This is a genomic window from Streptomyces plumbidurans (genome assembly GCF_019857225.1).
GTDB classification, from domain to species: Bacteria; Actinomycetota; Actinomycetes; order Streptomycetales; family Streptomycetaceae; genus Streptomyces; species Streptomyces plumbidurans.
The window spans coordinates 1-57,523 of sequence record NZ_JAFJSY010000048.1 but is presented as its reverse complement, the minus strand read 5'-3'; the positions used below and the strand labels follow the sequence as shown (position 1 = coordinate 57,523).

Genomic DNA, 57,523 nt, shown 5'->3' with positions numbered 1-57,523 from the left:
GAGGCGGGTGTCCAGCGTGGGCTGATCGGCCCGCGTGAGGTTCCCCGTCTGTGGGAGCGGCACATGCTGAACTGCGCGGTGCTGTCCGAGGTCGTACCCGAAGGGGTGACCGTGTGCGACGTCGGTTCGGGCGCCGGGCTGCCGGGCATCCCTCTGGCGCTCGTCCGGGAGGACCTGAAGATCACGCTGCTGGAGCCATTGCTGCGGCGGACGAACTTCCTCACCGAGGTCGTGGAACTGCTGGGCCTGGACCATGTGACGGTCGTGCGCGGCCGGGCCGAGGAGGTCATGGGCAAGGTCCCGCCCGTCCATGTGGTGACGGCACGGGCCGTGGCGCCCCTGGACCGATTGGCCGCATGGGGCATTCCTCTCCTGCGGCCCTACGGAGAGATGCTCGCCCTCAAGGGGGACACGGCTGAGGAAGAGCTCAAGAGCGCGGCCACGGCGCTGAGCAAGCTCGGTGCGGTGGAGACATCCATCCTGCATGTGGGTGAGGGAGTAGTGGATCCTCTGTCCACGGTGGTGCGGGTCGAGGTCGGGGAGAGCCCCGGCGGTGTGCGCTTCGCTGCGAAGAAGGCCAAGGCCGCTCGTACGGGGCGGACTCGCCGTCGCCGTTGACGCCGTCTGACGACGAGACGTACTCCACACAAGCTGCCAAACCTACACACGCCGGAGTGTCGCGACAGTTCGGCCTCCGCTGCTGTGCATCGTGTTTCACGTGAAACGTCGCTCACTGTTGCACGGCATCATCAGTCGCGGCCGCGCCGCGGCCGAACCCCGCGACCGCAAGCCTCTCGGCTCCCTCGAAGAGGCACCCACCCACACCGCTCGACCCCCCGCGAGGGGTACGAAGATTTCCACAGAGGTGGATTTCTCCACAGAACAACAGGCCTCACTGGTTCACGACCCCGAAGACATGGGAGGCTCTGTTCATTGCGAGCCTGAAGTCGAGGAGAGTGAATCCTTGCGGTCCGACGCCAACATCGCGGGACCGATGACCGATCCGGTCCCCGGTCCCCGTACCGAGTCGATCGGGGAGGATGTTTCACGTGAAACACCGCCCCCGATGGACGACACTCCGATCGGTCGTGCTGCCCAACTGGCGGTGGAGGCTCTGGGACGAGCCGGCGAGGGCCTGCCACGGCCCGAGCACACACGCGTCATGGTGGTCGCCAACCAGAAGGGCGGCGTCGGCAAGACGACGACGACCGTCAACCTTGCTGCCTCCCTTGCCCTGCACGGCGGCCGAGTCCTGGTGATCGACCTCGACCCACAGGGCAACGCATCCACCGCGCTGGGGATCGACCATCACGCCGAAGTCCCGTCCATCTACGACGTTCTGGTCGAGAGCAAACCGCTCGCGGAAGTCGTCCAGCCGGTGCCGGATGTCGAGGGTCTCTTCTGCGCCCCCGCCACGATCGATCTCGCCGGTGCGGAGATCGAGCTGGTGTCCCTGGTGGCGCGCGAGAGCAGGCTGCAGCGGGCCATCCAGGCCTACGAGCAACCCCTGGACTACATCCTGATCGACTGCCCTCCCTCGCTCGGCCTGCTGACGGTCAACGCGTTGGTGGCAGGCGCGGAGGTCCTCATCCCGATCCAGTGCGAGTACTACGCACTGGAGGGCCTGGGGCAGCTGCTGCGGAACGTCGATCTGGTGCGGGGGCACCTCAACCCCACGCTGCACGTATCGACGATCCTGCTCACCATGTACGACGGCCGGACGCGTCTCGCCTCCCAGGTCGCGGACGAGGTGCGCAGCCACTTCGGTGAAGAGGTGCTGCGGACGAGCATCCCGCGCTCGGTCCGTATCTCCGAGGCGCCGAGCTATGGCCAGACGGTGCTGACCTACGATCCGGGTTCGAGCGGTGCGCTGTCCTATCTTGAGGCGGCACGAGAAATCGCGTTGAAGGGTGTCGGCGTGAGCTACGAGGCGCCGCATGCCCACATCGGCGCCCAGAGCGACCCGAGCATGGTGGAGGGAATGCAGTGAGCGAGCGACGGAGGGGGTTGGGCCGTGGTCTCGGCGCACTGATCCCTGCTGCACCGACAGAGAAGACGCCGCCCCCGGCTGCGATGGGAGGCGCTTCGTCTGCGTCCCCGTCGGCGGTCCCGGTGCTGACGAACGAACGCGGGGTGGCCGCGGCGAAGGTGGCCACGCTGCCGCCTGTTTCACGTGAAACCGAGGATTCGTACTTCGGCGACCCCGCGGACGCGCCCGCAGCTCCCATGGGCGCCCACTTCGCGGAGATCCCCCTCGACTCCATCACGCCGAACCCGCGCCAGCCCCGTGAGGTCTTCGACGAGGACGCGCTGCAGGAACTGGTCACCTCCATCCAGGAGGTCGGTCTTCTCCAGCCGGTCGTGGTGCGGCAGTTGGGTCCCGCCCGCTATGAGCTCATCATGGGCGAGCGGCGCTGGCGGGCCTGCCGCGAGGCCGGACTGGAGGCGATCCCGGCGATCGTCCGGGCCACCGATGACGAGAAGCTTCTCCTGGATGCCCTTCTGGAGAACCTGCACCGGGCGCAGCTGAACCCGCTGGAAGAGGCCGCGGCCTACGACCAGCTGCTGAAGGACTTCAACTGCACACACGACCAGCTGGCCGACCGCATCGGCCGCTCGCGTCCGCAGGTCTCCAACACCCTGCGTCTGCTGAAGCTCTCGCCCTCGGTCCAACGGCGGGTGGCCGCAGGGGTCCTCTCCGCCGGCCATGCGAGGGCGCTGCTCTCCGTCGACGACTCGGAGGAGCAGGACAGGCTGGCCCACCGAATTGTCGCCGAGGGGCTGTCGGTGCGGGCCGTCGAGGAGATCGTGACCCTGATGGGTTCGCGACCGCAGACGACTCAGCGCTCCAAGGGTCCGCGGGCCGGTGCCCGGGTCTCCCCGGCGCTGTCCGACCTCGCGACCCGTCTCTCGGACCGTTTCGAGACGCGGGTGAAGGTCGATCTGGGGCAGAAGAAGGGCAAGATCACCGTCGAGTTCGCTTCCATGGAGGACCTTGAGCGGATCCTCGGCAGCCTCGCTCCCGGCGAGGGACCGGTGCTGCAGAAGAGCCTTCTGGACGGCGAGTCCGAGGAGACCGAGGACTAGAGGCTGTGGCCGGCGGGGCTGTTCTGCCCAGTCGGCCGGTGGAGCGGGCCGTGTCCGGTGTGTACCGGAACACGGCCCGCTCTTTGCTTTCAGGCGGTATCGATGGAATCGCTGGATGGATACGATGCGATCGGGTATGGCGCATCCACCTGGCAGTACCTCTGAGAGGGAGGCAGGGGCCATGCGAACGATGAGCCGCACCGGACTGGTGAGCGCGGGCCTGGGGTTGGGCGCAGTCGGCGGCTTTGTCGGCAGTCTTCTCAGGGAACGAAACGCTCTGACAGCCGCCCGCGGTGTCGCGGGCGAGGGAAGCGAGGAACAGGCTTCATGGGGCGTCGGCTCGTACCGCTCACGCTGGACAACCTTCAGGACCTCCCCAACCGTTGCCGGTCGTGTGTCTTCTGGGAGCTGGACCCAGTCAGCGGTGAGGCCGCGATAGAGGCGGGCACGCCGGCTCTGGAGAAGGAAGCGTGGATCTCGGCGGTCCTGCTGGACTGGGGATCCTGCGGCCGCGTCGTCTATGTCGATGACGTACCGGTGGGCTTCGTGCTCTACGCCCCTCCGGCCTATGTGCCCCGCTCGACGGCGTTCCCCACGAGCCCGGTGTCACCGGACGCGGTGCAGTTGATGACCGCGTTCATCATGCCCGGCTATCAGGGCCAGGGGCTGGGGCGGGTCATGGTCCAGACGGTCGCCAAGGATCTGCTGCGTCGGGGCTTCAAGGCCATCGAGGCCTTCGGGGACGCGCGGTGGAAAGAGCCCGCCTGTGTCCTGCCCGCGGATCATCTGCTCGCCGTGGGCTTCAAGACGGTTCGCCCGCATCCGGCTTATCCCCGGCTGAGGCTGGAGCTGAGAACGACCCTCTCCTGGAAGGAAGACGTGGAGATGGCGCTCGACCGTCTGCTGGGGGCGGTGCAGAAGGAGCCGGTGCTGAGGCCGCTCTGAGAAACACCCGGACAAGCGAACGGGCCAACCCTTCGGGGTTGGCCCATTCGTGTTTCACGTGAAACATGCGCCGCCGGTTCGACGGCTGCGTCCGACTACTCGGCGATGAAGTCCTCGAGATCGCGGACGATCGCGGCCTTCGGCTTGGCACCGACGATGGTCTTGGCGACCTCGCCACCCTGGTAGACGTTCAGCGTCGGGATGGACATGACGCCGTACTTGGCGGCCGTACCCGGGTTCTCGTCGATGTTGAGCTTGACGACCTCGATCTTGTCGCCGTACTCGGAGGCGATCGCCTCGAGGGACGGTGCGATCTGGCGGCAGGGACCGCACCAGGCGGCCCAGAAGTCCACCAGCACGGGCTTGTCGTTCTTGAGGACGTCCTGCTCGAAGGAGTCGTCGGTCACGTTCTTCAGGGTGCCGGCCACGGCGGGCTCCTTAACTGGTTGGTGCGTGGGGCGGATAGGGAGGTCAGACAGAGGTCTTCTCGGGCTCGGCCTGCTCCTCGTCCGCGAGGGCGGCGAGGAAGCGCTCGGCGTCGAGAGCGGAGGAGCAGCCGGTGCCGGCCGCGGTGATCGCCTGACGGTAGGTGTGGTCGACCACATCACCGGCGGCGAAGACGCCCGTCACGTTGGTGCGGGTGGAGGGGGCGTCGACCTTGAGGTAGCCCTCCTCGTCGAGGTCCAGCTGGCCCTTGAAGAGTTCGGTGCGCGGGTCGTGGCCGATGGCGATGAAGAGGCCGGTGACCGCCAGGTCCGAGAGTTCGCCGGTCTTGATGTTGCGCAGCTTCAGTCCGGAGAGCTTCGGGTCGCCCTGGATCTCGGCGACCTCGCTGTCCCACACGAACTTGATCTTCGGGTCGGCGAAGGCGCGGTCCTGCATCGCCTTGGAGGCGCGCAGGGTGTCCCGGCGGTGGACGATCGTCACGGACTTGGCGAAGCGGGAGAGGAAGGTCGCCTCCTCCATGGCCGTGTCACCGCCGCCGATCACGGCGATGTCCTGGTCCTTGAAGAAGAAGCCGTCACAGGTGGCACACCAGGAGACCCCGCGGCCGGAGAGCGCGTCCTCGTTCGGCAGACCGAGCTTGCGGTGCTGGGAGCCGGTGGTGACGATGACCGCCTTCGCCCTGTGCACGGTGCCGGCGGTGTCGGTGACGGTCTTGATCTCACCGGTCAGATCGACGGAGACGATGTCGTCCGGGACGAGCTCGGCGCCGAAGCGCTCGGCCTGGGCACGCATGTTGTCCATGAGCTCGGGGCCCATGATGCCGTCCCGGAAGCCCGGGAAGTTCTCCACGTCGGTGGTGTTCATCAGCGCGCCACCGGCGGTGACGGCGCCCTCGAACACCAGCGGCTTCAGCGACGCGCGCGCGGTGTAGAGCGCCGCCGTGTAGCCGGCGGGCCCGGAGCCGATGATGATCACGTTACGGACGTCGCTCACGGCTTGATTCCTCGTCTCTGGATTCCATCGTCGGACCGGTGGGAGACCCTTTCGGAACTCTCACCCCACCCAACGGATCCTAAGGGGCGCGCATTCCCACTGTGTCCGGGCACACGGAGGCGCCACACGGTACGGGATACCACGCAGAACGAAGGCCAAGCGTGCGCGCTCAGGGCTGGTTGTACGAGTGCGTCAGAAGCACCTTCGCCTTGCCGGACGACGGGTGCGTCACACACGTCGCGTCGACGATGTAGGCGATCACCCGGCTGCCGGCGTTGGCGTCGGGCATGACCACCAGCAGAGCATTGGTCCCCTTGTAGGTCCCTTGCTGTGTGGCGAGCGGTGCGTCCGTACGCCCGATGCCCTCACTCACACAGTCCGGGACCGTGGGCTGCCGGAAGACCTTGGGCTGGTTGCTTCCGCCGTCCACGCCGAGACTGTGCGGTGCATGGGAGCCGCTCTGCGTGTCCTGCTTCTTGAGGAGGCCGTCGACCTGACTCTGCAGCTTGGACTCCGAGAAGGTGTCCGGCGCTGTCGACCTCTGGGCCTCTGCGGCGGGCGGCTTGTCGTCGTTCAGCGTCGCCACCAGGACCGAGCCGAGGCCCAGGGCGGCGACCGTGAAGACGGTGCCCAGGACGGCGATCCTGCGACGCCCGGTCTTCTTGCGCTCCTTGCGGCCCGGCCCGGTGGTGGAGGAGCGGGCACGGCCTGCGGGACGATCCGTCGTCGGCGATGTTTCACGTGAAACATGCGCACCTTCGTCGGTGTCGGCCACGGGACGGGCGGAACCGACGAGAGCCGGGGCGTCCCTGTCGTCGGGCGCCGTCGCGTTCAGCAGCGCCTCGGCCGCGAGGGCGGCGTCGATGCGTTCGGCGACATCGGCCGGCATGCGTGTCGGACCGGGCACAGAGCCGAGCAGTCCGCGGATCTCCTCCAGCGATGCGTGGACGTCCGCGCAGAGCTCGCACTCGTCCAGGTGCCGTTGTATGTCGGCGGTCCGTGACGGTTCGAGCAGTCCTTCGGTGAGGTCGGAGATTTCGGCGACGTCCGGGTGCCCGGCCATGTCCGTCGTGGATGTCACGCTCGCCCACCTCCGCCCTTCACTGCAGCTGAATCACTCGGCCCGGTATCGCGTGGACCGTCGGTCGGCGGACCCGCTGCCGGTGGGACGGATGTCCCCTGCGTACGGTTCCGCGCTTCGCCCTGTTCCTTTCTCTGGTCGCCCTTCTCGGGCCGTAGATGAGCGAGCAGCGGCAGCAGTCTGGCTCTGCCCCGGGCGCAGCGGCTCTTGACCGTGCCGGTCGGCACATCGAGCAGATGCGCGGCCTCGGCGACGGGATACCCCTGCATGTCGACGAGGACGAGAGCGGCCCGCTGGTCCGGAGGGAGGGTGCCGAGTGCTTCCAGGAGCTGGCGGTGCAGATCGTTGCGCTCGGCCGGCGCCGATGCCTCCTCGTGCGGCTCCAGCAGCTGCTCCAGCCGCTCGGTGTCGTCCACCGGGGAGGTCTTCCGGGATGCGGCCTTGCGGGCACGGTCGAGACACGCGTTCACGGTGATGCGGTGCAGCCATGTCGTGACGGCCGACTGGCCCCGGAAGGTGTGGGCGGCCCGGTAGGCCGACACCAGTGCGTCCTGGACGGCGTCAGCGGCCTCCTCGCGGTCTCCCAGCGTCCGTAGGGCCACCGCCCAGAGCCGGTCGCGATGACGCCGCACGAGCTCACCGAAGGCGTCCGGGTCGCCGTCCACATGGCGGGCCAGGAGGTCCTGATCGCTGGTGTCGCCGTATGCGGTGTCATCTGCCATCGGACCCCCTCCCCCGGGATGCGGTTTCTGGTCAGCCGGTGAACTTCACGTCCGTGACGGCCTGCTTGTAGCCCGCTCCGCTGTATGCGTCGCCGGGTGTCGGTGGCACGTCCGTGATCCACAGCAGAACGTACTGGGTCTTGAGCTTGCTCGAGGCCTTCACTGTGAGAGAGGTGCCGCTCGTGGTGGCGGTTCCGATCTCCTTCATTCCGTCCACCGAAGTCGACGGAGTCAGGGAGTCGGTGGCGTACAGATGGACCGTCGTGTGGTTGCCGGCGTATCGGAGCCCTATGGTCGCCGTCGAGATCGTCTGGTTCGAGCCGAGCTGGTAGACGATGCCTACGCCCGGCTTGTACGGCGCGAGCTTGGGGCCGGCCTGGTAGGTCTTGGTCCGCCAGTAGGTGGAGGTGCTGCCGTCATAGGTCTTGCCGACGTCACCGGGTGCCTGCAGCGAACCCTCGGCGGCGTACTCCTGCGCGTCGGTGATCCTGAGGGGCCTGACCGGCGACGACTGGCTGCCGTTCTTGTCGTGCCCGTCATTGGTCTGGGTGTTGCTGGTGTCGCCGGACTTGCCGCCCTTGTCCATCAGCGCGTCCGCGAGCTGCCAGCTGCCCAGGCCCAGGGCCGCGATGAGGAGGGCCGACACGGCCCACTTCAGGGCCTTGCCGGTACGGCTCTGCAGCGGCGCCGGGGGCGTCGGCACCGGCTGGGTGGCGCCGGGACGTGGCGCCGGGCGGCCGTATGTGCCCTGCTGGTAGGTCGTGCGCTGGTATTCCGGCGGTGCGGTGAACGAGGGCTCCGGCGGGCGGATGCGGGGCATCTCACCGATCGCCTTCACCAGTTCCTCCGGCGTCGTGCACGGGGGCTCGTGACGCGAGGCGGTCGCCCCGTCGTTGACGAGCGCGCGCATGGCCAGCTCGGACAGCCCGCGGTGGACGTGGGCCCGCACCTGGTCGGGTGCGATCAGGCCGACGTCCTTGGGCAGCCCGGCCAGGCCGTAGGCGTCGTCCTCGTACGGCCAGCGCTGGGTCAGTCCGGCATACAGCAGCGCGCCGATGGCTTCCGTGTCGGTGCGCTGTGGGGTTTCCGAACTGATGCCGCGCAGCGCGGCGTTGACGGCGAGACCACGGATGCGCCACTGGCCGCTGGAGGTGCGCAGCACGGCGTTGGGGTTCAGCCGAAGGTGCGCCAGGCCCTCGCGGTGCGCGGCGGCCATCGCGGAGGAGACCTGACTGACCATCTGGTACGCGTCGTGCGGCTCCATCGGGCCGGCGGCGAGAAGGGCGGTCAGCTCCACGGCGTCGGGCAGCCACTCGTGGACGACGTAGACGAGGTCGTTCTCCTCCACGGCGTCGAGCACTTGGACGAAGCGGGGGTCGCCGAGCAGTGCCGCGGATCGGGCCGCCGCCAGGACCGAACGGGCCCGTGTGTGGTCCGCGGGCAGCAGATGGACACCGACGGCACGGCGCAGCTTCTCGTCGACGGCACGCCAGCTGCTGAATCCGTCCAGACGGGTGACGCACTCCTCGAGCCGATAGCGTCTGGCGAGCTTGTGACCGCTGTGCAGCTCGGGTGGTGAGGCCTTCTCAGGACTCTCGGTCCCGCCGCTCCCCTGTGCCTCGTCGCTCTCCGTGTCCCGCTCCCGGTTCTGGGCCACCCCGTCGGCCGTGGACTGGTCCGCCTCCGCGGTCAGCGGCTCGTCACCGCTGTTGTCTGCCACGTCGACGGCAGCCGTGCTCCGTTCCGCCACCGTCGTCCCTGCCTCCCCAATCCTCGCGCGCCGACCGACTTCCGTGCGCGCCGTCCGACGCCGAAACCAATTGTGCCCACAGTCCGCCGCTATGCACGACACACGATGGCGGACGATGGTTGTGCGCCTACCCGCCCGTCAGCGCCCCAGACGTCCGCGGACCATGCCGACCAGCGAGTTCAGCTCCTCGATGCGCATCTTGCGAGCGGCAACGAAGAAGATTCCGAGCAGAACAGCCCCGCCGACCAGCAGCGCGGCGAACGATCCGACGACGCCCTGGCCGAGCGTGTGGCCGATCTCGTAGCAGGCCGCACCGGCCAGCAGCGCCGCCGGGACGGAGGCGATGCCGAGCCGTGCGTACGTCCGCAGCACACGGGCGCCGTCCAGGTCGCCGCCGAGGCGCTTGCGCAGCCGGTTCCAGGCGACACCGACGCCGATCGCGTAGGCGAGGCCGTACGAGGCGGCCATGCCGGCCACGGCCCAGCGGGCCGGGAGCACGTAGTAACACACCACCGAGGCGCCCGCGTTGACCGCGGCCACGATGACCGTGTTGTAGAAGGGCGTCCGGGTGTCCTCGTAGGCGTAGAACGCGCGCAGGACGACGTACTGCACGGAGTAGGGGATCAGGCCGAGGGCGAAAGCCATCAGCATGTACCCCATGTTCGTGGCCTCGCTGGTGCCCGAAGTGCCGAAGATCAGCGTGCACATCGGGATGCCGAGGGCGAGGAAGCCGAAGGCGATCGGGACGATGGCGACGGCCGTGGTCCGCAGCCCCTGGGAGATGTCTTCGCGTACGGCGCCGCTGTCGCCATCGGCCGCCGAGCGCGAGATGCGCGGCAGCAGGGCGGCCATCAGGGAGACGGTGATGATGGCCTGCGGGAGGCCCCAGATCAGCTGCGCGTTGGCGTAGGCGGCGAAGCCGGTGCCGTCGACAGGCGAGAGCTTGCCCGCCGAGGTGGACAGCTGCGAGACGACGATGGCGCCCGCCTGGTTGGCGAGGACGAACAGAACAGTCCACTTGGCGAGAGTCGCCGCCTTGCCGAGGCCGTGGCCCTTCCAGTCGAACCGCAGCCGCAGCCGGAACCCGGTCTCGCGCAGGTAGGGGATCATCGCCAGCGCCTGGACGACCAGGCCGAGCAGCACGCCGATGCCGAGGAGCCGCTGGCCCTCCGGTGGGATGGTGGTGACCTTCATACCGGAGTCGGCCGCGGTTCCGTACACCCAGATGAACATGCCGAGCGTCACGATGATGACGATGTTGTTCAGGACCGGCGTCCACATCATCGCGCCGAACTTCCCACGGGCGTTGAGGACCTGACCCATCACCACATGGACGCCCATGAAGAAGATCGAGGGCAGGAAGTAGCGGACGAAGGTGACGCCGACCTCGTTGGCCGCCGGATCGCCGGCGACGGAGTCGGACAGCAGGCGGATCAGCAATGGGGCCCCGAGGATCGCCAGCACCGTGAGAGCGCCCAGTGCCACCATGACCAGGGTCAGCAGCCGGTTGGCGTAGGCCTCGCCGCCGTCCTCGTCCTCCTTCATCGCACGCACCAGCTGCGGGACGAAGACGGAGTTGAGGCCGCCGCCGACGGTGAGGATGTAGATCATCGTCGGCAGCTGGTAGGCGACCTGGAAGGTGTCACCGAGCAGGCCGACACCGAGGGCGGAGACGATCAGCGCGGAGCGGATGAACCCGGTGAGGCGGGACACCAGCGTGCCCGCCGCCATCACGGCGCTCGACTTGAGCAGGCCGCCGGACTTGCCGCCCTTCGTCGCGGGGGCGGGCGCCGGGGCCGCGGCGGGTACGGCACCGAGGTTCATGGTCTGGTCGGCCGCCTGGGTGGGGGCGGCGGGAGCCTGGTACTGCGGCGCGGGCGGCTGTCCGCCCGGGGCCGCGGCGGGGCCGGGCACCGACGGGGCGCCCGACGGCAGATATCCGCCGCCCTGCTGCTGGTCCCGGAAGAGATGCGCGAAGGCATCCGGTTCGTGGCGCTCCTCGCCGGCCTGCGTGACCAGGTCGTCGACGCCCACGAACTGGGTTCGGCGGGGATCGTCGCCGTAGGGCAGGTACTGGCTCGGTCCGTCCGGCTCGGGCGCGGGGGTCTGGGCCCACACGCGCGGGTCGGGAGCGTGCGGGGACTGCTGGGGCTGGGCGTACAGCGGCTGCTGCGGCTGGTAGGTGCCCGGGGGCGGCGGAGGGTGCGCGGCGCGGTCGTAGAGGGCCTCGGCGACCGGGTCCTGCGCGGAGAGGTCCTGCGCCCGGTAGGGGTCCTGGTCGTAGGCGTCCTGGAGGTACATGTCGGCGGGGGGCTGCTGCTGCGCCTGGCCGTGCTCGGGCGGCGCGCCCTCGGGGGAACCCGAGCTGCCCGCGGGCCGGCCGCGGTCACCGTCGTACGGCGCGTTCATGGTTACCCCACCTCATAGTCCCTGGCCCACCGGCCACGCATCCTCAACGGTCCACTCTCTCACCCGTGCCGGACGGGTCGGCGCTTTCGGATGCGGTGTCCGATGTCGGGTCACTCGGCTGCTCGGAGTCGTCTGTCCGGGCGTCGGTGCCGGACTCCTCGTCCAGACGGTCCCTGGGGCCCTCGGGGTTCCCGGGCTCGTCAGAAGGCTCCTCGGGCTCCCCAGCGGACTCGCCGGACTCGTCGGGGCCGTCCTCCTCGTCCTCACGGGCAGCCGCCCGCTTGCGCTGTGTGTACATGCGGAAGCCGGCGAGAACGAGCAGGAGGAAGCCGCCGCCGATGACCAGCATCACCGTGGCCGTGAACTCGGTGACCTTGACGTCGAAGGTGACGGGCTTGCCGTATTCCTGGCCGTCCTCGGTGTAGAGCTGGGCGACCACCGACGCCTGGCCGTTGGCCTTGGCCGACGTCGTGAACTTCACGGTCTGGCTGTGTCCGCCGGAGACCGCGATGCGCTGCTCGTCGTAGGCGTGGCCGCCGATCTGCAGACGGGTGGGGCTCGTCGAGGTGAGACGCAGCACCAGGTGGTCGACGCCCTGCACCAGGTTGTTCTGCACGGTCACGGGGATCGTGGCGCTGCGCCCGGACAGCTTGGTGTCGGACTTGTCGATCAGCTTGACCTGGCTCGCGAGGACGTTGAGGTGGTCGTCCACGTTGGTGCGGAAGCTCTTCGCCTCGGTCGGGCGGCCGCGCCACGACGTGGACATCCCGCGGTTCATCGCCCGTCCGAACGGGGTCACCACCCGGGACTCGTCGGAGAGGACCACCGCGAAGTTGTCCAGCTTGTCCTGGGTGGTCGCGATCTTTTCGAAGGCCTGGCGACCCAGCTCCTGCCTGCGCAGCGAGGAGGGGTACGCGGTGGTCGACGGGACCTTCGTCGTGGCGCCCGGGTCCGGCTTGGTCTTCGCCGCGGCGGTGAGGTTCTGCGCCTCGGACCAGTCGCTGTTCTCGAGGGAGGTCAGCGCGGTGGCCATCGCCTGGGCCTGGCGTGTGGTCGGCATGCGCTGCGGGGCGATCACGACGCTGCGCTGCTTGTCCGACTGCAGGTCGAGAGCGAGGCTCTGGGCGAGGAACCGCTGCACGGCGAGTGTGCCGGTGGACGCGCGTGCGAGGTCGCCCTGGAACGAGGTCGACAGCCGGGCGTCGGCGACCACGGCCGTGGTCCCGCCGCCGATCGGACGGGCCGCTGAGGGCGTGTAGGGCAGGCCGCCGGTCTCCTGGAGGCTGTCGCTGCGCGCGATGACCTGATCGGCGCCGGCGGAGGTGGCGACCTTGACGATGGAGGGGTCGACGGCGCCGTTCACCGGCCAGGCGAAGTCGGTCACCGGCTTCTTGTGGAGGATCGGCTCCACGGTGTTGGCGACGACGTCGGTGGCTTCCTTGAGATGGCTGAGCGAGCCGGTGACGGTGGTGCCGTCGTGCGCGAGGGAGGCCAGGTCCGGGTCGGCGAAGGGCAGGGCGACGACCTCCTTGTCCGCCACCGCCGTCTGCAGTTCGGCGAGCCACTGCTTGGCGACCGCCTGGTGCGTGCCCGCCGTGGTGGCGGTGCCTTGGGTCCGGACGCGATAGCTGCTCGTCATCGCGTCCACCGACGCCAACAGGTCAGGGTCGATCACCCAGGTGACGTCGAGATCCTTGCCCAGGGACAGCATCTCGTCGAGGCGGCCGCCGGGGGAGATCTCCTTGGCCAGGTCGTCGTTGAGGAAGACCGGCGTCTGCTGCTCGTTGGATCCCGTCTCCGCAGTCATGTGGACCGTGGAGATGAGCGGCCACAGGAACGTCGTCTTCGTCTTGGTGTCGGCCTCGTCGGGCTGCCAGGGCAAGAAGGTCCGCTGGATGCCGAGGAGCTGGTCCCAGGGCTCCGCGGCCGTACGGCCGGACAGAGACACGGCGAACTGGTAGATCCCGTCGCTTCCCAGATCCAGCTTGTCGACCGGTACGGAGATGCTGAAGGGCTCGGCGACCCCCGGAGTGAGCTTGGAGAACTTCTCGACGTACTTGCCGCCGACCTCCGTGCCCGTCGTGCCCCGCAGGCTGTCGCTGCTCCTGGCGGTGTCGTCGACGGCCGAGCGCGTGGTGAGCATGGGGCCCAGGCGCAGTCCCACGTGGGCGCCGGTGACCGTCTGCTTGCCGTTGTTGGTCACGGTGCCCGACACGGTCACCGTGTCGCCGTCCGTGGGAGCGCTGGGGCTGAGTGTGTCGAGGGCCACGGCCACCGAGCCCGCGCCGGAGGCGTTTTTCAACGAGGTCTGACCGGCCGCTTCCGCGGAGGCGGCGGTGGGCAGCTGGAGGAGGCCGGCCAGCAGAGGCGCACCGGCCAGCAGTGCTCCGGTGCGCCGCAGCCAGCGGCGGGCAGGTGAGGGAGTCGTCCCCTGGAAGTCTGCCGCCTCGGCCACGCGCTCGCCCGTCCCTCGTCGTCGTCAGTGGTCGTCGGAATGTGCGTCCACGCATGGTAACGATGTGCGCCGAGGGGAAGTGCCGCGGACCGCTCCACAAGATCGGGGGACCGGCCCCGGTCGTCCCTTATGTGTGCGTATAAAGCGAAGCGCCACGGTACGCGTCAGGGGCAGGCCTTGTACGCGTATCCAGGCAGATGTTCAGCCACTTTTAATGGGGGCGCTGGCGCTCGCCCGGGCCACGTACCCTCTTCTGTTGTGCCGAACGCCAACGAAGCCCACCTCAGCGTCCCGAGCCAGGAGCAGCACAGCGTGCTCAGCGAGTCACTGCGCGTCGCTCCTGTCGCCGACGAACTTGCCCGTCTGTTCCAGGAGGCGGGGTTCTCACTCGCCCTCGTCGGCGGCTCGGTGAGGGACGCGCTGCTCGGCCGGCTCGGCAACGATCTCGACTTCACGACCGACGCCCGCCCCGAGGACGTCCTGAAGATCGTCCGGCCGTGGGCGGACGCCGTGTGGGAGGTCGGAATCGCCTTCGGCACGGTCGGGGCCCAGAAGGTGGGCCGCGACGGAGACACTGAGCGAAGCTTCCAGATCGAGGTGACGACCTACCGGTCGGAGGCCTACGACCGGACCTCGCGCAAGCCCGAGGTGTCCTACGGCGACTCGATCGAGGAAGACCTCGTCCGGCGCGACTTCACCATGAACGCGATGGCACTGGCGCTGCCGGAGAAGAAGTTCATCGACCCGCACGACGGACGGGCCGACATCGCGGCACGCGTGCTGCGTACCCCCGGTACGCCTGAGGCGTCCTTCTCCGACGACCCGCTGCGGATGATGCGCGCGGCCCGGTTCGCCGCGCAGCTCGATTTCGAGGTGGCTCCCGAGGTCGTCGCGGCGATGAAGGAGATGGCCGGGCGGATCGAGATCGTCTCGGCGGAGCGCGTGCGTGAGGAGCTCAACAAGCTGATTCTTTCCGCGCACCCGCGCAAGGGTCTGAGGCTGCTCGTCGACACCGGTCTTGCCGACTACGTGCTGCCCGAGCTGCCGGCGCTGCGTCTGGAGAGCGACGAGCATCACCGGCACAAGGACGTCTACGAACACACGCTGATCGTTCTGGAACAGGCGATCGCGCTGGAAGAGGACGGCCCCGACCTCACCCTCCGTCTGGCCGCACTGCTGCACGACATCGGCAAGCCGCGCACCCGGCGGTTCGAGAAGGACGGGCGGGTCTCGTTCCACCACCACGAGGTGGTCGGCGCGAAGATGACGAAGAAGCGCATGACGGCGCTCAAGTACTCCAACGATCTGGTGAAGGACGTCTCGCGTCTGGTCGAACTCCACCTGAGGTTCCACGGCTACGGCACCGGAGAGTGGACGGATTCGGCGGTCCGCCGCTACGTCCGCGACGCCGGCCCCCTCCTCGACCGTCTCCACAAGCTGACCCGCTCGGACTGCACAACCCGCAACAAGCGCAAGGCGACCGCCCTTTCACGGGCGTACGACGGCCTGGAGGAGCGCATCGCTCAACTCCAGGAGCAGGAGGAGCTGGACTCGATCCGCCCCGACCTCGACGGCAACCAGATCATGGAGATCCTCGGAGTCGGCCCCGGCCCGGTCGTCGGCCGCGCCTACAAGCAAATGCTGGAACTACGCCTCGAAAACGGCCCGATGGAGCACGACGCGGCGGTGGCGGCGCTCAAGGAGTGGTGGGCCGAGCAGGGCTGAGGCTGTGAAACGGGGTCATGTTTCACGTGAAACATTGCCGTAGACGTTGGCCCTCATCCACTGCTTCAGAGGCAGGTCGTGCAAGAGGGGCGGTGTTTCACGTGAAACACCGCCCCTCGGACAGCTCGTGCCTACTTGTTGCTTCCGAGGCAGAGGACAAAGGAGTCGCTGCCTTCGGTCCACTCGATGGCAGCGGTCGTCCCCGTGACCGATTGGCACGCGAGCTGGGACACGCTCGTGCTGCCGTCCTTCTTGAGGACCTTGTAATCCGCCTTCGCGTTGCTGCAGTCCAGCTGCTCGATCTCCGGCTTGCTGTCGGTTCCCTTGTTCGTGAGGCAGTCGCCGACAGCCAGCTTCTTGGTGTCGTCCGGGCGGTTGAAGTACCAGCCGCCCGCGATGACGATGAGGCCGACAACGATGCTGGCTATGCGCAGGTACTTCTTGATGTTCCGCTTCGGCTGCTGCGGCGGAACCGGCGCATAGGGTGACGCTCCCTGCGGGGGGAACCCAGGCTGCCCCGGCTGCTGGGGGTAGCCGCCCTGGGGCGGGTAGGGGGCCTGCGCCTGGGGCTGGCCGTAGGGCTGCTGGCCCTGCGCGAATGGGTTCTGGCCCTGGGGAGGCGGAGTCGTCACTTGGGGGTCCCCCTAGATGAGTTGGTGAGCGGCGCACATAAGTGGCGCGTAAGACGCACGTAAATTACAGGGGTCCACTGACACTCCCGCACTTGAGGGGGACTCTGTGGCTTTGATGTGACACTCACCGTCGTTCAAAGCGGGCCATAGCGGCAGCAACTGCCCCGTAGATGAAGGCGACTGTGACCACCAGCGTTACGGAACGGCCATCCGGCGGCAGCATCAGCGCGGCCACCACGGCGGCGCCGACGAAGGCGACGTTGAACAGGACGTCGTAGACGGAGAAGATCCGACCACGGAAGCCGTCGTTGACGGAGGACTGCACGAGGGTGTCCGTCGCGATCTTCGCGCCCTGCGTCGTGAGCCCCAGGACGAAGGTGGCGACAAGCATGGGCCCGATGGCGAACGAAAGGCCGAGCGCGAGCTCCAGGACCGCGGCCGACGCGGCGCACATGACTATCCAACGGCCAGGGCCGAGTCGCCCTGCCGCCCAGGGCGTCATCGCGGCCGCCGCGAAGAAGCCGGCGGCCGACGTCCCCAACGCGAGCCCCAGCAGCCGCAGTCCGTCCTCCGCGTTCGAGGCGAAGGCGTACCGGCAGAGCATCAGCAGCATGACCAGCAGGGCGCCGTAGCAGAAGCGCATCAGGGTCATCGTCACCAGCGCCCACGCGGCCTCCCGACGCCGTGGGGCCGCGAGATGCCGTAGAGCCGCCGCCAGGTCGTGTGCGGTGCCGCGGAGTGCCGCTGAGAGGCGGGGCTGCACCAACTCGGGCTCCGGACCCAGCTGTCCGGGCGCGAAGCGCAGGGACGCCAGCGCCGCGCACAGGTACAGGACCGCCCCGAGCAGCACCACGGCCGCGTCGGAGTCCGCCCCCACCAGCCGTACGACGAACGCGAGGCCACCGCCGGCGCTCGCGGCGAGCGTTCCGGCGGTCGGGGAGAGGGAGTTGGCCATCACGAGGCGTTCGTGGTCCACGACCCGCGGCAGCGCTGCGGACAGCCCCGCGAGGACGAAGCGGTTGACGGCGGTGACGCAGAGCGCGGAGAGGTAGAAGAGCCAGTCCGGGACATGACCGAGGATCAGGACGGCCGCTGCCGATGCCATCAGGGCGCGCAGCAGATTGCCGTAGAGGAAGACCTGGCGGCGGCGCCAGCGGTCCAGGAGGACGCCGGCGAAGGGGCCCACAAGGGAGTACGGGAGCAGCAGGACCGCCATGGCGGAGGCGATCGCGGCGGCCGAGGTCTGTTTCTCCGGTGAGAAGACGACATAGGCGGCGAGCGCGACCTGGTACACGCCGTCGGCACCCTGGGAGAGCAGGCGTACGGCGAGCAGGCGCCGGAAGTTCGCGAAGCGCAGAAGAGCGCGCAGGTCACGGACGACGGCCATGGGCACAGCCTCACATACGGGGAGGGTCCCCGGGTGGTGACCCGGGGACCCTCATAGCCCTGGCAGGAGCGTTTTCAGTGCGTCGGCGCGCGCCTCAGCGCTCGACCTCTCCCCTGATGAACTTCTCGACGTTCTCGCGGGCCTCGTCGTCGAAGTACTGGACCGGCGGGGACTTCATGAAGTACGACGACGCCGACAGGATCGGGCCCGCGATGCCGCGGTCCTTGGCGATCTTCGCGGCGCGCAGGGCGTCGATGATGACACCCGCGGAGTTCGGGGAGTCCCAGACCTCGAGCTTGTACTCCAGGTTCAGCGGAACGTCACCGAAGGCGCGGCCCTCGAGGCGGACATACGCCCACTTGCGGTCGTCGAGCCAGGCCACCCAGTCGGACGGGCCGATGTGGACGTTGCCCTCGCCGAGTTCGCGGTCGCGGATCTGGGAGGTGACGGCCTGCGTCTTGGAGATCTTCTTGGACTCCAGGCGCTCGCGCTCGAGCATGTTCTTGAAGTCCATGTTGCCGCCGACGTTCAGCTGCATCGTGCGGTCCAGGACGACGCCCCGGTCCTCGAACAGCTTCGCCATGACGCGGTGCGTGATGGTGGCGCCGACCTGCGACTTGATGTCGTCACCGACGATCGGGACGCCCGCCTCGGTGAACTTGTCCGCCCACTCCTTGGTGCCGGCGATGAAGACCGGAAGGGCGTTGACGAAGGCGACCTTGGCGTCGATGGCGCACTGGGCGTAGAACTTCGCCGCGTTCTCGGAACCCACCGGCAGGTAGCAGACGAGCACGTCGACCTGCTTGTCCTTGAGGACCTGGACCACGTCGACCGGGGCCTCGGCGGACTCCTCGATGGTCTCGCGGTAGTACTTGCCGAGGCCGTCGAGGGTGTGGCCGCGCTGGACCGTCACGCCGGCGTTCGGCACGTCGCAGATCTTGATGGTGTTGTTCTCGGAGGCGCCGATCGCGTCCGCCAGGTCGAGACCGACCTTCTTCGCGTCGACGTCGAACGCGGCGACGAACTCGACGTCACGCACGTGATAGTCACCGAACTGCACATGCATCAGGCCGGGGACCCTCGACGCCGGGTCGGCGTCCTTGTAGTACTCGACTCCCTGCACCAGCGACGCGGCGCAGTTGCCCACACCGACGATGGCTACGCGAACCGAACCCATTCCGGTTGCTCCCTGTGTGTACGAGTGAGGCCCTGACTGGGCGCTCACGTGGCGGTGTCGCCAGGCGCATCCGACCCGGGGGCATCCCCGGGCCGGGGCAGGACGCCCGGCGATCCAGTGGTGTTGTTCTGCTGAGCGGTCCCCCCGGAGGCCGGCCCCTTCAGGTCCCGTCCGGCCCGCTCGCTCTCGATGAGCTCGTTCAGCCAGCGCACTTCGCGCTCCACGGACTCCATCCCGTGGCGCTGGAGCTCAAGCGTGTAGTCGTCGAGGCGCTCCCGGGTGCGCGCCAAGGAGGTGCTCATCTTCTCCAGACGCTCCTCCAGGCGGCTGCGCCGACCCTCGAGCACGCGCATGCGTACGTCGCGCGACGTCTGGCCGAAGAAGGCGAAACGAGCGGCGAAGTGCTCGTCCTCGTACGCGTCCGGTCCCGTCTGGGAGAGCAGCTCCTCGAAGTGCTCCTTACCTTCCGCCGTCAACCGGTAGACGATCTTGGCGCGACGTCCTGCGAGTGGTGCGGCGAGGGCGTCCTCGTGAGTGTGTCCCGCCTCCTCGATCAACCAGCCGTTGGCGACCAGCGTCTTGAGGCAGGGGTAGAGCGTGCCGTAGCTGAACGCACGGAACACACCCAGTGACGTATTGAGTCGCTTGCGCAGCTCATAGCCGTGCATCGGTGACTCGCGGAGCAGGCCGAGTACGGCGAACTCAAGGATCCCGGAACGCCGGCTCATCCCTCGCCTCCTCGCCCTTTATCTCGCCCCGATGTATCGACTCGATACATCAGCACGATAGAACGGCCATCCGGCTGCGACAAGTGGGGAAGCGGTGAACGGGATCACATCACTTATTCATCGGAGGCAAGTTGCCTGATTTGGGCTGAACTTCGGGCCTCGGGGGTTTTGACGGTGCGTAGTCTGTGCGCCATGCACATCACCGGGAACCGAGTGACGCAAGGGGACGTCATCGTCCTAGGTGCCGTACGGGTGAATGCGCGATCGACCACATCCGTACTTCGGGGGGACCGGAAACCAGCCGCCGTTTCCAGGCGCGCAAAGGTGCGCCTGCCCGAGGAGTAGTCGTTCGATGAGCGAGCACCGTCGCAAACCGCCGCAGCCGCAGGGAGGAGGACGCGCCGCGAACCGTCGCGGTCCGTCCGGCGCATCCTCCGGCCGCCGTGCGGCACCGCGAGGCGCCACCGGATCTCCCTCCGACGCATACGGGTCGGAGGGCGAGGAACGGCCCTACAGTGGCCGAGCCGAAGCCCGCCGCGCGGCACAGAAGAGTGGAGGCGGCCGCCGCCGAGCGGCCGAGCCCGGCCGCGGGGGTCGACGCGGCGCGCCGGGGGGTCCGAACGGACCGGGCCGGGGCAGGCAGCGCACAGGCCCTCCGGGCAAGAAGCGGGTCATCGACTATCCGCGCGCGGGCAAGTACGGCGCCGCGCGCTGGGTGCCGTCGTGGAAGCTGGTGACCGGACTCTTCATCGGGTTCTTCGGCAGCATGGTGGCCGTCGCGGGGATCGCCTACGCCATGGTGGGCGTGCCGGACATCGCCAAGACCGCGAGCGCCCAGAACAACGTCTTCTACTGGGCCGACGGCAGCGAGATGGTTGCCACGGGTGGCGAGACGAACCGGCAGATTGTCAACCTCTCGCAGATCCCCAAGAACATGCAGTACGCCGTGATCTCGCAGGAGAACAAGACCTTCGAGACCGACAGCGGCATCGACCCCAAGGGCATCGCCCGCGCCGTCTTCAACATGGCCAGGGGCGGTGAGACGCAGGGCGGATCGACCATCACGCAGCAGTACGTGAAGAACGCGATGCTGAACGACCAGTCCCAGACCATCTCACGCAAGTTCAAGGAGATCTTCGTCTCGATCAAGGTGGGTGCCACCAAGTCGAAGGACGACATCATGGCCGGTTATCTGAACTCGGCCTACTACGGACGCGGTGCCTACGGCATACAGGCGGCGGCGCGCGCGTACTTCAACACGGATGCCGTCAAACTGAACGCGGGACAGTGTGCGTTCCTGTCGGCGATGCTCAAGGGCGCGACGTACTACGACCCGGCGGGCGCGACGTCCCTCGACCCGTCCGCCACTCCCAAGGCCAACAGCGAGCGTGCCCTGGGCCAGATGCAGAACACGCTCAACAAGATGGTGGCGTACGGGCACCTGAGCGCCTCGGAGCGGCAGAAGTACACCACGCTGCCCAAGGTGCAGAACCCGCGCTCCAACAGCGACCTCAGGGGCCAGACCGGCTATCTCGTCGACCTCGCCAAGGCGTACCTGATCAACAACAAGATCCTCACCGCCGATCAGCTGCAACAGGGCGGCTACTCGATCCACACGACCTTCGACAAGAAGAAGGTCAAGGAGCTCGAGGCCTCCGTCACCAAGGTCCAGAAGGCGAACATCAAGCCCAAGGAGCGCCCGAAGACGGACACGCACGTCCAGTTCGGCGGAGCGTCCGTCAACCCGGAGACCGGCGCCATCGAGGCCATCTACGGCGGCGAGGACGCGACCAAGCACTTCACCGACAACGCCGACCAGACGGGCGCTCAGGTCGGCTCGACGTTCAAGCCGTTCGTGCTGGCGGCGGCGATGAAGTGGGGCGTGCGGGACAAGAGCCTGGGCCCGGAGCAGGCACAGGACGAGCGCACCCAGGTCTCCCCGAAGAGCCTGTACAGCGGCAAGAACAGGCTCAAGATCAAGGAGTACGACGGGACGGTCTGGAAGAACGACAAGGGCAAGGAGTGGCTGCAGACGAACGACGGCAACGAGTCGTACGGCACTCCTCCCCGGTACGACATCGACCTCCGCGAGGCGATGCGTGAATCGGTGAACTCCGCCTTCGTGCAACTCGGCATGGATGTCGGGCTTGACAAGGTCAAGGAGGCGGCGATGGATGCCGGCCTCAAGGAGGACAGCCTGGCCGGAACCAGCTTCCCGTCCTTCTCGATCGGCATCTCCGACCCGAGCGCGATCCGCATGGCAGGTGCGTACGCCACGTTCGCGGCCAGTGGTGAGCAGCGTGAGCCGTTCTCCGTCAAGGAGGTGGAGAGCAAGGACGGCACGATCTACACCCACGAGGACAAGGCGAAGCAGGCCTTCACCTCTCAGGTGGCCGACAACGTCACCGACGTGCTGAAGACCGTGGTCGACAAGGGAACCGGTACCAACGCCCAGCTTCCGGGGCGCGAGGTGGCCGGCAAGACCGGTACCACCGACGGCAACAAGTCGGCCTGGTTCGTGGGCTACACCCCGCAGCTGTCCACGGCGATCACGATGTTCCGGTACGACGACGACGAGAGCAAGAAGAACCGCACGTTCCTCGAGATGTACGGAACGGGCGGCCAGAAGAAGATCCACGGTGCCTCGTTCCCGTCGACGATCTGGCACGACTACATGGAAGAGGCGCTGAAGGGACAGAAGGCCGTGCCCTTCAACACCCCGCAGCCGATCGGTGAGATCGTCAACGCCGTTCCGAGCCCGACGCCCACGCCGACGGTGAGTGAGACCGAGCAAGCCACGCCGACGCCGACTCCGACGCCCAGCGAGACGCTGACGAGTCCGACGCCGACGCCGACCGAGTCCTGCCGGTTCAGCTGGCAGTGCACGGATACCGGGGGCACGGACACCGGTGGCACGGACGGGGGCGTGACTCCGTCACCGACGGCCACGGACACCGGCGGGACCGGCAACAGCAGAGGCAATGGCAATGGAGGTCTCTTCGGAGGCCAGGGCGGCTAGTCGCCAGAACGCCCGGCACGGGTGTTTCACGTGAAACATGCCCATGTTTCACGTGAAACGAGGGCCGCCGCACCTGAGTGGTTGCGGCGGCCCTCGGCGTATACCTAGACACGTACGGCAGGATGTGCGGCATGCCCAGCGCAGAATCGACGCAAGCGAGCGTGCACGAACCGGATCCGGTGCGGCCGACCAAAGAGGACGCGATCGCGGCGTCCGGCAGCGAGCTGATCGGCGGCCCCGTCGGGCGGCACGCCCTGCTCGGGATGTCCTGGTGGACGCCCGTCAGGGTGGTCGCGCTCGTGGCGATCGGCATGTTCGCCCTCGGACTGGTCCAGAAGGCTCCCTGCTACAACGGCGCCTGGTTCTTCGGGGCCAGCTCGCAGTACACGAAGGCGTGTTACTCCGACATCCCGCATCTGTATCAGGGGCGCGGTTTCGCCGACGGGCTTGTGCCGTACTTCGACAAGCTCCCCGGTGACATGCCGTACCTCGAATACCCGGTGCTGACCGGTGTGTTCATGGAGGTGGCCGCCTGGCTCACGCCGGGCAGCGGCAGCATCCAGGACCAGGAGCAGTGGTACTGGATGGTCAACGCCGGCCTGCTGATGGTCTGCGCTGCCGTCATCGCGGTCTGCGTGGCCCGCACGCACGCCCGCCGTCCCTGGGACGGACTGCTGGTCGCCCTGGCCCCGGCGTTCGCGCTGACCGCCACCATCAACTGGGACCTGCTGGCGGTCGCTCTGACGGCCGCGGCGATGCTGATGTGGTCCCGGGGGCGCTCCCTCGCCTTCGGGGTCCTCCTGGGGCTTGCCACGGCCGCCAAGCTCTATCCCGGCCTGCTGCTCGGCCCCCTGCTCCTTCTGTGCTGGCGCGCGGGCAAATGGCGGGACTTCGGCAGAGCTCTGGCGGGAGCCGCCGTCGCCTGGCTCGTTGTGAACCTGCCGGTGTGGTTCTTCGCCAGGGCCGGCTGGTCGCAGTTCTACACGTTCAGCCACGACCGGGGCGTGGACTTCGGCTCCTTCTGGCTGATCTTGGCCCAGAACTCGAGCAACCCGCTCACGACGGACACCGTGAACAATCTGGCCATCGCGCTCATGGTGCTGTGCTGCGTGGGTATCGCGATGCTCACGATGACCGCTCCGCGCCGTCCGCGCTTCGCCCAGCTCGCCTTCCTGATCGTCGCGGCGTTCATCCTCACCAACAAGGTCTACTCGCCGCAGTACGTCCTGTGGCTGGTCCCCCTGGCCGCGCTGGCCCGTCCGAAGTGGCGGGACTTCCTGATCTGGCAGGCGTGCGAGGTCGGGTACTTCCTCGGCATCTGGCTGTACCTCGCGTACACGACCAGCGGTGACGCCCACAAGGGCCTGCCGCAGGACGGCTATCACTGGGCCATCGTCGTGCACCTGCTGGGAACGCTGTATCTGTGCGCCGTCATCGTGCGCGACATCCTCATGCCGGACCGGGATCCGGTGCGCCGGGCCGGCGACGACGATCCGTCGGGCGGTGTGCTGGACGGCGCGGAGGACGTCTTCACCGTCGGCTCTGCGGCGCATCCACCGCGGCACGCGGCCCACTTCGACGGTCCTCAGGTGGAGTGGGGCAGCGGTGGAACGCCATCCTCCACGGAGGGTTCGCTCTGAGCGAACAACTCGTAGGCGACGGGGACTGACAGCGAGACACCTGCCGGTACACGCGCAAGCCCTCTGCCGACGCATACGAAAAGGCCGTACACGGGAGAAGCCCGTGTACGGCCTTTCGGCTGCTTGGCGCCCGTTCGGTCGCCCTGCTCAGCGGTCCACGATGCGGTCGAACTGCGTGGTGGTGTGCCGCAGATGGGCCACCAGCTCCTCGCCCACCTTGGGCTCGGGCGCGTCCGAGGGAACGAACAGGATGGAGACCTGCATGTGCGGCGGCTCCGCGAACCAGCGCTGCTTGCCGCCCCAGACGAACGGCGAGAGGTTCCGGTTCACCGTGGCCAGACCGGCGCGTGCGACGCCCTTGGCGCGCGGCATGACACCGTGCAGCGCCTTCGGGGCCTCCAGGCCCACCCCGTGCGAGGTTCCGCCCGCCACGACCACCAGGAAGCCGTCGGAGGCCGCCCTCTGCTGGCGGTAGCCGAAACGGTCTCCCTTGGCGACGCGCGTGACATCCAGGACCGCACCGCGGTACTCGGTGGCCTCGTGGTCCCCCAGCCACAGCCGCGTGCCGATGCGGGCGCGGAAGCGGGTCTGCGGGAACTGCTGCTGCAGCCGGTGGAGTTCCTCGGCCTTGAGGTGGCTGACGAACATCGTGTGCAGCGGCAGCCGGGCCGCACGCAGGTGGTCCATCCAGCCGATGACCTCCTCGACGGCGTCCGAGCCGTCCGTGCGGTCCAGCGGCAGGTGGATGGCGAAGCCCTCGAGGCGGATGTTCTCTATGGCGGCATGCAGTTGAGGCAGCTCCTGGGCGGTGATGCCGTGGCGCTTCATCGAGGACATGACCTCGATGACCACACGGGCGCCCACGAGGCCGTACACGCCGTCCACCGACGACACGGAGCGGATGACCCGGTCGGGCAGCGGGACGGGCTCCTCGCCGCGCCGGTACGGCGTCAGTACGAGCAGGTCACCGCCGAAGTAGTCCTTGATGCGTGCGGCTTCGTAGGTCGTGCCGACGGCGAGGACGTCCGAGCCCAGTCGTGTGGCCTCCTCCGCCAGCCGTTCGTGCCCGAAGCCGTAGCCGTTGCCCTTGCAGACGGGGACGAGCCCCGGGAACTGCTCCTGCACGTGCTTGTGGTGCGCCCGCCAGCGCGCGGTGTCGACGTAGAGCGTGAGCGCCATGGCCGGACCCGGAACCTTTCTCGTGGCTGCGGTGTATCAGAGATATGGAAGCGAACGAAGCTGTCGGACTCATCGAAGCAAACGGCCGGGGCCGATGGGGCTCAGCGGCGCGACATGTAGATGTCGAGCGCCTTGTGGAGCAGCTTGTTGAGCGGGAAGTCCCACTCGCCGAGGTACTCGGCGGCCTGGCCGCCCGTGCCCACCTTGAACTGGATCAGGCCGAAGAGGTGGTCGGTCTCGTCCAGGGAGTCGGAGATGCCGCGCAGGTCGTAGACGGTCGCGCCGAGGGCGTAGGCATCCCGCAGCATCCGCCACTGCATCGCGTTCGAGGGCCGGACCTCGCGCCCGATGTTGTCGGAGGCGCCGTAGGAGTACCAGACGTGCCCGCCGACGATCAGCATGGTCGCCGCCGAGAGGTTCACGCCGTTGTGGCGGGCGAAGTACAGCCGCATGCGGTTGGGGTCCTCGGTGTTGAGGGCCGACCACATGCGCTGGAAGTACGACAGCGGGCGGGGCCGGAAGTGGTCGCGCACCGCCGTGATCTCGTACAGCCGCTGCCACTCCTCGAGGTCCTGGTAGCCACCCTGGACGACCGCGACACCGGCCTTCTCGGCCTTCTTGATGTTGCGTCGCCACAGCTGGTTGAAGTTCTTGTGGACCTCTTCCAGGGAGCGGTTGGCCAGCGGCACCTGGAAGACATAGCGCGGCTGGACGTCGCCGAAGCCGGCGCCGCCGTCCTCGCCCTGCTGCCAGCCCATGCGCCGCAGCTTGTCGGCGACCTCGAATGCGCGCGGCTCGATGAAGTCGGCCTCGATGTCGCGCAGCCGCTTCACGTCCGGGTTCTGGATGCCGCCCTTGATGGAGCCGGCCTCCCAGCGCCGGATGATCACCGGTGGGCCCATCTTCACGGAGAAGGCGCCCTGCTGCTTGAGGTGCGCGAGCATCGGTTCCAGCCACTCGGTCAGGTTCGGCGCGAACCAGTTGATGACCGGGCCCTCGGGCAGATAGGCGAGGTAGCGCTTGATCTTGGGCAGCTGACGGTAGAGGACGAGGCCGGCACCGACCATCTGACCCGTGCGCTCGTCGAACCAGCCGAGACTCTCGGAGCGCCACTCGGCCTTGACGTCGGCCCAGGCCGGAACCTGCATGTGGCTCGCCGAGGGCAGACTCTGGATGTATGCCAGATGCTGCTCGCGACTGATCGTCCTCAGGGTCAGGCTCATTCGGGGTGCTCCTCGGGCTGGTGTGTCCCCATGGGTCAGGGGCTCCGGCTCTCGCGCCGAAGCCTACTGCGCCCGGCGAGCGGCCCGAGTGGGCGTACGAAACCCGCGTCCCGGCTCGTGGGCCGCCGAGGCGTTCCGTGGTGCTTTATGGGGAGTTGGTCGAACGGTGTCCCTGGCGTCAGCCGATGACCCCGCCGAAGAGGCCGCCGTGCGCCATGCCGAGGAAGAAACCGACTCCCGATGCGCCGAGACCCAGGATGAGTCCGAAGCGTTCGCGGGTCGTCTCCGAGATCCACTGGCCGTATGCCCCGGTGATGAGACCCACCAGGCCGGTCCAGGAGCTGAGCAGGTGCAGGTCGTGGAAGAAGCCGGTCACGAACGCCACCACACCGAGCAACACGGTCACTGCGAGGAGCGTGTCCTGGATGGGGTGGGGTTTCCCGTCCGTGGCGAAAAGGCCTCCGGCGGTGTTGGGTCGCAATGCTTGTGCCATGGGGCACCTCCTGCGGAAGACGGCGCATCGTAGCGCCATGCACACCCGATGTGTACAGATTGACGGTCCCCCCGACCGGATTTCAACCGGAAGCGGGTGGACAGGTACTCTGTACGGTCTGCACCGGTGTCTGCCCACGCAGTACCAGGGAACCGTCCAGGCCAGACCGGGGATGCCGCTCGTCGGCCCCCGATTGTCAGTGGCGGCCGATACCGTTGCTCACGCATCACGACCCTCCTGCCACGGAACGACCGTGGCCGCTGAGTCCAAAGGAGGTGGGTTCCACATGCGTCACTACGAGGTGATGGTCATCCTCGACCCCGATCTCGAGGAGCGCGCTGTCTCCCCGCTGATCGAGAACTTCCTCTCCGTCGTCCGTGAGGGCAACGGAAAGGTGGAGAAGGTCGACACCTGGGGCCGTCGTCGTCTCTCGTACGAGATCAAGAAGAAGCCCGAGGGCATCTACTCGGTCATCGACCTGCAGGCCGAGCCTGCGGTCGTCAAGGAGCTCGACCGCCAGATGAACCTGAACGAGTCGGTCCTCCGGACCAAGGTCCTCCGTCCCGAGACCCACTGAGCTCTCCCGCTCAGCTGGTCCCGGGATTCGAGTAGCAGCACAAGCAGCCAGCAGCAAACCCGCCGAGAGGTTCCCCATGGCAGGCGAGACCGTCATCACGGTCGTCGGCAATCTTGTCGACGACCCCGAGCTGCGCTTCACCCCTTCCGGTGCGGCGGTCGCGAAGTTCCGTGTCGCGTCCACCCCGCGCACCTTCGACCGTCAGACGAACGAGTGGAAGGACGGCGAGAGCCTGTTCCTGACCTGCTCGGTCTGGCGTCAGGCGGCGGAGAACGTCGCCGAGTCGCTCCAGCGAGGCATGCGCGTCATCGTGCAGGGCCGGCTGAAGCAGCGGTCCTACGAGGACCGTGAGGGCGTCAAGCGCACGGTCTACGAGCTGGACGTCGACGAAGTCGGCGCCAGCCTGCGCAACGCCACGGCCAAGGTCACCAAGACCACCGGTCGCGGTGGGCAGGGCCAGGGCGGTTACGGCGGCGGTGGCGGTGGCGGCCAGGGTGGCGGCGGCTGGGGTGGAAACTCCGGCGGCGGCCAGCAGGGCGGCGGCGGTGCTCCCGCCGACGACCCGTGGGCGACCGGCGCTCCCGCCGGTGGCAACCAGGGCGGCGGCGGTGGCGGCGGCTGGGGTGGAAACTCCGGCGGCAGCGGTGGCGGCTACTCGGACGAACCCCCCTTCTAGGCCTGAGGCCCAGGGGTGGGTCGTACCCACACTTCTTGATCACACAGGAGAAACACCATGGCGAAGCCGCCTGTGCGCAAGCCTAAGAAGAAGGTCTGCGCTTTCTGCAAGGACAAGGTCACGTACGTGGACTACAAGGACACGAACATGCTGCGGAAGTTCATTTCCGACCGCGGCAAGATCCGTGCCCGCCGCGTGACCGGCAACTGCACGCAGCATCAGCGTGACGTCGCCACGGCCGTCAAGAACAGCCGTGAGATGGCGCTGCTGCCCTACACGTCCACCGCGCGATAAGGGAAGGGTGACCTACGCATGAAGATCATCCTCACCCACGAGGTCTCCGGCCTCGGCGCTGCCGGCGACGTCGTCGACGTCAAGGACGGTTACGCTCGCAACTACCTGATCCCGCGGAAGTTCGCTATCCGCTGGACCAAGGGTGGCGAGAAGGACGTCGAGCAGATCCGTCGTGCTCGCAAGATCCACGAGATCCAGACCATCGAGCAGGCCAACCAGGTGAAGACCCAGCTCGAGGGCGTCAAGGTCCGTCTGGCTGTCCGCTCGGGCAACGCCGGTCGTCTCTTCGGTTCCGTCACCCCGGCCGACATCGCTTCCGCGATCAAGGCGTCCGGTGGCCCCGAGGTCGACAAGCGTCGCATCGAGCTGGGCTCGCCCATCAAGACGCTGGGCGCCCACGAGACGTCCGTGCGTCTGCACCCCGAGGTTGCCGCCAAGGTCAACATCGAGGTCGTCGCGGCCTGATCGCCGCACGCTCTGCTGAGCAGACAAGAGAGGGGCCGCACCTCCAGGGGTGCGGCCCCTCTCTCGTGCGCGTTCATCCGTGTGCGTGCCGCTTGTTTCACGTGAAACGTGGCAACCCGCGGTGTTTCACGTGAAACGCTCAGCGGGTCGCGCCGGTGACGATCCACCGTCCCGAGCGGGCGCGCAGCCAGAGGGTGAGCATGCGGACCGCCATCATCAGAGTCATCGCTCCCCACAGCGCGGTGAGGCCGCCCCCCAGGGTCGGAACCAGGAGAGCGACCGGGGTGAAGACGGCCAGGGTGATCACCATGGCCCAGGCGAGATAGGGTCCGTCGCCTGCGCCCATCAGGACGCCGTCCAGGACGAAGACGATGCCGCTGATCGGTTGCGAGAGAGCGACGATCACCAGAGCGGGCAGAGCCGCGTCCTTCACCACCGAGTCGCTGGTGAACAGAGGGAGGAAGACGGGGCGGGTGACGACGACGAGGATGCCGAGTACGACGCCGACCGCGATGCCCCACTCCACCATCCGACGACACGCTCCACGTGCGCCTTCGGCGTCATCGGCGCCGAGATAACGCCCGATGATGGCCTGTCCGGCGATGGCGATGGCGTCGAGCGCGAACGCGAGCAGGCTCCACAGGGAGAGGATGATCTGGTGAGCCGCGATGTCCGCGTCTCCGAGGCGGGCCGCGACGGCGGTGGCGATCATCAGGATTGCCCGCAACGACAGCGTGCGGACCAGCAGGGGTACGCCAGCCTGGGCCGAGGCGCGGATCCCTCCGGCATCCGGGCGCAGGGAGGCGCCGTGCCGGCGTGCACCTCTGACGACCACGGTGAGGTAGACGGCGGCCATGCCCCACTGGGCGATGACGGTGCCCCAGGCGGATCCGGCGATGCCGAGGCCGGCGCCGTAGACCAGGCCGGCGTTCAGGGCGGCGTTGGCGACGAAGCCCGCGACCGCCACGTAGAGCGGGGTCCTGGTGTCCTGCAGGCCGCGCAGCACGCCGGTCGCGGCGAGCACGACCAGCATTGCCGGGATGCCGAGGGAGGAGATGCGGAGGTATGTGGTCGCGTAGGGGGCGGCGGTGTCCGAGGCGCCGAAGAGCTGCACCAGGGCCGGTGCTGTGGGCAGCACGGAGGCAATGACGGCCGCGCCGAGCAGCAGGGCCAGCCAGATGCCGTCCATGCCCTGCCGGATCGCGGCCTGGAGGTCGCCGGCACCGACCCGTCGGGCAACGGCCGCCGTGGTGGCGTAGGCGAGGAAGACGAAGATGCTCACCGCTGTTGTCAGGAGAGCCGAGGCGATGCCGAGGCCGGCGAGTTGTGCCGTGCCGAGGTGGCCGACGATCGCACTGTCGGCCATGACGAAGAGGGGCTCGGCGACGAGTGCGCCGAAGGCCGGGACGGCCAGTGCGACGATCTCTCGATCGTGCTGTCTCCGGGTGCCCTTGGGCGTCGCGGGAGCCTGTGTCATGAGCATCAATGTAATCGTCCACAGGTAAGAGATGCAAAGTCTTTGTGACCCTTACCTCTCCTGCAGCCCGGCGATCTTTCGGGTGCCGTTCGAAGAGATCTTGGTCCGACTGGGGAAGTTTTTCTTCTGCACAGCCGGTGGACGGGAAAACTGCAGGTCAGGCGCCGTAGGCCGGAAGACGGCCGAGCTTGTTCACAGGGCTGTCCACCGTGTCGTGCACAGGTTTTGAGGAGTTCTCCACAGCATCCGGGCCGTCGTCCACATGGCCTGTGGATAACCAGATTGGCTGACGTCGCCCGCGGGCCTACCGTGGTCCGGCGCCCGCTCCGCTGGTCGGCAGGGAAACCAGCCCAAAACCGACGCCCGTCAACCGGAGTTGGGCCTCTCATTTGTCAGTGCCGTGCCGTAGAAATAGGGGCATGGCTAGGTCCGCTCGGGGGCGGACGGGAGGAGGTGGCTCGGTGAGCATTTCCGAGCCCTTGGACGACCCGTGGGCCGACAGCGGTCCCAGTGATCGTCTGCCCGCCTCCCGCCGCCGCGGAGACGGGGAACGCGGTCGCGGCGAGCAGCACGACCGGGGCCGTGACACCGGCGAATGGGACGGCGGGGGCACGTCCTTCGAGCGCGTACCGCCCCAGGATCTCGATGCGGAGCAGTCCGTCCTCGGCGGCATGCTTCTGTCCAAGGACGCCATCGCCGACGTCGTGGAGATCCTCAAGGGCCACGACTTCTACAAACCAGCACACGAGACGATCTTCCAGGCGATCCTCGACGTCTACGCCAAGGGAGAGCCGGCCGACCCCATCACCATCGCCGCAGAACTCACCAAGCGCGGCGAGATCAACAAGGTCGGCGGCGCCTCGTATCTGCACACGCTCGTCCAGACCGTACCGACGGCGGCCAACGCCGAGTACTACGCGGAGATCGTCCACGAGCGTGCGGTCCTGCGCCGTCTGGTCGAGGCCGGCACCCGCATCACCCAGATGGGATACGCGGCCGACGACGACGTCGACGAGATCGTCAACCGCGCCCAGGCCGAGATCTACGCGGTCACCGAGCAGCGCACCAGCGAGGACTACCTCCCGCTCGGCGACATCATGGAGGGCGCCCTCGACGAGATCGAGGCGATCGGCTCCCGCTCCGGCGAGATGACCGGCGTGCCGACGGGCTTCACCGACTTCGACTCGCTCACCAACGGCCTGCACCCGGGCCAGATGGTCGTCATCGCCGCCCGTCCCGCGATGGGCAAGTCCACGCTCGCGCTGGACTTCGCGCGCGCCGCGTCCATCAAGCACAACCTGCCCAGCGTCATCTTCTCCCTCGAAATGGGGCGCAACGAGATCGCGATGCGCCTGCTGTCCGCCGAGGCACGCGTGGCGCTGCATCACATGCGATCGGGCACCATGACCGACGAGGACTGGACCCGCCTCGCCCGCCGGATGCCGGACGTCTCGGCCGCACCGCTGTTCATCGACGACTCCCCGAACCTGTCGATGATGGAGATCCGCGCCAAGTGCCGTCGGCTCAAACAGCGCAACGACATCAGACTGGTCGTCATCGACTATCTCCAACTGATGCAGTCGGGCGGCTCCAAGCGGGCCGAGAACCGCCAGCAGGAGGTCTCGGACATGTCCCGTAACCTCAAGCTCCTCGCCAAGGAGCTGGAGATCCCGGTCATCGCCCTCTCCCAGCTGAACCGTGGCCCGGAACAGCGCACCGACAAGAAGCCGATGGTCTCCGACCTGCGTGAGTCCGGCTCCATCGAGCAGGACGCCGACATGGTCATCCTGCTGCACCGCGAGGACGCCTACGAGAAGGAGTCGCCGCGCGCGGGCGAGGCTGACCTGATCGTCGCCAAGCACCGTAACGGCCCGACGGCGACGATCACGGTCGCCTTCCAGGGCCACTACTCGCGCTTCGTGGACATGGCGCAGACCTGATCCGACCGAGCCGGGCTCCACCGCCGCAGACGCACTCGACACAAGCGCACGCGACACAAATGCGCTCGACGACCGAGTGCCCCGCGGGTTGGACTGGGGGCATGACGACACCTCAGGAAGAGTTGCTCCCCGGTACGCGTCGGGCGCTGTTGCATCGGATCGCCGTGGCCCAGGCCGAAGGACGTGCGCCGTCGTTGGCCGCGACGGTCGTCAGGGGCGGTCGGGCGGTGTGGCACGGTGCGCGGACCTCGGTGGACGGGCACGGCCCGGACGAGAACGTGCAGTACCGCATCGGCTCGATCACCAAGACCTTCACCGCCGTGCTCGTACTGAGGCTGCGCGACGAAGGCGTACTCGACCTCGGTGATCCGCTGGAGAAGCATCTGCCGGGGACCGGGGCGGGGGAGGCCACCATCGTCGATCTCCTTGCCCATTCGGGCGGACTGGCCGCGGAGTCGCCCGCACCGTGGTGGGAACGCACTCCGGGGACGCTGCGCCCGGAACTCGCCGATGTCCTGGGCGAGCAGCCCTTCCTGCATCCGGTGGGCCGGCGCTTCCACTACTCGAACCCCGGCTACACCCTGCTGGGCGCCCTGGTGGAGAAGCTGCGCGGGGCCCCGTGGGAGGACGTACTTCGGCGTGAAGTGCTCGAATCCCTGGGCCTCGACCGTACGAGCGCTCAGCCGCGGGCTCCCCATGCGGGTGGCTGGGCCGTGCATCCCTGGGCCGATGTCCTGCTGCCCGAACCCGCCGAGGACCTGGGCCGGATGGCTCCCGCCGGTCAGCTCTGGTCCACCACCGGCGATCTGGCGCGCTTCGCCGTCTTCCTGACGCAGGGCGATGACAGGGTGCTGAGCGCCGCATCCGTGAGGGAGATGCGGGAACCCGCGGCGCCGTCCGAAGCCGCAGATGTGATGGACGGGGGGGCGTACGGGCTGGGACTGCAGATCCAGCTACGGGACGGTCGGCTGCTGGTGGGTCACTCCGGCTCGTTGCCGGGCTTTCTGGCGAACCTCACCATCGACGTCGAGGAGGATGTCGCGGCGGTGGTGCTGGCCAACTGCACCTCCGGGCCTGCGCTGTCGAGCGTAGGGGCGGACCTCGTGCGGATCGTCGCCGAGGCCGAGCCGCGCATTCCCGATCCATGGCGACCGCTGCCTGAAATCGACGCGTCCGAAATGGAGTTGGCAGGCCCGTGGTACTGGGGGACCCAGGCGTTCGTCCTGCGCATCTCGGCCGACGACGGGCTCTCGTTGGGACCTTTGTCGGGTAGTGGCCGCCGTTCGCGCTTCAGGGCGAACGGCGACGGCACCTGGACGGGACTGGAGGGCTATTACGCCGGAGAGCTTCTGAGGCCCGTACGGCGCCCCGACGGGACCGTGAGCCATCTGGACCTCGGATCGTTCGTGTTCACGCGTCAGCCGTACGAGGAGGGGGCTCCTGTGCCGGGTGGGGTGGACCCGGACGGATGGCGGGGGATCGCTCAAACTCCGACGCCCGGCGAGCCCCCTGTTTCACGTGAAACATGACGCGTCACTGCACGGCCTCACAACTGAAGTTTGAAGCCCACGTGTGAGGCCGTGAAGCCGAGCCGCTCATAGAAGCGATGCGCGTCGGTACGGCTGGTGTCCGAGGTCAGCTGGACCAACTGGCAGCCCTGGCGCCGGGATTCGTCGATCGCCCACTCGATGAACCGTGTGCCCAAGCCGCTGCCGCGCTCATCGGCGTGGACGCGGACTCCCTCGATGATCGACCTGGTGGCGCCACGGCGTGACAATCCGGGAATGACGGTGAGCTGAAGCGTGCCGACCACACGGCTCTCTCGGACCGCGACGACCACATGCTGGTTCGGGTCGGACGCAAGACGCTCCCACGCGGTCAGATAGGGCGTGAGATCGTCCGGCGACTCCCGCTGGGCACCCAGCGGGTCGTCGGCGAGCATCGCGACGATGGCGGGCAGGTCGTCCGCCGTAGCGGGCCGTATTTCAAGATCTCCCATGCTCGCACCCTATGCACAGCAGCCGCTGAGGGCAGGACTCAGCCCGCCGCCACCGTCAGCGGGGCGAAGCGCCTCGTCCAGTCACCGGGCAGTTCCGGGATGCCGTACGTCATCACCGCGTTGAACGCGACCGACGCCAGCCCGCAAGCCTTCGTCCAGGCCAGCAGTTCTTCGTGCCGTACGTCGATGTCGGTGCGCAGAGGGCGGTCGGTGTGGGCGGCGAGGGAGGTGACGAGCGCTTTCGCGGTCTCCGTGTCGCGGGCGATCAGTGGGCCCACGACATGGGTGTCCATGTTGGGCCAGGCGGCGGCATAGCCGATGAGCCGTCCGTTCTCCTCGGCGACGCGCAGTCGGTCGGCGAAGGCCGGCAGCCGCGTGATGACAGCTGTGCGGTCGGCGCCGAACACTTCTTCGTCGAGCTGGAGGATCGACGGCAGGTCCTCGGCGGTGGCCGCACGCGTGGCGACCTCGGGCTCCTGACCGCCTGGCGTGAAGTGTCCGCTGAGCATCTCGGCGCGGCCGGTGACCTTGAAGCCGATCTCCTCATAGAGCAGGCGACCGTTGGGGGTCGAGTGCAAGGTCAGCGGGGTGGTTCCCATCGCCGTGACGACGTGCTGCATCAGACGGCGTCCGATGCCCTGACGAGCGTGCCGTTCAGCGACCAGCACCATGCCGATGGCTCCGAGGGAGGGACGGTCCTGCGGTCCGTACCCAGTGACGACACAGGCGCTGACCAGGCCTCCGTGGGGGTCGTCGATGCCGTATCCCTGTCCGGCCGTGAGGAGGAGTCCCCACTTGTGCTCCTCGCGTGGCCACCCCCGATCCTCTGACAAGTCGGCGCAGGCGGTGAGATCGCGAAGCGTCAGACGGCGGATGGGAAGAAGAGGGAGGGAGTCAGTCGGCACGCGGGTCAGGCTGTCCGACGGCTGCCCTTGCCGTCCACCTGTTTCCGCCGAGAAGCGGGAGCTTTTGGCCATGCCGTGGCCAAGTGCATAGGCCCGGACGGGCGTCGAGCGTTTCACGTGAAACACCGGCGACGCCGGACATCACATGACGCGACCCCAGGCGCCGGCCATCCTTCCCATTAGCCTCGGATTCCATGGCGAGACTTCATCTCTTCGATCTCGACGGCACCTTGCTGCAGGGCACAACGGCGCCCGTGGAAATCTCACGGCAGTTGGGGCTGGAAGCCGAGACGGTGGCGCTCGATCAGGCGATCTCGGCTGGGCTGATAGGGCCGCCGGAGTACGCGGCCCAGGTATACGCGCTTTGGGCGGATCTCACCGAGGCACATGTATCGGCGGCTTTCGACGGCGCCCCGTGGCTCGAACGCATCCGTGAGGTCTGGGAGGACATTCGGCGGGCGGGTGATTACTGCGCCGTTGTGTCGCTCTCACCCTCCTTCTTTGTCGAGCGGCTCACCGACTGGGGAGCGCACGCGACTTACGGATCCCGGTTTCCGGCGGTGCCGTTCACCGAGCCCGTGGATCCGACCGGAGTTCTCAGTGCCGCGGCGAAGGTGGAGATCGCCGGCCGCCTGTGCCGGGAGTTCGGGGTGGAGAGCGCGGACTGCATTGCCTACGGGGATTCGTTGTCGGACAAGGACCTGTTCGGTGCGGTTCCGGTCTCCGTCGCGGTCAATGCGGACCGTCATCTGGCGGGCCTTGCGACGTACTCCTACATGGGCGGCAATCTGTGGGAAGCGTACGAATTGGTACGTCGCGTCGGTTGATTGCGGCCGGAATTGCCAAAGCCGCGCGTCAGCCCAGGTCAGGTGCGTGGAGGGCGCGTACGCCCTCGATGTTGCCGTCCAGATAGTGCCGCAGCGACAGCGGCACGAGATGCACCGAGGCGATCCCGACACGGGTGAACGGCACTCGTACGATCTCGTACTCACCGGCGGGCTCGTCCACTTCGGGACCGTGCCGCAACGACGGGTCCATGGACTCCAGGTGGCAGACGAAGAAGTGCTGCACCTTCACCCCGGTCGCACCGCCGTCGTCGCCGATGTGCTCCACGGTGTCCACGAAGCAGGGCACCACGTCGGTGATCTTGGCGCCGAGCTCCTCGAACACCTCACGGTGCAGGGCGTCGACGACGGTCGAGTCGCTGGGCTCGACGCCGCCACCGGGCGTGACCCAGTAGGGATCGACGCCGGGCTTGGTGCGCTTGATCAGGATCAGGTTGTCGCCGTCGAGCAGGACGGCACGGGCGGTGCGCTTGACCACGGGTCGGACGGTCATGGGGGAAATGTGGCCCGGTTGGTTCCACGTGAAACATAGCGGTTCGTCATCGACCGTAATCGTGCGGTGATCACTGGGAAAGCGCAGGTCAGCACCAGTCTGCCGCGGATCGCAGCAGCCATTCGTGCGCTCGCGCGATGTGCGGCATCGCCAGGGTGCCGGTGCGCACCACCAGGAAGTACGTCCGCAGCGGAGGCACCGCCGGCTCGTGCAGGGCGACGATCTCCCCGCGTTCCAGGGCTGCCCTGCACAGATAGCGGGGCAGTACCGCGAGCCCCGCACCCGCGACGACGCAGGCGAGGACCGCACGCAGGTCCGGCACGATGACGGTACCCGGGGCGGCAGGACGGGAGTCGAAGACGGAGGCCCAGTAGCGGGAGACGAAGGGCAGCGACTCATGCACCTCGACCACGGGGACGTTGTCCAGAGCGGGCGCTCCCTTGCGGTCCGGCTTCTCCACGCCGATCTGCTCGGCCCGGAGGGGAGCGGCGACCAGGACGTGCTCCTCGTCGCAGAGCGGAGTCGCCGTCAGCAATGCGCCGCGGGGACGGGCCGTACTGATGGCCAGATCGTGATGCCCGGCGGCCAGCCCCTCCAGGGTTTCCTCGGCGTTCCCGAAGGAGGCGCGCAGGGCAAAGCCCTGGCCGTCCTCGCCGGTCAGCTCCGTGAGAGCGGGCAGCGCCCGCTCGGCGGTGAACTCGGGGGGACCGGCGAGATGCAGCGTGCGTAAGGAGGACTCGTCGTCGATGCCGGTCTCGGCGATCTCCACCAGGGCGTCCAGATGCGGGGCGGCCTTGTGCGCGAGCTCGTCACCGATGGTCGTCGGGGTGACCCCGCGAGCCTGCCGGAGAAACAGCGGGCGCCCCAACTGCCGTTCCAGCGTGCGGATCTGTGAGGTCACGGCCGGCTGCGACAGACCGAGCAGGGCGGCGGCGCGGGTGAAGGAGCCGGCCCGGTGCACGGTGACGAAAGTGCGCAGCAAGGCCAGATCCATGGTTCGCCCTCCCCAGTTCCCTGCCCCTCTCCCGGCCCCCGAGGCAGGGCCCAACTATAAATAAGTCGATAGGTCTCTGTCGCTACTGTGATTGGACACTGACACAGAGTCAACTAGCCTTGTTCGCGCGGTTCTTCGCGCGCAGAACCGAGGGCGGTCCGAGCCACGAGGGGGGAGGCTCGGACCGCCCGTTGTGCAGAGCGGCGAACCGATCGGGCGCCGTAAAGCAGGTTCCGAAGGCGTCATCGCGCCGACTCCTCCAGCGCGCGCAGCACATCCGCCACCAGGTCCTCGGGGTCCTCGGCGCCGACCGAGAAGCGAATGAAGCCCTCCGGCACCGCGTCTCCGCCCCAGCGTCCGCGCCGCTCGGCCGTGGACCGCACCCCGCCGAAGCTCGTCGCGTTGTCGACGAGCCGCAGCGCGTCGAGAAAACGGTCGGCACGCGCGCGCGTGGGCAGCGTGAAGGACACCACGCATCCGTAGCGGCGCATCTGCTGCGAGGCGATCTTGTGCGAGGGGTCGTCGGGCAGCCCGGGATAGCGCAGTCCGGTCACCTCCGGCCGTGTCCGCAGAGCCTCGGCGAGCGTGAGGGCAGTGGCGCACTGCCGGTCGACCCGCAGTTGGAGTGTGGCGATCGAACGGTGTGCGAGCCAGGCCTCCATGGGCCCGGGGATGGCACCGACGATCTTGCGCCAGCGGCGTACCGCGGCCATGGCCTCGGCGTCGCGGCCGACGACGTAACCGAGCAGAACGTCCCCGTGTCCGGTGAGCTGCTTGGTGCCGCTGGCCACGGCGAAGTCGGCGCCGAGATCCAGCGGACGCTGTCCCAGTGGCGTGGCGAGCGTGTTGTCGACGGCGACGAGCGCGCCACGCGCGTGTGCCGCCTCTGCGAGGCGCCGGACGTCGCACACGTCGAGCCCGGGGTTCGAGGGCGTCTCCAGCCACAGCAGCCGGGCGCCGTCGAGGACGTCGAGCTGCGCGTCCTGGCCGGTCGGCGCGGTACGCACCTCGATGCCGTACGCCTCCAGCTGCGCGCGCACCAGAGGCAGCGCCTGATAGCCGTCGCTGGGCAGCACGACCGCGTCCCCGGCGCGCAGTTGGGAGAACAGCACGGACGAGATGGCCGCCATGCCGGACGCGAAGACGAATGTCTCCACGTCTTCCTGCCCGGGCGCCTCCAGCTCGCCGATCGCCCGCTCCAGCAGCGTCCAGGTGGGGTTCTCGTCGCGGCCGTACTTGTAGGGGCCGCCCACTTCCCCCGGCAGATGGAAGTGTGCGGCGAACACCGGTCCGGGCAGTGTCGGCTCGTTCTTGACCGCCTCGGGCAGGCCCGCCCGCACCGCGCGCGTGCCGTCACCGTCGACCGAAGGCCTGCCCTCAGCGGAATCACTCATGCCGCCTGTCCCTCCACGTGCTCGCGTACCGCGGCGAGGAGGCCCTCGCTCGCCGCCTCCACCATCTCAAGGCACTCCTCGAATCCGTCCATGCCCCCGTAGTACGGGTCCGGCACGTCGAGGTCGTCGCCGGCCGCGGGGTCGTAGGAACGCAGCAGCCGGACCTTGTCCGCGTCCTCCGGTGTGGGTGCGAGGCGGCGCAGGGCCCTGAGATGTCCGGCGTCGAGGGCGATGACGAGATCGAGGCGGGAGAACCACGACGCCTCGAACCGGCGCGCCCGGTGTCCCGTCTCGTAGCCGCTCTCCCGCAGGACGGAGACGGTGCGCGGGTCGGCGCCGTCTCCCTCGTGCCAGCCGCCGGTGCCGGCGCTGTCGACCTCCACCAGGCCGTCGAGCCCGGCCTCCGTGACACGGGCCCGGAAGACGGACTCGGCCATCGGGGAGCGGCAGATGTTGCCGGTGCAGACGAAGCAGACGCGGTAGGCCATCGTGTGCTCAGTCCTCGTCGGGCAGGATGACGTGCAGCGCCCACGAGACGATCGAGATGATCAGGCCGCCCAGCACCGCGGTCCAGAAGCCGTCGACGTGGAAGCTCAGGTCGAGCTTGCCGGCCACCCACGAGGTGAGCATCAGCATCAGGGCGTTGACGATCAGGGTGAACAGGCCCAGGGTCAGGATGAGCAGCGGCAGGCTCAGGAGCTTCACGACCGGTTTGACCAGGAAGTTCACCAGGCCGAAGATCAGCGCGACGATGATCAGGGTGCCGGCCTTCTTGCCCGTGCTGTCACCGGTCAGGGTGATCTTGTCGAGCAGCCATACGGCGACCGCCAGGGCGCCCGCGTTGGCGATCGTCTTGACTACGAAATTCTTCATGTGTCTGATCGTGGCAGAAGAGATCGGTCACGAGCAGCGGGGCGAGGGCGACAACTGCGATGAAGGCATTCCGGCTGGACGAACTTGAGGCGGAGCGTGCCGCCAATGAGGGCGCCTACCTGCAGTTTCTGCGCGAGCGGAACATGTCCGTCGGGCTGTACGCGCTCGACGCCGGTGAACATGATCCACAGAAGCCTCACAACCAGGACGAGGTCTACTTCGTCGTGAGCGGCCGCGCCTCGATCACCGTCGGTCTGGAGACCACCGAGGTCGCGCGCGGCAGCGTGGTGTACGTGCCGGCGGGTGTGGCCCACAAGTTCCATCACATCAGTGAGGACCTGCGGGTCCTCGTCGTCTTCTCTCCGCCGGAAAGCTGAGGCGGCCTCTCGGGGTTCCCTAGGGGTTCGATCAGGGGAGGACAAGGGGTGCGAGAGCCCCGCCGGCACCCCCGGCGCCTCTAGCATCGAGTGCAGGACATCAATGGACCCCTGCACAGCAGTCGGGCCGAGAGCGAAGGACGAGGGCAATGGGAGAGATCTTCGGCGGACTGCCGTGGTGGGTGAAGTGGATCGCGGTGCCGGTCATCGCCCTGGTGGTGTTCGGCGGACTGATAGCCAGTGTCGTGGGCTTCGTCATCGGGCTGCTGTTCAAGGCGCTGGTCTTCGTGGCGCTGGTCGGCGGGCTGATCTATGTCGTACGGAAGTTCATGTCGAACTCCTCCTCACGCAGCGACTGGTGAGGCCCACGGGAAACCGGTGATCGGTAACAGGTATCACCGGTTCCCTCGCGCGAGGGAAGATTTCCGGACAGGCCGTGTTGAGGCGGTCGCAGGCGATTAGAGTCCGGAAATCGACGCGGGGACGACCCCGCGAGCGGCGTACACCCCCACCCGTGTTCTCCGGCACGGCTGCCCCCTCGCGCTTTCGGGAGTGACCCTTGTCCACGGCAGACACCGCACTCACCAACCCCCACGCACCTCACGCCCCGCCCCCGGGACACCATTTCCGGCCTCCCGAACAACCGGGACCCACGACGCAGGAGCGCGCGACCCCATCCCCGGCGCACCCGTCGGCGCCCTTGGCGCAGCCGTCCCCAGCAGCAGATCCAGCGTCCCCGCAGTCCGCGACCCTCATCGGCTCCGTCCAGCGCGCGATGCGCCTGCTGGAGTGCGTCGCGCGGCACGCATACGGAGCCCCCGCCAAACAGCTGGCCCGCGAGACCGGCCTGGCCCTTCCGACCGCGTACCACCTGCTGCGCACCCTGGTCCACGAGGGCTATCTGAGCCGGGACAAGGGCCTGTTCTTCCTCGGTGACGCGGCCGAGCAGCTGAGCAGCAACGGAGCCCAGCAGAAACGTCGCAGCACGATCGTCGACGCGCTCGCCCGCTGGCGCGACGCCATCGGCGTGCCCGTGTACTACGCGGTGTACCGGGAGGGCGAGATCGAGGTCATGTGCGTCTCCGACACCCCCGGCAACCCGGCGGTCGAGGAGTGGGCCGACTTCCGCGAGACGGCGCACGCGCATGCGATCGGCCAGTGCCTGCTCGCACAACTGGACGACGACGCCCGCCGTGACCATCTCGATCGCTATCCCGTGCAGTCCATCACCCCCTACACCGTCCGTGACAACCACACCCTCCTCAGACGGCTGGAGCGGACACGGCGGATGGAACCGGTCACGGAGCGGCAGGAGTACGCCCTGGGGACGGTCTGTGCGGCTCTCCCCCTCACCGTGGGCGCGACGGCCGCGACGCTGGCCATCTCCCTGCCCGCTCATCAGGCCGACCGGCTGGTGTCCGCGGTCGATCAACTCCAGCGGGAAATCGGGCGCCTGATGGGATCGCTGGCGCTCTCTATCAGTATCTGAAAACTCACTCCTTGTGATCTGCCGTGTACGTTCAGCAAGATGCCCTCAGTGTCAGGGGATCATTCCCAGCCGATCGGCTTCATATGACGGGGTAGGCGATGCGCGAGTCCGTGCAGGCAGAGGTCATGATGAGCTTTCTCGTTTCGGAGGAGCTCTCGTTCCGCATTCCGGTGGAACTGCGCTACGAGACCTGTGATCCGTATGCCGTACGACTGACCTTCCATCTGCCCGGTGATGCGCCGGTGACCTGGGCGTTCGGCCGTGAACTGCTGGTCGACGGAGTGGGCGGACCGTGCGGGGAGGGCGATGTGCGCGTCTCACCCGCCGAACCGGACTCGCTGACCGAGGTGCTGATCCGGCTTCAGGTCGGCCGCGACCAGGCGCTGTTCCGCTCGTCCACCGCGCCCCTCATCGCCTTCCTCGACCGCACCGACAAGCTGGTACCGCTCGGCCAGGAAGGCGCCCTCGACGACTTCGACGCCCACCTCGACGAGGCACTGGACCGCATCCTGGCGGAGGAGCAGAGCGCGGGCTGAGCGGGGGCGCGATCAGGCGGCGGGCGTAACGCTTCTGCCCGGGGCGGGGGGCTGCAGGAACGCTTCTTTTTGTATGGACGCGAGGCAGGGCGCCGGACCTTCTTGTGCGGACGCGAGGCAGGGCGCCGGCCCTTCTTGTGCGGGTGGAGGTATGGCGCTCGACTCCGGAGCCGCCGCGTGCCGAAGCGCCCGGCCGCCTCAGCGCTTGCGACGCCGCCCCCGGCCCGTGCGCGCCGGAGCAGGTACGGCGCCTGCCGTCCCTACGGCTCCGTTAGCCCCTGCAGCCCTCTCCGTCGCCGTGTGCGGTCCCGGACGGTCGGCGGCGACCACCAGCGCCGCGAGCAGTGTCGTGACCGGTACCGAAGCGACCAGGCCGATCGAGCCCACCAGCGTGCGCACGATCTCCTCGGCCACCAGCTCACTGTTGGCGACCGTCCCCACGCTGCTCTGCGCGATGGAGAACAGCAGCAGCAACGGCAGTGCGGCGCCCGCGTAGGCGAGGACGAGGGTGTTGACGACGGATGCGATGTGGTCGCGGCCGATGCGGATGCCTGCCCGGTACAACTGCCGCCAGCCCATCGAGGGATTGGCCTCGTGCAGCTCCCAGACGGCCGAGGTCTGGGTGACCGTCACGTCGTCGAGGACACCGAGCGAGCCGATGATGACGCCCGCGAGCAGCAGACCGCTCATGTCGATCGACGGATACAGGCCGTGGATCAGACCGGTGCTGTCGTCGGTGTTGCCGGTCAGCGCGGCCCAGCCGATGAACCCGGAGCCGAGCAGGCCGATCAGTACGAGCGAGAGCAGAGTGCCGAGGACCGCCACGGAGGTACGGGCGGACAGGCCGTGGCACATGTAGAGGGCGATCAGCATGATGGCGCTCGACCCGACCACGGCCACGAGCAGAGGGTTCGAACCCTGGAGTATCGCCGGCAGGATGAAGAAGGTCAGCACCACGAAGCTGACGGCCAGCGCGACCAGCGCCATGATGCCGCGCAACCGGCCCACCACCACGACGGCGAGCGCGAAGATGCCGGCGAGCAGGGCCATGGGGAAGCGGCGGTTGACGTCGGTGACGGAGTACTGCAGGTCCTTGGGCGCCGAGGGCTCGTAGGCGGCCACGACCTTCTCGCCCTCGTGCAGTTGGCGTGACTGGTCGGGCTGGACGATCTCGGTGAACGTACGACCCTTGTCCTTGCCGGTGTCGACGCGGACCGTCGCCTTCTTGCACGTGCCCTTCACCTGCTGCTGGGCCGAGGAGCCCTGCGCGGTGGAGGTGTCACCGGTCGGGGCCCCGCCCGAGGCGTTGACCGACTTGCAGCTCACGTTCACGACCTCGGTCACCGTCGCCTGCTGGGTCTGCCGGTCGAAGCCCACACCGGTGCGTTCGTGCGACGGGGCACCGCCGGGCCACAGGACCACGAGTCCGACGACCACGGCCACGGTGAACGGGATGAGGATCGCGGCGATGACCTTGCGCAGATGCCGGGAGACGGGGGCTGCCGGACCGTGGCTGTGCGAATGGCCATGCCCTGAACCGTGGCCGTGCCCCGAACCGGGACCGTGGCCATGACCGCCCCTGGGACCGTGGCCATTACCGCCCTCCGAGCCGTGCCCACGCGGCGGCTCCGAGGGCGGGTACGGGTACTGCTCTGTCGTGGTCACCGCCAGATCATCGCAAGAACGACAAGGCCCCCTGTTCAGCTCGCCCGAACTGACGCTAGCGTGGAGGCACCTTTGCACACGCGGGAGCTCGGAGCACCGGGCTGAGAGGGCGCTGACCTCCGTCCCAGCGATGTTTCACGTGGAACATCACCGAATTCGGGTGATGGCCCGCACGAAGCGTCGACAGACGGATATCGCTGCGTCGACCGCCGAACCTGTTACCGGGTAATGCCGGCGTAGGGAGTAGGTCTCATGACCAACAAGGACGCACGCACGCCTGCCTCCAGCCAGGGCGAACAGCCCCAGGAGGCCGGGAAGTCCATCGGCTGGCACAAGGCATACGTCGCGGGCTCACGCCCCGATCTGCAGGTGCCGGTCCGTCAGGTGCACCTCACCAACGGGCAGTCGGTCACGCTGTACGACACATCCGGCCCGTACACCGATCCGCTCACCGACACCGATGTCCGCAGGGGACTCGCCCCGCTCCGCGAGAACTGGATCATCGCCCGCGGCGACACCGAGGAGTACGCGGGTCGTCCCGTCCGTCCGGAGGACGACGGCATCAAGCACACCTCTCCGCGCGGAGGGCTGCGCAATCTCGACGCGGTCTTCCCCGGACGTCCGCGTCAGCCGCGCCGCGGACGTGCGGGTCAGGCGGTCACACAGCTCGCGTATGCGCGCCGGGGCGAGGTCACTCCCGAGATGGAGTTCGTGGCCCTGCGGGAGAACGTCTCGCCGGAGGTGGTCCGTGAGGAGATCGCGGCGGGGCGCGCGGTGCTGCCGGCCAACGTCAACCATCCCGAGATCGAGCCGATGATCATCGGCAAGCGGTTCCTGGTGAAGGTCAACGCCAACATCGGAAACTCCGCGGTGACGTCCTCCATCGAGGAGGAGGTCGAGAAGATGACCTGGGCGACCCGGTGGGGCGCCGACACGGTCATGGACCTGTCCACCGGCCGCAACATCCACACGACCCGCGAATGGGTGCTGCGCAACTCCCCCGTGCCCATCGGCACGGTGCCGCTCTATCAGGCGCTGGAGAAGGTCGACGGCCGCGCCGAGGAGCTGACCTGGGAGATCTACAAGGACACCGTCGTCGAGCAGGCCGAGCAGGGCGTGGACTACATGACGGTGCACGCGGGCGTACGCCTGCCGTTCGTCCCGCTGACCGCGAACCGCAAGACCGGGATCGTCTCGCGCGGCGGCTCGATCATGGCCGCCTGGTGCCTCGCGCACCACAAGGAGTCGTTCCTCTACGAGAACTTCGAGGAGCTCTGCGAGATCCTCGCGGCGTACGACGTCACGTACTCGCTGGGCGACGGCCTGCGGCCCGGTTCGATCGCGGACGCCAACGACGAGGCGCAGTTCGCGGAACTGCGGACTCTCGGGGAACTCAACCGGATCGCCAGGCGTTTGAACGTACAGACCATGATCGAGGGTCCGGGACATGTCCCGATGCACAAGATCAAGGAGAACATCGACCTTCAGCAGGAGATCTGCGATGAAGCTCCGTTCTATACGCTCGGCCCGCTGACGACGGACGTCGCGCCGGCGTACGACCACATCACCTCCGGCATCGGTGCCGCGATGATCGCCTGGTGGGGCACGGCCATGCTCTGCTACGTCACGCCCAAGGAACACCTGGGCCTGCCCAACCGTGACGACGTCAAGACCGGCGTCATCACCTACAAGATCGCCGCCCACGCAGCCGACCTCGCCAAGGGGCACCCCGGTGCGCAGGAATGGGACGACGCGCTGTCCGACGCCCGCTTCGAATTCCGCTGGGAGGACCAGTTCAATCTCGCCCTGGACCCCGACACGGCACGGGAGTTCCACGACGAGACCCTCCCGGCGGAGCCTGCCAAGACGGCCCACTTCTGCTCGATGTGCGGGCCGAAGTTCTGCAGCATGAAGATCTCCCAGGACATCCGCCGCGAGCACGGCGGCACCCGGGACGAGATCGAGGAGGGGATGGCGCAGAAGTCGAAGGAGTTCGCGGCGAGCGGCAATCGCGTGTATCTGCCGCTCGCGGACTGAAGCGGACTGAAGCGGACTGAAGCGGACTGAAGCGGACTGAGTGGACCGAAGCGGACCGCCGCAGCGGACCGATGACGACATGAGCGCATGGCTTGCGCTCCCCCGGACGGCCCCCGAGGGCCGCTGCGGAGGGCGCAAGCCGGCGGTCACTCCGGCTGGTGCTCCGGGCCTCCGAACTCCGGGCTGGTGTAGTCCGGGCTGCTGAAGCTCGGCCGTGGGCCGGCGGCCTGGCCGTCGTCGGGGCTGCTGAATCCCGGGCGGCCGTATCCGAGGTTCGGCATGCGACTGGTCGGTGTCCGCGGCGTGTTGCTGTGCAGGGCCGCCGCGGCGCCGGGGTCGGCGAGCGCCTCCTTGAGGAACGGCATGACGCCGTTCTCGAGGAGGGCCTCGCGCCAGGCTTCCCTGGCGCGGGCCACCTCCGTGCTCAGTTCGCCGTACGGCCCGGACTCCAGGGACGGCCTGTTGCGCAGAGCGGTGAGCAGCAGGCCGATGCCGGCGACCAGGATCGCGGCCGCGGTCAGGGCCCCGAACACCCATCCCGCGGTCAGCATGGTCTGGGCGAACGCCGGTTCAGGGCTGAGCATTTTGAGGATGTAGCCGACGAGCAGGAAGAGAATCGCTGCCGTTCCGGCGAGGACGGGGGCGAGGACAGCGGCGACGGCGACGGCGCCCGCACCGGTTGTCTCGCTGAGGGTGGTGGCGAGCCCCATGGCCGCGCCCGGCTCCGTGGAGCCGGTTTCGCGGGTGGACGACGGGGTCGACGGCGCCGGCTGGCGCAGTTCCTCGCGAACCTTCACGTAGTGCTGGTACTCGCTCGCCGCGGCCGCCGTGATGAGTGCGGTGGCGTTGAGCGCCATGGTGCGCAGCTGTTCGGCGTTGAGTCGCTGTCCGACAGCGGCCAGTTCCGGGCGGTTTGGGGCGGAGCGCAGCGCCTCATCGAGGACCCGCTCGTACTCCTGGCGGTCCTCACTCAGCAGGTGCTGCGGAACGCTGTTCATGTGCATCCCCCGATGCTCCGTAGGGCTTGGGGCTCGCATGCCAGCGAGCCGTCGGGCAGAAACGGAGGGGAGCCTGCTACGGATAAGCCGATGGTAGAGCGGTCACGGCACGTGGTGACAGGGGGTTTCCAGAAATTGGGCCCTGGCCTGCGCCGTTGAACGCCGTTCCTGCACGGGGGCGCCTGCCCTGTGAACGTTCAGATATCCAGTGGAAGTTGCTGGACCAGTAGCTTTCCGGCCATGGTCACTCCGCCGTCCATCGCGATGGCCAGGCCGTCCGCGTAGACGTGCGGGCCCTCGACCACGGGACCGGTGCTGTCCTCGCCCTCCTCGGACCCGACCTCGCCGAGGAGATACGGAATGGGGCTGTGACCGTGAACGATCCGTGTGCCGCCGTACGTATTGAGCAGGGAGCGTACGGCGTCTGCACCGCCCTCGTCGCGGAAGGAGAACCGCTTGGTGAACTTGCGGAACAGGTCCCAGCACTCGTCGGCGTCGTTGCGCGTGAGCGTTTCGCGGACGGTGTCGTTGACCGCCTCGATCGAGTCGCCGTAGTCGAGATAGGCGGTGGTGTCGGAGTGGACGAGGAGATAGCCGTCGACCTCCTCGACGGCGTCGAGGCGGGCCATCCACTGCAGATGGTGGTCCTGGAGGCGGTCCATGTCGGTCTTCTGGCCGCCGTTGAGCAGCCAGGCCGCCTGGAAGGTGGCGGTGCCCGCGCCGGAGTTGACGGGGGTGTCGCCGAACCGCTTGGCACCCAGCAGCAGCAGCTCGTGGTTGCCCATGAGCGCCTTGCAGTAGCCGCCGGCCGCGGCCGCCTCCGCCGACAGCCGCATCACGAGGTCGATGACCCCGATGCCGTCGGGGCCGCGGTCGGTGAAGTCGCCGAGGAACCACAGCCGGGAGGTGCCCGCGCACCACTGCCCGGCGGCGTCGACCAGGCCCTGGGCCTGCAGGGCCGACACCAGTTCGTCGAGGTAGCCGTGCACGTCGCCGACGACGTAGAGGGCGCCGGTGCCGTCCGTCTCGTGCGGCGCGGCCAGCGGCTCGGGGGCGACGGGCACCTGGACCGTGTCGCCGCGGTTGATGACGGGAAGGTCGCGCTCGGTCGGGGTGTACCCGTCCGGGTGGATGGCCTCGTCGGGCGGGACGACGTCACCGGGGTGTGTGCTCTGGCCGTACGGGCCGGTCTCGTGCACGTACGCCGGTACCCGGAAGTCGCGCAACGTCGCCGTCCGCTCCGTCTCGGGTCCTTGACCGGCCCCCTGAGTCATCAGACCCCTCCACCATCGCGCCGCATCTGCACCGCATCGGACTGCCTGGTCGCAGCGGCCCGCGGTGTCGTGGGCCCATCATAGGAATGCCGATCGCGCCATGTGATGACCCAGGGGTGGTGAATCGGAGTAAGAGTCCAGTTCACCGCGGCTTTCGCCCCGATTGGGCAGGGCTTCGCCCGCATGCTGACGGCCTCTGTTCTACTCCTCCTCGGGCGATCGCGGCGCGCTGACCGTCGTACGCGGCGGGCGCCGCTGCGACGAGGTGCGCACGATCAGCTCCGTCGGTATCACCTGCTCGACCGGTTGGTCCGATTCGACCCCCTCGATCGCGTCGATGAGGAGCTGCACGACCGCGGTGCCGATGCGCCGGGGTTTCAGCGAGAGCGTGGTGACCGGAGGCTCGGTGTTGGCGTACACGGTGGATTCGCTGCAGCAGACCAGAAGCAGGTCGTCCGGTACGCGCAGGCCGTAGCGGCGGGCCGCGGCGAGCAGGTCGGTGCCGTTCGGGTCGAACAGGCCGTAGACGGCGTCGGGCCGGTCGGGGCGGGCGAGCAGCCGGTCGGCGGCGACGGCGCCCGCGCAGGGGTCGTGCGCCGGGTAGGCCTCGTACACCGGGTCCTGGCCGACGCGTTCGCACCAGCGCAGATAGGCCGTCGTCGACAGATGGGTGTACGTGTCCGTCGAGGTGCCCGTCAGCAGGCCGATGCGGCGGGCGCCGGCGTCGGCCAGATGATCGAGGATGCCCATCACGGCGGCCTCGTGGTCGTTGTCGACCCACGCGGTGACCGGCAGCGAGCCGGCCGGGCGGCCGTCGGAGACGACCGGTAAGCCCTGCCGGACCAGTTCGCTGACCACCGGGTCCTGGTCGGAGGGGTCGATGACGACCGTCCCGTCCAGGGCGACGTTGGACCACACGTCGTGGCGCGAGGTCGCGGGCAGGATCACCAGCGCGTAGCCGCGGGCCAGCGCGGCCGAGGTCGCGGCCCGCGCCATCTCGGCGAAGTAGGCGAACTCGGTGAAGGTGAAAGGTTCATCCCCGTACGTCGTCACGGTCAGACCGATGAGGCCCGACTTGCCGGTACGGAGGGTTCTGGCGGCGGCCGACGGGCGGTAGCCCAGCCGGTCCGCGACCTCGCGGACATGGCGGCGGGTGGCGTCCGGGAGCCGCCCCTTGCCGTTGAGGGCGTCGGAGACGGTCGTGATGGAGACTCCGGCGGCGGCGGCCACGTCCCTGATGCCTGCCCGCCCCGGCCGGCTTCCTCGGCGTGAGGTTTCCGCGCGGCTCACCTGGTGCTTCCCTGCTGCTGTCATGGCGAGCCGATAGTAGGGCTCATGGACTGGGGTAGGGCGGACGCATATGCACGCGTTGACAGGCACGTTTCTGCAAGGTCATCTTGCATCAACTGCCTTTGAAACAAAGTCAGTTGAACGATCCAATGTCACTACGTGACTTGTCGGCGCACACAAGCCTGCCAAGCCCCCGATGTTTCGAAGAGGTCTCAACTCACCTTCACGGGGGATGCGCGCCACGGAGTGAGCCACCGGCGCATAGATATATGTGAGCGCGCCCCTCGATTCGTCTCGCTAAGGGTGGTGTTGCCCCTGATGCGGCTGTGACGGAGGTGGTCCGTCCTGACCGGTACGCAGGGCAGCCGAATCCTCATAAGGTAAGCAGTATTCAAAAGCCGGTGGTGGTCATGAGGAGGACTGCGGTGAGCGAGACGAGCCCCAAGCTGCGCGCCGAGCTGGAGGGTATCCCCACCTACAAGCCGGGCAAGCCCGCCGCGGCCGGTGGCCCGGCGGCCTACAAGCTGTCCTCCAACGAGAACCCCTATCCGCCGCTGCCCGGCGTGATGGAGACGGTGACGGCCGCGATCGCGTCCTTCAACCGCTACCCGGACATGGCCTGCACGGGGCTGATGAGCGAGCTGTCCGACCGCTTCGGTGTGCCGCTCACCCACCTGGCCACCGGCACCGGTTCGGTGGGCGTCGCGCAGCAGCTCATCCAGGCCACCGCCGGCCCCGGCGACGAGGTCATCTACGCCTGGCGGTCCTTCGAGGCGTACCCGATCATCACGCAGATCAGCGGCGCCACCTCGGTGCAGGTGCCGCTGACCCCGGGCGATGTGCACGACCTGGACGCGATGGCGGACGCGATCACCGACCGCACGCGCCTGATCTTCGTCTGCAACCCCAACAACCCGACCGGGACGACCGTGCGCCGGGCGGAGCTGGAACGGTTCCTCGACCGGGTGCCCGGCGATGTGCTGGTGGTGCTGGACGAGGCGTACCGCGAGTTCATCCGCGACCCCGAGGTGCCCGACGGCGTGGAGCTGTACCGCGAGCGCCCGAACGTCTGTGTGCTGCGCACCTTCTCCAAGGCGTACGGCCTCGCGGGTCTGCGGGTCGGCTTCGCGATCGCCCATGAGCCGGTGGCGGCGGCGCTGCGCAAGACGGCGGTGCCGTTCGGCGTGAGCCAGCTCGCGCAGGAGGCGGCCATCGCCTCGCTGCGGGCCGAGGACGAACTGCTCGGCCGGGTCGGCTCCCTGGTCTGCGAGCGCAACCGGGTCGTCGACACGCTGCGCTCCCAGGGCTGGACGGTGCCGGAGACCCAGGCCAACTTCGTGTGGCTGCGGCTGGGGGAGCGCACGGTGCCCTTCGCGCAGGCGTGTGAGCAGCACGGTGTGGTGGTCCGGCCGTTCGCGGGCGAGGGCGTGCGGGTGACGGTCGGGGAGAACGAGGCGAACGACATCTTCCTGAAGGTGACGGAAGCTTTCCGCAAGGAGTTCTGAGCTCCGCCGACGGGGCCTGTCGGGGCCGGCCGGATCTTGCGGCCGTCGCCCCGACAGGCCCTCAGTTGTGCTCTCAGCTGCGCCTTCTCCGCCCGCATTCGGGCCGAGGGGGCTGACGTGACGCAGCAGACAGCGCCCCCGTGCCGTTCCACCCATACCCGTGGGTCATAATTGCTTGTGAATGTGAACGCATTCACAAGCGCACGTAAGGAGCGGCCACGTGAACCTGGCTCTGGCGCCGGAGACCCTGGCGCGATGGCAGTTCGGCATCACGACCGTGTACCACTTCCTCTTCGTGCCCCTGACGATCTCGCTGGCCGCCCTGACGGCCGGACTGCAGACCGCCTGGGTGCGCACGGAGAAGGAGAAGTACCTCAGGGCGACCAAGTTCTGGGGCAAGCTTTTCCTGATCAACATCGCGATGGGTGTGGTCACCGGCATCGTGCAGGAGTTCCAGTTCGGCATGAACTGGTCGGACTACTCCCGCTTCGTCGGTGACGTCTTCGGCGCCCCGCTCGCCTTCGAGGCGCTGATCGCGTTCTTCTTCGAGTCGACCTTCATCGGGCTGTGGATCTTCGGCTGGGACAAGCTGCCCAAGCGGATCCATCTGGCCTGCATCTGGATGGTCTCGATCGGCACGGTCCTGTCGGCGTACTTCATCCTCGCGGCCAACTCCTGGATGCAGCACCCCGTCGGCTACCGGATCAACAAGGCCAAGGGGCGCGCCGAACTCACCGACTTCTGGCAGGTGCTGACCCAGAACACCGCACTCGCGCAGGCATTCCACACGCTCTCGGCGTGCTTCCTGACCGGCGGCGCGTTCATGGTCGGCATCGCCGCCTTCCATCTGTTCCGCAAGAAGCACATCCCCGTCATGAAGACCTCGCTGCGGCTGGGCCTGATCACCGTCGTCATCGCCGGCCTGCTCACCGCGATCAGCGGCGACACCCTCGGCAAGGTCATGTTCAAGCAGCAGCCGATGAAGATGGCGGCCGCCGAGGCCCTGTGGGACGGTCAGCACTCCGCGCCGTTCTCGGTCTTCGCCTACGGCGACGTGAGCAAGGGCCACAACTCGGTCGAGCTGTCGGTCCCCGGAATACTGTCGTTCCTCGCCGACGACAACTTCGACTCCTACGTCCCCGGCATCAACGACACCAACAAGGCCGAGCAGCAGAAGTACGGCCCCGGCGACTACCGCCCCATCATCCCCGTCACCTTCTGGGCGTTCCGCTGGATGATCGGCTTCGGCATGGCGTCCTTCGCCATCGGCCTGGCCGGACTCTGGCTGACCCGCAAGAAGTTCATGCTGCCGCAGCACCTGAGGACCGGCGACGACGAGGTGCCGCATCTGGTCCTGTTCCGGAACAAGGCCCTGAGCCCCAAGCTGGGCAGGCTCTACTGGCTGGTGGCCATCTGGACCATGGGCTTCCCGCTGATCGCCAACTCCTGGGGCTGGATCTTCACCGAGATGGGCCGCCAGCCCTGGGTCGTCTACGGCGTCCTGCAGACCCGTCACGCGGTCTCCCCCGGCGTCTCCCAGGCTGAGGTCCTCACCTCGCTGCTGATCTTCACCGCGCTGTACGCCGCACTCGCCGTCGTCGAGGTCAAGCTGCTGGTGAAGTACGTCAAGGCCGGCCCGCCCGAGCTCACCGAGGCCGACCTCAACCCGCCCACGAAGATCGGCGGCGACACCCGTGACGCCGACAAGCCGATGGCCTTCTCGTACTAGGCCGAGGGAGATCGAGTCATGGAACTGCACGACGTCTGGTTCGTCCTGATCGCCGTCCTGTGGACCGGCTACTTCTTCCTGGAGGGCTTCGACTTCGGGGTCGGCATCCTCACCAAGCTGCTGGCCCGCGACCGGCCCGAGAAGCGGGTACTGATCAACACCATCGGCCCGGTCTGGGACGGCAACGAGGTGTGGCTGCTCTCGGCGGGCGGCGCGACCTTCGCCGCCTTCCCCGAGTGGTACGCCACGCTCTTCTCGGGCTTCTATCTGCCGCTGCTGGTCATCCTGCTCAGCCTGATCGTGCGGGGCGTCGCCTTCGAGTACCGGGCCAAGCGTCCCGAGGAGAACTGGCAGCGCAACTGGGAGACGGCGATCTTCTGGACCTCGCTGATCCCGGCGTTCCTGTGGGGTGTCGCCTTCGGCAACATCGTGCACGGAGTGAAGATCGACAAGAACTTCGAGTACGTCGGCAACATCTGGGACCTGCTCAACCCGTACGCCCTGCTCGGCGGGCTGGTGACGCTGACGCTGTTCACCTTCCACGGCGCGGTGTTCACGGCGCTCAAGACGGTCGGGGAGATCCGGGAACGGGCGCGGAAGCTGGCCACGGTGGTCGGTCTGGCCGCCGCCGCGGTGGCGCTGGTCTTCCTGCTGTGGACGCAGGTCGACAGCGGGGACGGCAAGAGCCTGGTGGCGCTCGTCGTGGCCGTGGCCGCCCTGGTCGCCGCCCTGGTGGCCAATCAGGCCGGGCGTGAGGGATGGTCGTTCGCCCTGTCCGGGATCACCATCGTGGCCGCCGTGGCGATGCTGTTCCTGTCGCTCTTCCCCGATGTCATGCCGTCCTCGCTCGACGAGAACTGGAGCCTGAACGTCACCAACGCCTCGTCGAGCCCCTACACCCTGAAGATCATGACCTGGTGTGCCGGGATCGCCACGCCGATCGTCCTGCTCTACCAGGGGTGGACCTACTGGGTGTTCCGCAAGCGCATCGGAACGCAGCACATCGCTGAGACCGTGCACTGAGGTGTGTTTCACGTGAAACCAATCGATCCCCGTCTGCTCCGGTACGCCCGCGCCACCCGGCTGTTCATGGTGGCGGTCGTCGGCCTGGGCGTTGTCGGAGCGGGCCTGGTCATCGCTCAGGCGATGCTCATCGCCGAGGTCGTGGTGGGTGCCTTCCAGCACCGGATGACGGTCTCCGCACTCGGCACCCCCCTGCTGCTGCTCGCGGCTGTCGCGGCCGGCCGGGCACTGGTCTCCTGGCTCACCGAGCTCGCCGCCCACCGGGCGAGCGCGGCGGTGAAGTCGGAGCTGCGGGGGCGGCTGCTGGAGCGTGCCGTCGCCCTGGGCCCCGGATGGCTGGGCGGACAGCGGACGGGCTCGCTGGTCGCCCTCGCCACACGGGGAGTCGACGCCCTCGACGACTACTTCTCGCGCTATCTGCCGCAGTTGGGACTCGCGGTGGTCGTGCCGGTCGCGGTGCTCGCGCGGATCGTCACCGAGGACTGGGTCTCGGCGGCGATCATCACGGGCACCCTGCCGCTCATCCCGGTCTTCATGATGCTGATCGGCTGGGCCACCCAGTCCCGGATGGACCGTCAGTGGCGGCTGCTGTCCCGCCTGTCCGGGCACTTCCTGGACGTTGTCGCGGGACTGCCGACCCTGAAGGTGTTCGGGCGGGCCAAGGCGCAGGCCGAGTCGATCCGCCGCATCACCGGCGAGTACCGGCAGGCCACGATGCGCACGCTGCGGATCGCCTTCATCTCGTCCTTCGCGCTGGAGCTGCTCTCCACCCTGTCCGTGGCCCTGGTCGCCGTGACAATCGGCATGCGGCTGGTGCACGGCGAGATGGACCTCTACGTCGGCCTGGTCATCCTCGTCCTCGCGCCCGAGGCGTATCTGCCGCTGCGCCAGGTCGGCGCGCAGTACCACGCGGCGGCCGAGGGGCTCGCAGCGGCCGAGGAGATCTTCGCCGTCCTGGAGACGCCCGTGCCGGCCTCGGGCACGGCGGACGTGCCGCAGGGCGCCATCGCCTTCGAGAACGTGACGGTCCGCTACCCCGGCCGGTCCGAGGACGCGGTGTCACAGGCGTCCTTCACCGTCGAGCCCGGGGAGACGGTCGCGCTCGTGGGCCCGAGCGGCGTCGGCAAGTCGACGCTGCTGAACGTTCTGCTGGGCTTTGTGAGGCCCACCGAGGGGCGGGTGCGGGTCGGGGGAGTCGATCTCCGCGACGCCGACCTGGAGCAGTGGCGGTCGCGGATCGCCTGGGTGCCGCAGCGCCCGCACCTGTTCGCCGGGACCATCGCCGAGAACGTACGGCTCGCGCGTCCCGGCGCCGACGACGACGCCGTACGGCGAGCGCTGGCGGACGCCGGTGCCCTGGAGTTCGTGGAGGCGCTGGCCGACGGGACGGACACCCTGCTCGGCGAGGACGGTGCCGGGCTCTCCGCCGGGCAGCGCCAACGGCTCGCGCTGGCCCGGGCGTTCCTCGCGGACCGGCCGGTGCTCCTCCTCGACGAGCCGACGGCCGCGCTGGACGGCGCCACCGAGGCGGAGGTCGTTCAGGCGGTGCGGCGACTTGCGGCAGGGCGGACCGTCCTGCTGGTGGTGCACCGCCCGGCCCTGCTCGCACCGGCGGACCGGATCGTCAGGCTGGACGCGCCGACGAAGCCCGCGGCTGCGGAACACCGGTCCCCCAAGGCACAGGCAGCACCCCAGGAGGCGTACGACAGCCCGGCCGCGCACGAGCCCGACAACATCGCAGCCCCCGTGAGCGGTGGCGGCGGGGTCCTCGCCCGCGTGCGGGCCATGTCCGGCGCCCGGCGCGGTCGTCTGGCGCTCGCCCTGCTGCTCGGCAGCCTCGCGCTCGGCAGCGCCGTCGGGCTCATGGCCACCTCCGGTTGGCTCATCTCGCGGGCCTCGCAGCAGCCGCCCGTGCTGTATCTGATGGTGGCTGTGACGGCGACGCGCGCCTTCGGCATCGGGCGCGCGGTCTTCCGGTACGGCGAGCGGCTGGTGTCGCACGACGCGGTGCTGCGGATGCTGGCCGACACCAGGGTCGCCGTCTACCGGCGGCTGGAACGGTTGGCCCCCGCCGGGCTGCGCCGCACCCGACGCGGCGACCTGCTCTCGCGGCTCGTCACCGACGTGGACGCCCTCCAGGACTACTGGCTGCGCTGGCTGCTGCCCGCCGCGACCGCGGTGGTGGTGTCCGCCGCGTCCGTGGGCTTCACGGCGTGGCTGCTGCCCGAGGCCGGCCTCGCACTCGGTGCAGGTCTGTTGGCGGCCGGGGTCGGCGTCCCGCTGCTCACCGGTGCCGTGGCCCGCCGAGCCGACCGCAGGCTGGCCCCCGCGCGGGGACAGCTCGCGACACGGGTGACCGATCTGCTCACCGGCACCGCCGAGTTGACGGTCGCCGGCGCCCTGAACGCCCGCGGCGCCGAGGCACGGCGCGCCGACGGCGTGCTCACCCGCATCGCCTCGCGCGCCGCCACCGCCACCGCGCTCGGCGACGGCCTGACCGCCCTGCTCTCCGGACTGACGGTCGCCGCGAGCGCCCTCGCGGGTGCCCAGGCGGTCGCCGACGGGCGGCTCGGCGGTGTGACGATGGCGGTGATCGTCCTCACCCCGCTGGCCGCCTTCGAGGCCGTACTGGGGCTGCCGCTCGCCGTGCAGCACCGGCAGCGGGTGCGCAGAAGCGCGGAGCGCGTGTACGAGGTCCTGGACGCGCCCGAGCCGGTACGGGAGCCGGAACGGCCCCGGCAGGCGCCCGCCTCCCCCTTCCCGGTGACCCTCAAGGGCCTGACCGCGCGCTACGAGGGGCAGCGGCGCCCGGCGCTCGACGGCCTCGACCTCACCCTCGGCCAGGGGCAGCGGATCGCCGTGGTCGGGCCCTCCGGCTCCGGCAAGACGACACTGGCGCAGACGCTGCTGCGCTTCCTGGACGCGGAGGCGGGCTCGTACACCCTGGCCGGCGTGGACGCCTGCGCCCTCGACGGCGACGACGTACGGCGGCTGGTCGGACTGTGCGCGCAGGACGCGCACCTCTTCGACAGCTCGGTGCGCGAGAACCTGCTCCTCGCGCGCAAGGACGCCACCGAGGACCAACTGCGCGACGCGCTGCGGCGCGCCCGGCTGCTGGAGTGGGCGGACCGGCTGCCGGACGGCCTTGACACGCTGGTCGGCGAGCACGGGGCCCGGCTGTCGGGCGGGCAGCGGCAGCGGCTGGCACTGGCCCGGGCGCTCCTCGCCGACTTCCCCGTCCTGGTGCTCGACGAGCCCGCGGAACATCTTGACCTGCCGACGGCCGACGCCCTCACCGCCGACCTGCTGGCCGCCACACAGGGCCGCACGACCCTGCTCATCACGCACCGGCTGTCTGGTCTGGACGCGGTGGACGAGGTCGTCGTCCTGGACGAGGGACGCGTGGTACAGCGAGGCCCGTACGCCGAACTGGCCGCCGTACCGGGTCCGTTGCGGGCGATGGTGGAGCGGGAGGCGCAGGTGGAGTCGCTGGTCGCGGCGGGGTAGGCACGGCGGGGCGAGTGCGGCCGGCCGGTCGGCTCCGTGGGTCGGAGTGCGGCGGGGCGGGCGAGAGCG

Annotated in this window: 49 protein-coding genes (1 of these 49 cut by a window edge); 23 read left to right on the top strand and 26 right to left on the bottom strand. The window is 68.5% G+C overall.

What is annotated here, in order from left to right:
* The 4 genes from rsmG to JYK17_RS27110 all read left to right on the top strand — a co-directional run.
* On the top strand, positions 1-618 hold the 3' portion of the coding sequence (gene rsmG / locus JYK17_RS27125) for a 16S rRNA (guanine(527)-N(7))-methyltransferase RsmG (protein WP_108010427.1). 99 nt of this gene lie to the left of the window's left edge; 618 of the gene's 717 nt are visible here — the last part of the coding sequence; its start codon lies off the left edge, out of view; its stop codon occupies positions 616-618.
* Between the two features lie 298 nt (positions 619-916).
* A complete protein-coding gene (locus JYK17_RS27120) occupies positions 917-1,990 on the top strand; it encodes an AAA family ATPase (RefSeq protein WP_108010425.1) in 1,074 nt (357 codons plus the stop codon).
* Positions 1,987-3,087: a ParB/RepB/Spo0J family partition protein gene (locus JYK17_RS27115; protein WP_108010423.1), complete on the top strand. Its 1,101-nt coding sequence runs from the start codon at positions 1,987-1,989 to the stop codon at positions 3,085-3,087. Before JYK17_RS27120 ends, JYK17_RS27115 begins: the two co-directional genes overlap by 4 nt.
* A gap of 327 nt (positions 3,088-3,414) precedes the next feature.
* Entirely contained in the window at positions 3,415-4,032 is a 618-nt protein-coding gene (locus JYK17_RS27110; protein ID WP_222811365.1) for a GNAT family N-acetyltransferase, read from the top strand.
* 95 nt (positions 4,033-4,127) lie between these two features.
* Here JYK17_RS27110 and trxA read toward each other — a convergent pair whose 3' ends face one another.
* From trxA to JYK17_RS27075, 7 genes are all read right to left on the bottom strand, one after another.
* Positions 4,128-4,460 (bottom strand): thioredoxin, encoded by a 333-nt coding sequence (gene trxA, locus JYK17_RS27105; protein WP_016437036.1) that lies wholly within the window; start codon positions 4,458-4,460, stop codon positions 4,128-4,130.
* A gap of 43 nt (positions 4,461-4,503) precedes the next feature.
* Positions 4,504-5,472: a thioredoxin-disulfide reductase gene (gene trxB, locus JYK17_RS27100; protein ID WP_108010419.1), complete on the bottom strand. Its 969-nt coding sequence runs from the start codon at positions 5,470-5,472 to the stop codon at positions 4,504-4,506.
* Positions 5,473-5,641: 169 nt separating this feature from the next.
* Positions 5,642-6,553, bottom strand: coding sequence for an anti-sigma factor family protein (locus JYK17_RS27095; protein ID WP_108010417.1), 912 nt, complete (start codon positions 6,551-6,553; stop codon positions 5,642-5,644).
* Positions 6,550-7,275 carry an RNA polymerase sigma factor SigM gene (gene sigM / locus JYK17_RS27090; RefSeq protein WP_108010415.1) on the bottom strand — a complete coding sequence of 242 codons (726 nt, stop codon included), beginning with the start codon at positions 7,273-7,275 and terminating at the stop codon, positions 6,550-6,552. The genes JYK17_RS27095 and sigM overlap by 4 nt, the downstream gene beginning before the upstream one ends.
* Positions 7,276-7,306: 31 nt before the next feature.
* The gene (locus tag JYK17_RS27085; protein ID WP_222811364.1) at positions 7,307-9,025 is read right to left on the bottom strand and encodes a protein kinase family protein; all 1,719 of its coding nucleotides are present in this window, start codon (positions 9,023-9,025) and stop codon (positions 7,307-7,309) included.
* Between the two features lie 138 nt (positions 9,026-9,163).
* On the bottom strand, positions 9,164-11,434 hold the full coding sequence (murJ, locus tag JYK17_RS27080; RefSeq protein ID WP_222811363.1) for a murein biosynthesis integral membrane protein MurJ: 2,271 nt from the start codon (positions 11,432-11,434) through the stop codon (positions 9,164-9,166).
* Between the two features lie 43 nt (positions 11,435-11,477).
* On the bottom strand, positions 11,478-13,889 hold the full coding sequence (locus JYK17_RS27075) for a DUF6049 family protein (RefSeq protein WP_108010409.1): 2,412 nt from the start codon (positions 13,887-13,889) through the stop codon (positions 11,478-11,480).
* Positions 13,890-14,147: 258 nt separating this feature from the next.
* On the opposite strand from JYK17_RS27075, the gene JYK17_RS27070 reads away from it, so the two are divergent.
* The gene (locus tag JYK17_RS27070) at positions 14,148-15,614 is read left to right on the top strand and encodes a CCA tRNA nucleotidyltransferase (RefSeq protein ID WP_222811362.1); all 1,467 of its coding nucleotides are present in this window, start codon (positions 14,148-14,150) and stop codon (positions 15,612-15,614) included.
* Positions 15,615-15,745: 131 nt separating this feature from the next.
* Here JYK17_RS27070 and JYK17_RS27065 read toward each other — a convergent pair whose 3' ends face one another.
* From JYK17_RS27065 to JYK17_RS27050, 4 genes are all read right to left on the bottom strand, one after another.
* A complete protein-coding gene (locus JYK17_RS27065; protein WP_222811361.1) occupies positions 15,746-16,246 on the bottom strand; it encodes an LppU/SCO3897 family protein in 501 nt (166 codons plus the stop codon).
* Between the two features lie 124 nt (positions 16,247-16,370).
* Positions 16,371-17,633, bottom strand: coding sequence for an MFS transporter (locus tag JYK17_RS27060; RefSeq protein ID WP_128802392.1), 1,263 nt, complete (start codon positions 17,631-17,633; stop codon positions 16,371-16,373).
* 94 nt (positions 17,634-17,727) lie between these two features.
* The gene (locus JYK17_RS27055) at positions 17,728-18,810 is read right to left on the bottom strand and encodes an inositol-3-phosphate synthase (RefSeq protein WP_108010400.1); all 1,083 of its coding nucleotides are present in this window, start codon (positions 18,808-18,810) and stop codon (positions 17,728-17,730) included.
* Positions 18,811-18,854: 44 nt separating this feature from the next.
* Positions 18,855-19,538 carry a PadR family transcriptional regulator gene (locus JYK17_RS27050; protein ID WP_108010398.1) on the bottom strand — a complete coding sequence of 228 codons (684 nt, stop codon included), beginning with the start codon at positions 19,536-19,538 and terminating at the stop codon, positions 18,855-18,857.
* A gap of 352 nt (positions 19,539-19,890) precedes the next feature.
* On the opposite strand from JYK17_RS27050, the gene JYK17_RS27045 reads away from it, so the two are divergent.
* Both JYK17_RS27045 and JYK17_RS27040 read left to right on the top strand, forming a co-directional pair.
* Complete coding sequence (locus JYK17_RS27045; RefSeq protein ID WP_108010396.1) at positions 19,891-22,557, top strand: transglycosylase domain-containing protein; 2,667 nt, start codon at positions 19,891-19,893, stop codon at positions 22,555-22,557.
* 122 nt (positions 22,558-22,679) lie between these two features.
* The gene (locus JYK17_RS27040) at positions 22,680-24,197 is read left to right on the top strand and encodes a glycosyltransferase family 87 protein (protein ID WP_108010394.1); all 1,518 of its coding nucleotides are present in this window, start codon (positions 22,680-22,682) and stop codon (positions 24,195-24,197) included.
* 147 nt (positions 24,198-24,344) lie between these two features.
* Here JYK17_RS27040 and JYK17_RS27035 read toward each other — a convergent pair whose 3' ends face one another.
* The 3 genes from JYK17_RS27035 to JYK17_RS27025 form a co-directional block, all read right to left on the bottom strand.
* Entirely contained in the window at positions 24,345-25,376 is a 1,032-nt protein-coding gene (locus tag JYK17_RS27035) for an alanine racemase (protein WP_108010392.1), read from the bottom strand.
* A 101-nt stretch (positions 25,377-25,477) separates the two neighbouring features.
* The gene (femX, locus tag JYK17_RS27030; RefSeq protein WP_108010390.1) at positions 25,478-26,599 is read right to left on the bottom strand and encodes a peptidoglycan bridge formation glycyltransferase FemX; all 1,122 of its coding nucleotides are present in this window, start codon (positions 26,597-26,599) and stop codon (positions 25,478-25,480) included.
* Positions 26,600-26,777: 178 nt separating this feature from the next.
* Positions 26,778-27,092, bottom strand: a complete 315-nt coding sequence (locus JYK17_RS27025; RefSeq protein WP_108010388.1) for a hypothetical protein — start codon at positions 27,090-27,092, stop codon at positions 26,778-26,780.
* Between the two features lie 286 nt (positions 27,093-27,378).
* Between JYK17_RS27025 and rpsF the strand changes: the two genes are divergently transcribed.
* The 4 genes from rpsF to rplI all read left to right on the top strand — a co-directional run bounded on the left by rpsF (position 27,379) and on the right by rplI (position 29,104).
* Positions 27,379-27,669: a 30S ribosomal protein S6 gene (gene rpsF, locus JYK17_RS27020; RefSeq protein ID WP_006604399.1), complete on the top strand. Its 291-nt coding sequence runs from the start codon at positions 27,379-27,381 to the stop codon at positions 27,667-27,669.
* A gap of 76 nt (positions 27,670-27,745) precedes the next feature.
* Complete coding sequence (locus tag JYK17_RS27015) at positions 27,746-28,345, top strand: single-stranded DNA-binding protein (RefSeq protein ID WP_108010386.1); 600 nt, start codon at positions 27,746-27,748, stop codon at positions 28,343-28,345.
* Positions 28,346-28,402: 57 nt separating this feature from the next.
* Positions 28,403-28,639, top strand: coding sequence for a 30S ribosomal protein S18 (rpsR, locus tag JYK17_RS27010; RefSeq protein ID WP_003949403.1), 237 nt, complete (start codon positions 28,403-28,405; stop codon positions 28,637-28,639).
* Positions 28,640-28,657: 18 nt separating this feature from the next.
* On the top strand, positions 28,658-29,104 hold the full coding sequence (gene rplI / locus JYK17_RS27005) for a 50S ribosomal protein L9 (RefSeq protein WP_108010384.1): 447 nt from the start codon (positions 28,658-28,660) through the stop codon (positions 29,102-29,104).
* Positions 29,105-29,243: 139 nt separating this feature from the next.
* Here the strand turns inward: rplI and JYK17_RS27000 are convergent, their stop codons facing one another.
* Positions 29,244-30,587: an MATE family efflux transporter gene (locus tag JYK17_RS27000; RefSeq protein WP_222811360.1), complete on the bottom strand. Its 1,344-nt coding sequence runs from the start codon at positions 30,585-30,587 to the stop codon at positions 29,244-29,246.
* Positions 30,588-31,042: 455 nt separating this feature from the next.
* Between JYK17_RS27000 and dnaB the strand changes: the two genes are divergently transcribed.
* Positions 31,043-32,521, top strand: coding sequence for a replicative DNA helicase (gene dnaB, locus JYK17_RS26995; RefSeq protein WP_108010380.1), 1,479 nt, complete (start codon positions 31,043-31,045; stop codon positions 32,519-32,521).
* A 101-nt stretch (positions 32,522-32,622) separates the two neighbouring features.
* Positions 32,623-34,050, top strand: a complete 1,428-nt coding sequence (locus tag JYK17_RS26990) for a serine hydrolase domain-containing protein (RefSeq protein WP_108010378.1) — start codon at positions 32,623-32,625, stop codon at positions 34,048-34,050.
* A 17-nt stretch (positions 34,051-34,067) separates the two neighbouring features.
* Here the strand turns inward: JYK17_RS26990 and JYK17_RS26985 are convergent, their stop codons facing one another.
* Together JYK17_RS26985 and JYK17_RS26980 are read right to left on the bottom strand one after the other, a co-directional pair.
* Positions 34,068-34,520: a GNAT family N-acetyltransferase gene (locus JYK17_RS26985; RefSeq protein WP_108010376.1), complete on the bottom strand. Its 453-nt coding sequence runs from the start codon at positions 34,518-34,520 to the stop codon at positions 34,068-34,070.
* Between the two features lie 38 nt (positions 34,521-34,558).
* Entirely contained in the window at positions 34,559-35,425 is an 867-nt protein-coding gene (locus JYK17_RS26980) for a GNAT family N-acetyltransferase (protein WP_108010374.1), read from the bottom strand.
* A gap of 194 nt (positions 35,426-35,619) precedes the next feature.
* Between JYK17_RS26980 and JYK17_RS26975 the strand changes: the two genes are divergently transcribed.
* Positions 35,620-36,252: an HAD family hydrolase gene (locus JYK17_RS26975; protein WP_108010372.1), complete on the top strand. Its 633-nt coding sequence runs from the start codon at positions 35,620-35,622 to the stop codon at positions 36,250-36,252.
* A 28-nt stretch (positions 36,253-36,280) separates the two neighbouring features.
* Here the strand turns inward: JYK17_RS26975 and JYK17_RS26970 are convergent, their stop codons facing one another.
* From JYK17_RS26970 to JYK17_RS26950, 5 genes are all read right to left on the bottom strand, one after another.
* On the bottom strand, positions 36,281-36,763 hold the full coding sequence (locus JYK17_RS26970; RefSeq protein ID WP_108010370.1) for an NUDIX domain-containing protein: 483 nt from the start codon (positions 36,761-36,763) through the stop codon (positions 36,281-36,283).
* Between the two features lie 88 nt (positions 36,764-36,851).
* On the bottom strand, positions 36,852-37,757 hold the full coding sequence (locus JYK17_RS26965) for a LysR family transcriptional regulator (protein ID WP_108010368.1): 906 nt from the start codon (positions 37,755-37,757) through the stop codon (positions 36,852-36,854).
* A gap of 242 nt (positions 37,758-37,999) precedes the next feature.
* Positions 38,000-39,151, bottom strand: a complete 1,152-nt coding sequence (locus JYK17_RS26960; protein ID WP_108010366.1) for a cystathionine gamma-lyase — start codon at positions 39,149-39,151, stop codon at positions 38,000-38,002.
* Positions 39,148-39,639, bottom strand: coding sequence for a low molecular weight protein-tyrosine-phosphatase (locus JYK17_RS26955; protein ID WP_108010364.1), 492 nt, complete (start codon positions 39,637-39,639; stop codon positions 39,148-39,150). Before JYK17_RS26955 ends, JYK17_RS26960 begins: the two co-directional genes overlap by 4 nt.
* 7 nt (positions 39,640-39,646) lie before the next feature.
* The gene (locus JYK17_RS26950) at positions 39,647-40,024 is read right to left on the bottom strand and encodes a phage holin family protein (protein WP_108010362.1); all 378 of its coding nucleotides are present in this window, start codon (positions 40,022-40,024) and stop codon (positions 39,647-39,649) included.
* 59 nt (positions 40,025-40,083) lie between these two features.
* Between JYK17_RS26950 and JYK17_RS26945 the strand changes: the two genes are divergently transcribed.
* The 4 genes from JYK17_RS26945 (at position 40,084) to JYK17_RS26930 (ending at position 42,426) form a co-directional block, all read left to right on the top strand.
* The gene (locus tag JYK17_RS26945; protein ID WP_108010360.1) at positions 40,084-40,401 is read left to right on the top strand and encodes a cupin domain-containing protein; all 318 of its coding nucleotides are present in this window, start codon (positions 40,084-40,086) and stop codon (positions 40,399-40,401) included.
* Positions 40,402-40,550: 149 nt separating this feature from the next.
* On the top strand, positions 40,551-40,763 hold the full coding sequence (locus JYK17_RS26940) for a DUF5326 family protein (RefSeq protein ID WP_016437003.1): 213 nt from the start codon (positions 40,551-40,553) through the stop codon (positions 40,761-40,763).
* A 338-nt stretch (positions 40,764-41,101) separates the two neighbouring features.
* Complete coding sequence (locus JYK17_RS26935; protein WP_234548022.1) at positions 41,102-41,890, top strand: IclR family transcriptional regulator; 789 nt, start codon at positions 41,102-41,104, stop codon at positions 41,888-41,890.
* A 98-nt stretch (positions 41,891-41,988) separates the two neighbouring features.
* Entirely contained in the window at positions 41,989-42,426 is a 438-nt protein-coding gene (locus JYK17_RS26930; RefSeq protein ID WP_016437001.1) for an SsgA family sporulation/cell division regulator, read from the top strand.
* A gap of 198 nt (positions 42,427-42,624) precedes the next feature.
* Here the strand turns inward: JYK17_RS26930 and JYK17_RS26925 are convergent, their stop codons facing one another.
* Positions 42,625-44,091, bottom strand: a complete 1,467-nt coding sequence (locus JYK17_RS26925; protein ID WP_222811359.1) for a YibE/F family protein — start codon at positions 44,089-44,091, stop codon at positions 42,625-42,627.
* A 252-nt stretch (positions 44,092-44,343) separates the two neighbouring features.
* Between JYK17_RS26925 and thiC the strand changes: the two genes are divergently transcribed.
* Positions 44,344-46,128, top strand: a complete 1,785-nt coding sequence (gene thiC / locus JYK17_RS26920; RefSeq protein ID WP_108010354.1) for a phosphomethylpyrimidine synthase ThiC — start codon at positions 44,344-44,346, stop codon at positions 46,126-46,128.
* 146 nt (positions 46,129-46,274) lie between these two features.
* Here thiC and JYK17_RS26915 read toward each other — a convergent pair whose 3' ends face one another.
* The 3 genes from JYK17_RS26915 to JYK17_RS26905 form a co-directional block, all read right to left on the bottom strand.
* Positions 46,275-47,132, bottom strand: a complete 858-nt coding sequence (locus JYK17_RS26915; RefSeq protein ID WP_108010352.1) for a hypothetical protein — start codon at positions 47,130-47,132, stop codon at positions 46,275-46,277.
* Between the two features lie 191 nt (positions 47,133-47,323).
* Positions 47,324-48,400 carry a metallophosphoesterase gene (locus JYK17_RS26910; protein WP_128802388.1) on the bottom strand — a complete coding sequence of 359 codons (1,077 nt, stop codon included), beginning with the start codon at positions 48,398-48,400 and terminating at the stop codon, positions 47,324-47,326.
* Positions 48,401-48,601: 201 nt separating this feature from the next.
* Positions 48,602-49,714, bottom strand: a complete 1,113-nt coding sequence (locus tag JYK17_RS26905) for a LacI family DNA-binding transcriptional regulator (protein WP_108010348.1) — start codon at positions 49,712-49,714, stop codon at positions 48,602-48,604.
* Between the two features lie 401 nt (positions 49,715-50,115).
* On the opposite strand from JYK17_RS26905, the gene hisC reads away from it, so the two are divergent.
* From hisC to cydD, 4 genes are all read left to right on the top strand, one after another.
* Positions 50,116-51,195 (top strand): histidinol-phosphate transaminase, encoded by a 1,080-nt coding sequence (gene hisC, locus JYK17_RS26900; RefSeq protein WP_108010346.1) that lies wholly within the window; start codon positions 50,116-50,118, stop codon positions 51,193-51,195.
* Between the two features lie 220 nt (positions 51,196-51,415).
* Positions 51,416-52,924: a cytochrome ubiquinol oxidase subunit I gene (locus JYK17_RS26895; RefSeq protein ID WP_108010344.1), complete on the top strand. Its 1,509-nt coding sequence runs from the start codon at positions 51,416-51,418 to the stop codon at positions 52,922-52,924.
* Between the two features lie 18 nt (positions 52,925-52,942).
* Positions 52,943-53,947: a cytochrome d ubiquinol oxidase subunit II gene (gene cydB, locus JYK17_RS26890; RefSeq protein WP_108010342.1), complete on the top strand. Its 1,005-nt coding sequence runs from the start codon at positions 52,943-52,945 to the stop codon at positions 53,945-53,947.
* A gap of 12 nt (positions 53,948-53,959) precedes the next feature.
* On the top strand, positions 53,960-57,454 hold the full coding sequence (gene cydD / locus JYK17_RS26885; RefSeq protein WP_222811358.1) for a thiol reductant ABC exporter subunit CydD: 3,495 nt from the start codon (positions 53,960-53,962) through the stop codon (positions 57,452-57,454).
* Positions 57,455-57,523: the final 69 nt, after the last annotated feature.

What these genes read in the sequence shown, in the direction of transcription:
- JYK17_RS27040 (WP_108010394.1), top strand. Translation starts at nt 22,680, where the DNA reads ATGTGCGGCATGCCCAGCGCAGAATCGACGCAAGCGAGCGTGCACGAA.
- JYK17_RS27025 (WP_108010388.1), bottom strand. Translation starts at nt 27,092, where the DNA reads ATGGCACAAGCATTGCGACCCAACACCGCCGGAGGCCTTTTCGCCACG.
- JYK17_RS27060 (WP_128802392.1), bottom strand. Translation starts at nt 17,633, where the DNA reads ATGGCCGTCGTCCGTGACCTGCGCGCTCTTCTGCGCTTCGCGAACTTC.
- JYK17_RS26945 (WP_108010360.1), top strand. Translation starts at nt 40,084, where the DNA reads ATGAAGGCATTCCGGCTGGACGAACTTGAGGCGGAGCGTGCCGCCAAT.
- JYK17_RS27050 (WP_108010398.1), bottom strand. Translation starts at nt 19,538, where the DNA reads ATGAGCCGGCGTTCCGGGATCCTTGAGTTCGCCGTACTCGGCCTGCTC.
- JYK17_RS26985 (WP_108010376.1), bottom strand. Translation starts at nt 34,520, where the DNA reads ATGGGAGATCTTGAAATACGGCCCGCTACGGCGGACGACCTGCCCGCC.
- JYK17_RS26955 (WP_108010364.1), bottom strand. Translation starts at nt 39,639, where the DNA reads ATGGCCTACCGCGTCTGCTTCGTCTGCACCGGCAACATCTGCCGCTCC.
- cydB (WP_108010342.1), top strand. Translation starts at nt 52,943, where the DNA reads ATGGAACTGCACGACGTCTGGTTCGTCCTGATCGCCGTCCTGTGGACC.
- JYK17_RS27015 (WP_108010386.1), top strand. Translation starts at nt 27,746, where the DNA reads ATGGCAGGCGAGACCGTCATCACGGTCGTCGGCAATCTTGTCGACGAC.
- murJ (WP_222811363.1), bottom strand. Translation starts at nt 11,434, where the DNA reads ATGAACGCGCCGTACGACGGTGACCGCGGCCGGCCCGCGGGCAGCTCG.
- JYK17_RS27000 (WP_222811360.1), bottom strand. Translation starts at nt 30,587, where the DNA reads ATGCTCATGACACAGGCTCCCGCGACGCCCAAGGGCACCCGGAGACAG.
- JYK17_RS26905 (WP_108010348.1), bottom strand. Translation starts at nt 49,714, where the DNA reads ATGACAGCAGCAGGGAAGCACCAGGTGAGCCGCGCGGAAACCTCACGC.
- JYK17_RS26965 (WP_108010368.1), bottom strand. Translation starts at nt 37,757, where the DNA reads ATGGATCTGGCCTTGCTGCGCACTTTCGTCACCGTGCACCGGGCCGGC.
- rpsF (WP_006604399.1), top strand. Translation starts at nt 27,379, where the DNA reads ATGCGTCACTACGAGGTGATGGTCATCCTCGACCCCGATCTCGAGGAG.
- rpsR (WP_003949403.1), top strand. Translation starts at nt 28,403, where the DNA reads ATGGCGAAGCCGCCTGTGCGCAAGCCTAAGAAGAAGGTCTGCGCTTTC.
- JYK17_RS26915 (WP_108010352.1), bottom strand. Translation starts at nt 47,132, where the DNA reads ATGCACATGAACAGCGTTCCGCAGCACCTGCTGAGTGAGGACCGCCAG.
- sigM (WP_108010415.1), bottom strand. Translation starts at nt 7,275, where the DNA reads ATGGCAGATGACACCGCATACGGCGACACCAGCGATCAGGACCTCCTG.
- JYK17_RS26950 (WP_108010362.1), bottom strand. Translation starts at nt 40,024, where the DNA reads ATGAAGAATTTCGTAGTCAAGACGATCGCCAACGCGGGCGCCCTGGCG.
- JYK17_RS26990 (WP_108010378.1), top strand. Translation starts at nt 32,623, where the DNA reads ATGACGACACCTCAGGAAGAGTTGCTCCCCGGTACGCGTCGGGCGCTG.
- JYK17_RS26930 (WP_016437001.1), top strand. Translation starts at nt 41,989, where the DNA reads ATGCGCGAGTCCGTGCAGGCAGAGGTCATGATGAGCTTTCTCGTTTCG.
- JYK17_RS26910 (WP_128802388.1), bottom strand. Translation starts at nt 48,400, where the DNA reads ATGACTCAGGGGGCCGGTCAAGGACCCGAGACGGAGCGGACGGCGACG.
- thiC (WP_108010354.1), top strand. Translation starts at nt 44,344, where the DNA reads ATGACCAACAAGGACGCACGCACGCCTGCCTCCAGCCAGGGCGAACAG.
- JYK17_RS27035 (WP_108010392.1), bottom strand. Translation starts at nt 25,376, where the DNA reads ATGGCGCTCACGCTCTACGTCGACACCGCGCGCTGGCGGGCGCACCAC.
- JYK17_RS26970 (WP_108010370.1), bottom strand. Translation starts at nt 36,763, where the DNA reads ATGACCGTCCGACCCGTGGTCAAGCGCACCGCCCGTGCCGTCCTGCTC.
- JYK17_RS26940 (WP_016437003.1), top strand. Translation starts at nt 40,551, where the DNA reads ATGGGAGAGATCTTCGGCGGACTGCCGTGGTGGGTGAAGTGGATCGCG.
- JYK17_RS27110 (WP_222811365.1), top strand. Translation starts at nt 3,415, where the DNA reads ATGGGGCGTCGGCTCGTACCGCTCACGCTGGACAACCTTCAGGACCTC.
- JYK17_RS27045 (WP_108010396.1), top strand. Translation starts at nt 19,891, where the DNA reads ATGAGCGAGCACCGTCGCAAACCGCCGCAGCCGCAGGGAGGAGGACGC.
- JYK17_RS26975 (WP_108010372.1), top strand. Translation starts at nt 35,620, where the DNA reads ATGGCGAGACTTCATCTCTTCGATCTCGACGGCACCTTGCTGCAGGGC.
- JYK17_RS27120 (WP_108010425.1), top strand. Translation starts at nt 917, where the DNA reads ATGGGAGGCTCTGTTCATTGCGAGCCTGAAGTCGAGGAGAGTGAATCC.
- JYK17_RS26960 (WP_108010366.1), bottom strand. Translation starts at nt 39,151, where the DNA reads ATGAGTGATTCCGCTGAGGGCAGGCCTTCGGTCGACGGTGACGGCACG.
- femX (WP_108010390.1), bottom strand. Translation starts at nt 26,599, where the DNA reads ATGAGCCTGACCCTGAGGACGATCAGTCGCGAGCAGCATCTGGCATAC.
- JYK17_RS27055 (WP_108010400.1), bottom strand. Translation starts at nt 18,810, where the DNA reads ATGGGTTCGGTTCGCGTAGCCATCGTCGGTGTGGGCAACTGCGCCGCG.
- rplI (WP_108010384.1), top strand. Translation starts at nt 28,658, where the DNA reads ATGAAGATCATCCTCACCCACGAGGTCTCCGGCCTCGGCGCTGCCGGC.